This window comes from Synechococcus sp. CCY9201 (assembly GCF_034931105.1).
Taxonomy (GTDB): Bacteria; Cyanobacteriota; Cyanobacteriia; order PCC-6307; family Cyanobiaceae; genus CBW1002.
Genome location: NZ_JAYGIC010000116.1, coordinates 1 through 41,158, shown reverse-complemented (window position 1 = coordinate 41,158; position 41,158 = coordinate 1). Strand labels below are relative to the sequence as shown.

At 63.7% G+C, this 41,158-nt stretch carries 38 protein-coding genes and 2 pseudogenes; 14 read left to right on the top strand and 26 right to left on the bottom strand.

The window, feature by feature from the left end; translation table 11 throughout:
- Positions 1 to 6,510: YDG domain-containing protein (locus VB716_RS11415; RefSeq protein ID WP_323270537.1), on the bottom strand; the 6,510-nt coding region annotated here is incomplete at its 3' end.
- A gap of 450 nt (positions 6,511 to 6,960) precedes the next feature.
- Here VB716_RS11415 and VB716_RS11410 point away from each other — a divergent pair.
- A complete protein-coding gene (locus tag VB716_RS11410; RefSeq protein WP_323270536.1) occupies positions 6,961 to 8,679 on the top strand; it encodes a ShlB/FhaC/HecB family hemolysin secretion/activation protein in 1,719 nt (572 codons plus the stop codon).
- A 102-nt stretch (positions 8,680 to 8,781) separates the two neighbouring features.
- Here the strand turns inward: VB716_RS11410 and VB716_RS11405 are convergent, their stop codons facing one another.
- The 3 genes from VB716_RS11405 to VB716_RS11395 form a co-directional block, all read right to left on the bottom strand.
- Positions 8,782 to 9,459, bottom strand: a complete 678-nt coding sequence (locus VB716_RS11405) for an SIMPL domain-containing protein (RefSeq protein ID WP_322758201.1) — start codon at positions 9,457 to 9,459, stop codon at positions 8,782 to 8,784.
- Between the two features lie 399 nt (positions 9,460 to 9,858).
- Positions 9,859 to 10,326, bottom strand: a complete 468-nt coding sequence (locus VB716_RS11400; protein ID WP_323270535.1) for a hypothetical protein — start codon at positions 10,324 to 10,326, stop codon at positions 9,859 to 9,861.
- A gap of 436 nt (positions 10,327 to 10,762) precedes the next feature.
- Positions 10,763 to 10,918, bottom strand: coding sequence for a hypothetical protein (locus VB716_RS11395; RefSeq protein WP_322758203.1), 156 nt, complete (start codon positions 10,916 to 10,918; stop codon positions 10,763 to 10,765).
- A 117-nt stretch (positions 10,919 to 11,035) separates the two neighbouring features.
- Here VB716_RS11395 and VB716_RS11390 point away from each other — a divergent pair, with 117 nt between their 5' ends.
- Genes VB716_RS11390 through VB716_RS11380 form a run of 3 tightly spaced genes read left to right on the top strand, consistent with a single transcriptional unit; the run spans position 11,036 to position 12,554 of the window.
- Positions 11,036 to 11,545: an N-formylglutamate amidohydrolase gene (locus tag VB716_RS11390; RefSeq protein ID WP_322758204.1), complete on the top strand. Its 510-nt coding sequence runs from the start codon at positions 11,036 to 11,038 to the stop codon at positions 11,543 to 11,545.
- A complete protein-coding gene (locus VB716_RS11385; protein ID WP_231598063.1) occupies positions 11,542 to 11,793 on the top strand; it encodes a transglutaminase-like domain-containing protein in 252 nt (83 codons plus the stop codon). The genes VB716_RS11390 and VB716_RS11385 overlap by 4 nt, the downstream gene beginning before the upstream one ends.
- Entirely contained in the window at positions 11,790 to 12,554 is a 765-nt protein-coding gene (locus VB716_RS11380) for a peptidase (RefSeq protein WP_197158487.1), read from the top strand. Before VB716_RS11385 ends, VB716_RS11380 begins: the two co-directional genes overlap by 4 nt.
- An 11-nt stretch (positions 12,555 to 12,565) precedes the next feature.
- Here VB716_RS11380 and VB716_RS11375 read toward each other — a convergent pair whose 3' ends face one another.
- The 9 genes from VB716_RS11375 to VB716_RS11335 form a co-directional block, all read right to left on the bottom strand.
- The gene (locus tag VB716_RS11375) at positions 12,566 to 13,534 is read right to left on the bottom strand and encodes a class I SAM-dependent methyltransferase (protein WP_323270534.1); all 969 of its coding nucleotides are present in this window, start codon (positions 13,532 to 13,534) and stop codon (positions 12,566 to 12,568) included.
- Positions 13,479 to 14,330 carry a DUF3050 domain-containing protein gene (locus tag VB716_RS11370; protein WP_323270533.1) on the bottom strand — a complete coding sequence of 284 codons (852 nt, stop codon included), beginning with the start codon at positions 14,328 to 14,330 and terminating at the stop codon, positions 13,479 to 13,481. Before VB716_RS11370 ends, VB716_RS11375 begins: the two co-directional genes overlap by 56 nt.
- Positions 14,327 to 14,794 carry a DUF1348 family protein gene (locus VB716_RS11365; protein WP_197158493.1) on the bottom strand — a complete coding sequence of 156 codons (468 nt, stop codon included), beginning with the start codon at positions 14,792 to 14,794 and terminating at the stop codon, positions 14,327 to 14,329. Before VB716_RS11365 ends, VB716_RS11370 begins: the two co-directional genes overlap by 4 nt.
- A 79-nt stretch (positions 14,795 to 14,873) precedes the next feature.
- Complete coding sequence (locus VB716_RS11360) at positions 14,874 to 15,152, bottom strand: MSMEG_0570 family nitrogen starvation response protein (RefSeq protein ID WP_197158494.1); 279 nt, start codon at positions 15,150 to 15,152, stop codon at positions 14,874 to 14,876.
- Between the two features lie 64 nt (positions 15,153 to 15,216).
- A complete protein-coding gene (locus VB716_RS11355) occupies positions 15,217 to 16,224 on the bottom strand; it encodes a sll0787 family AIR synthase-like protein (protein ID WP_323270532.1) in 1,008 nt (335 codons plus the stop codon).
- A complete protein-coding gene (locus VB716_RS11350) occupies positions 16,221 to 16,853 on the bottom strand; it encodes an MSMEG_0567/Sll0786 family nitrogen starvation N-acetyltransferase (RefSeq protein ID WP_197170905.1) in 633 nt (210 codons plus the stop codon). The genes VB716_RS11355 and VB716_RS11350 overlap by 4 nt, the downstream gene beginning before the upstream one ends.
- Before the next feature lie 15 nt (positions 16,854 to 16,868).
- Complete coding sequence (locus VB716_RS11345) at positions 16,869 to 17,993, bottom strand: MSMEG_0568 family radical SAM protein (protein WP_323270531.1); 1,125 nt, start codon at positions 17,991 to 17,993, stop codon at positions 16,869 to 16,871.
- On the bottom strand, positions 17,986 to 18,996 hold the full coding sequence (locus VB716_RS11340; protein ID WP_323270541.1) for a Nit6803 family nitrilase: 1,011 nt from the start codon (positions 18,994 to 18,996) through the stop codon (positions 17,986 to 17,988). Before VB716_RS11340 ends, VB716_RS11345 begins: the two co-directional genes overlap by 8 nt.
- A gap of 32 nt (positions 18,997 to 19,028) precedes the next feature.
- Positions 19,029 to 19,511: an MSMEG_0572/Sll0783 family nitrogen starvation response protein gene (locus VB716_RS11335; RefSeq protein ID WP_197158502.1), complete on the bottom strand. Its 483-nt coding sequence runs from the start codon at positions 19,509 to 19,511 to the stop codon at positions 19,029 to 19,031.
- A 225-nt stretch (positions 19,512 to 19,736) separates the two neighbouring features.
- On the opposite strand from VB716_RS11335, the gene VB716_RS11330 reads away from it, so the two are divergent.
- Together VB716_RS11330 and VB716_RS11325 are read left to right on the top strand one after the other, a co-directional pair.
- A complete protein-coding gene (locus VB716_RS11330) occupies positions 19,737 to 20,996 on the top strand; it encodes an MSMEG_0569 family flavin-dependent oxidoreductase (RefSeq protein WP_416238107.1) in 1,260 nt (419 codons plus the stop codon).
- Between the two features lie 631 nt (positions 20,997 to 21,627).
- Positions 21,628 to 22,389 carry a DUF4336 domain-containing protein gene (locus tag VB716_RS11325; protein ID WP_323270530.1) on the top strand — a complete coding sequence of 254 codons (762 nt, stop codon included), beginning with the start codon at positions 21,628 to 21,630 and terminating at the stop codon, positions 22,387 to 22,389.
- A 444-nt stretch (positions 22,390 to 22,833) separates the two neighbouring features.
- On the opposite strand, the gene VB716_RS11320 is transcribed toward VB716_RS11325, so the two are convergent.
- From VB716_RS11320 to VB716_RS11300, 5 genes and pseudogenes are all read right to left on the bottom strand, one after another.
- Positions 22,834 to 24,213 carry a nicotinate phosphoribosyltransferase gene (locus VB716_RS11320; protein ID WP_323270529.1) on the bottom strand — a complete coding sequence of 460 codons (1,380 nt, stop codon included), beginning with the start codon at positions 24,211 to 24,213 and terminating at the stop codon, positions 22,834 to 22,836.
- A 108-nt stretch (positions 24,214 to 24,321) separates the two neighbouring features.
- Positions 24,322 to 24,575 (bottom strand): annotated as a pseudogene (locus tag VB716_RS11315) (ADP-ribose pyrophosphatase); the annotation flags it as partial.
- 146 nt (positions 24,576 to 24,721) lie between these two features.
- Entirely contained in the window at positions 24,722 to 25,030 is a 309-nt protein-coding gene (locus VB716_RS11310; RefSeq protein WP_323270528.1) for a hypothetical protein, read from the bottom strand.
- A 99-nt stretch (positions 25,031 to 25,129) separates the two neighbouring features.
- Positions 25,130 to 25,885, bottom strand: a complete 756-nt coding sequence (locus VB716_RS11305; RefSeq protein WP_323270526.1) for a glucose 1-dehydrogenase — start codon at positions 25,883 to 25,885, stop codon at positions 25,130 to 25,132.
- Positions 25,886 to 25,916: 31 nt separating this feature from the next.
- Entirely contained in the window at positions 25,917 to 26,327 is a 411-nt protein-coding gene (locus VB716_RS11300; RefSeq protein WP_323270525.1) for a hypothetical protein, read from the bottom strand.
- Positions 26,328 to 26,945: 618 nt separating this feature from the next.
- On the opposite strand from VB716_RS11300, the gene VB716_RS11295 reads away from it, so the two are divergent.
- A complete protein-coding gene (locus tag VB716_RS11295) occupies positions 26,946 to 27,431 on the top strand; it encodes a hypothetical protein (RefSeq protein ID WP_323270524.1) in 486 nt (161 codons plus the stop codon).
- 86 nt (positions 27,432 to 27,517) lie between these two features.
- On the opposite strand, the gene VB716_RS11290 is transcribed toward VB716_RS11295, so the two are convergent.
- From VB716_RS11290 to VB716_RS11280, 3 genes are all read right to left on the bottom strand, one after another.
- A complete protein-coding gene (locus VB716_RS11290) occupies positions 27,518 to 27,766 on the bottom strand; it encodes a hypothetical protein (protein WP_323270523.1) in 249 nt (82 codons plus the stop codon).
- Between the two features lie 191 nt (positions 27,767 to 27,957).
- On the bottom strand, positions 27,958 to 30,129 hold the full coding sequence (locus VB716_RS11285; protein ID WP_323270522.1) for a calcium-binding protein: 2,172 nt from the start codon (positions 30,127 to 30,129) through the stop codon (positions 27,958 to 27,960).
- Between the two features lie 138 nt (positions 30,130 to 30,267).
- Positions 30,268 to 31,029 (bottom strand): response regulator transcription factor, encoded by a 762-nt coding sequence (locus tag VB716_RS11280; protein WP_197158520.1) that lies wholly within the window; start codon positions 31,027 to 31,029, stop codon positions 30,268 to 30,270.
- 83 nt (positions 31,030 to 31,112) lie between these two features.
- Between VB716_RS11280 and VB716_RS11275 the strand changes: the two genes are divergently transcribed.
- Entirely contained in the window at positions 31,113 to 31,943 is an 831-nt protein-coding gene (locus VB716_RS11275; protein ID WP_323270521.1) for an ABC transporter ATP-binding protein, read from the top strand.
- Between the two features lie 45 nt (positions 31,944 to 31,988).
- Here VB716_RS11275 and VB716_RS11270 read toward each other — a convergent pair whose 3' ends face one another.
- On the bottom strand, positions 31,989 to 32,549 hold the full coding sequence (locus VB716_RS11270) for a DUF1543 domain-containing protein (protein WP_197158521.1): 561 nt from the start codon (positions 32,547 to 32,549) through the stop codon (positions 31,989 to 31,991).
- Positions 32,550 to 32,594: 45 nt separating this feature from the next.
- Here VB716_RS11270 and VB716_RS11265 point away from each other — a divergent pair, with 45 nt between their 5' ends.
- From VB716_RS11265 to cysC, 4 genes are all read left to right on the top strand, one after another.
- Positions 32,595 to 32,798: a hypothetical protein gene (locus VB716_RS11265; RefSeq protein WP_323246599.1), complete on the top strand. Its 204-nt coding sequence runs from the start codon at positions 32,595 to 32,597 to the stop codon at positions 32,796 to 32,798.
- A gap of 125 nt (positions 32,799 to 32,923) precedes the next feature.
- Positions 32,924 to 33,211, top strand: coding sequence for a cell division protein SepF (locus tag VB716_RS11260; RefSeq protein WP_323246601.1), 288 nt, complete (start codon positions 32,924 to 32,926; stop codon positions 33,209 to 33,211).
- Between the two features lie 57 nt (positions 33,212 to 33,268).
- Positions 33,269 to 33,814, top strand: coding sequence for a hypothetical protein (locus tag VB716_RS11255; RefSeq protein ID WP_197171964.1), 546 nt, complete (start codon positions 33,269 to 33,271; stop codon positions 33,812 to 33,814).
- Positions 33,815 to 33,878: 64 nt separating this feature from the next.
- On the top strand, positions 33,879 to 34,538 hold the full coding sequence (cysC, locus tag VB716_RS11250; RefSeq protein WP_197170878.1) for an adenylyl-sulfate kinase: 660 nt from the start codon (positions 33,879 to 33,881) through the stop codon (positions 34,536 to 34,538).
- On the opposite strand, the gene VB716_RS11245 is transcribed toward cysC, so the two are convergent.
- Complete coding sequence (locus VB716_RS11245; protein WP_323270520.1) at positions 34,531 to 35,613, bottom strand: AI-2E family transporter; 1,083 nt, start codon at positions 35,611 to 35,613, stop codon at positions 34,531 to 34,533. The genes cysC and VB716_RS11245 overlap by 8 nt on opposite strands.
- Positions 35,606 to 36,106, bottom strand: a complete 501-nt coding sequence (purE, locus tag VB716_RS11240; RefSeq protein WP_323270539.1) for a 5-(carboxyamino)imidazole ribonucleotide mutase — start codon at positions 36,104 to 36,106, stop codon at positions 35,606 to 35,608. Before purE ends, VB716_RS11245 begins: the two co-directional genes overlap by 8 nt.
- Before the next feature lie 173 nt (positions 36,107 to 36,279).
- On the opposite strand from purE, the gene VB716_RS11235 reads away from it, so the two are divergent.
- Positions 36,280 to 37,434 carry an N-acetylglucosamine-6-phosphate deacetylase gene (locus tag VB716_RS11235; RefSeq protein WP_323270519.1) on the top strand — a complete coding sequence of 385 codons (1,155 nt, stop codon included), beginning with the start codon at positions 36,280 to 36,282 and terminating at the stop codon, positions 37,432 to 37,434.
- Positions 37,435 to 37,472: 38 nt separating this feature from the next.
- Complete coding sequence (bchM, locus tag VB716_RS11230; protein ID WP_322758220.1) at positions 37,473 to 38,171, top strand: magnesium protoporphyrin IX methyltransferase; 699 nt, start codon at positions 37,473 to 37,475, stop codon at positions 38,169 to 38,171.
- A gap of 33 nt (positions 38,172 to 38,204) precedes the next feature.
- Here bchM and gghA read toward each other — a convergent pair whose 3' ends face one another.
- Together gghA and VB716_RS11220 are read right to left on the bottom strand one after the other, a co-directional pair.
- Positions 38,205 to 40,646 carry a glucosylglycerol hydrolase gene (gene gghA, locus VB716_RS11225; protein ID WP_323270518.1) on the bottom strand — a complete coding sequence of 814 codons (2,442 nt, stop codon included), beginning with the start codon at positions 40,644 to 40,646 and terminating at the stop codon, positions 38,205 to 38,207.
- Between the two features lie 87 nt (positions 40,647 to 40,733).
- Positions 40,734 to 41,158: pseudogene (locus VB716_RS11220) on the bottom strand (hypothetical protein); the annotation flags it as partial.

Below are 41,158 nucleotides of genomic sequence, written 5' to 3'. Positions count from 1 at the left end.
CTCTGCTGTTGTGGTGCCGTCATACTCCTTGCTCTGCGCACTCAGCGTCACCGTGAGAGCCTTTGGCGTGATGCTTCCGTCTCCCTCGGCACTGGTATCGACGCTGTAATTATCAAGACTTGTTCCCCTTGACGCCTGATAGTTCTCTGCTGTCAACTCCGCCGACACACGGGTTGCCGCCAACACATCCTTGCTATTGAACTGACCCTCTGTCGGCAGGGACTGCAGGTTTCCTCCCTCCCCGTCTACAAAACCGGTCAGCTGGTAATCCTCGCTGGCCAGCTCTGCTGTTGTGGTGCCGTCATACTCCTTGCTCTGCGCACTCAGCGTCACCGTGAGAGCCTTTGGCGTGATTTCACCTATGGCACCAGTGATGGTTTCACTCGCGAGCTGATACCCAAAAACCTTGTTTATCTCTTCGTCGACGATGGCCAGTCCAGAGACTTGTACATTTATCCCTGTACCTACATTCTTAACCCCCTGCCCCTCTAAGTCCACGAACAGACCCGAACCAGGGAGCGAGAAGTCGACGTTGTCACCATCTAGAATGCCTGTCACAACATAAGAGCTTCCTTCCAGCGTGGAGTCAGGTGTGCCGTCATACGTTTTCGAAACTGAGCCTTCAAGGCTGATTTCGATAATTGGTGAATTTCCATAAATCACTCCATTTCCTGATGCCGCTGCAATCGGTGTCCTATCGCCCTCGACCTTGCCGTATTGCTTGAAGCCACGTGGAAGAGCATTCACCTCTTCGGAGGGCTCGGCTGCATAGACAAGCCAGCGAGCTCCGAACTCCGCATCAACGCTCAGAACATAATCGCCACCATTGTTCAGCAACGATCCTTCCCCAATGTTCAAGACAATAGAGTCAGAGGCGCTATAATCATCATTGGTGAAACTTGCGCTGATCTGTTCGTTGAGACTGATTGTGTTGCCGGCATCGGTTTGAGCGTCAATCCGCACAGTTGAGCCGGATAAGGCTTGGAGCGTGACATTGCCCGCATCTGCATCTACTGATTCACCTTCTCCATATCTAGAGGGGGAAAGTTTGATGTCGATATTACCAGTGCCTGTGTTGATCCTTGTGCCTTCGCCCATCCAAACTTCTGCTTCTCCAGGATCACGAAATTCAAAATCTGCCAATGGATCGTTGGCGAGTAAGCTTACATCTGAGCCGTCTGTAGTAATACTGGAGTTCAGAACGATGGATCGCCCGGCCTGCAGAGAGAGGGAGCCACCAATCCCTTCAGGATTGTCGATGTTGATGTCGGATGCTGGAGTCAGCGTGATGTCATTATTTGCTTGCAGGATCACATCCGTTCCGCTGTTTGCGATCGCTTCAATCTGCGCTGGGGTCAGAATCTGATCAGAGCCGAGCATGCCAGAAAGGATGTTCCCTTCCGCCACTTGCAGCAGGCCAACACCGAACGCAGTGGCGGAATCTGTGGATGGTGAGCCAACAACAAATCGATCACCATCAAGCCCAATAATCTTTGATTCACAGCCTTCACCACAATATGTCCCATAGCCCTGGTACGTTTGCGTACCGAGGAGCGAGTTCAAGCTGGTTGCAGGCCCAGACAAGCCAACACTGCCGTCCCCCCAGGTCACGGCACCCGCGTTTTGGATCAGCCCAGAGGTGGATGAGGCATCCACGAAAGGGCTGCTCACCACAAAGTTGCCATTGCTCAAGACTGTCACGCCCCCCGAGCCCACTTGATCGCCCGAAAAAGAGCCCACCAGTGAATTGGCGGCAGTCACCGCGCCCACCGTGCTGCCACTGCTATTTCCCCATGTCACAGCACCAGCATTTGTAATATACCCGCTAGAGCCGAATGGGTCATCCCAGCCTGGACTTATTACCAAATAATTGCCGGTTCCGACCTCTACAACGCCGCGACTGCCAATAAAATCATTAGTAGCAGAGCCTACCAATGAATTTGTATCGCTGACTTCGCCCACCGTGCCGCCATTGCCATTCCCCCAGGTCACTGCTCCCTCGTAATAGTTCCGCGGAGTAGACGGAGTATTCCAGAAATAGCTGCTCACCACATAGTTGCCATTGCTCAACGCCGTCACCCCGCCAATGCCAACTTGATCACTAGTGCCAGAGCCCACCAGTGAATTAGCAGCACTTATCTCACCGACCAGACGCGTGCCTGTGGTGGCTCCATCGCCCCATGTCACAGCCCCAACATATCCGACAGGGGCATCAGGGACGGTTCGATCCCACCAGAGATAACTGTTCACCACATAGTTGCCATTGCTCAACGCCGTCACCCCGCCAATGCCAACTTGATCACTGGTGCCAGAGCCCACCAGTGAATTAGCAGCACTTACCTCGCCCACCGTACGCGTGCCCGTGGTGGCTCCATCGCCCCATGTCACAGCCCCAAAATTCAACGAAGCATTCAGGGAATCCCATTCGGGACTAGCCACCACATAGTTCCCATTGCTCAATGCTGTCACGCCACCCAGGCCCACTCGATCCCCAACAAGAGAGCCCACAAGTGAATTGGTGGCATTCACCTGGCCTACCGAGCCACCACTGCCATTCCCCCAGGTCACGGCCCCTGCATCTGAGATCAGACCCGAATCGGAGGGAGCGTTCCAGTCCGGACTGCTCACCACATAGTTGCCATTACTCAATGCCGTCACCCCACCAGGGCTGACCACATAAGGGGCAAAGCTCAATGCCGTCACACCACGACCCACTTGATCACTGGGATTGGAGCCCACGAGTGAATTAGCTGCACTCACCTCACCCACCGTGCCACCGCTCCCATTCCCCCAGGTCACGGCCCCCGCATCTGAGATCAGCCCCGAATCGGATGGGGCATCCCAAAGGTAACTGTTCACCACATAGTTGCCATTGCTCAACGCTGTCACGCCACCAGCCCCTACATAGTCAAACGTATTCGAGCCCACCAGTGAATTATCTAAGCTCACCACGCCCGCCGTACGCTCTCCCGTGACACTTCCATTCCCCCATGTCACAGCCCCGACATTAGAAGCAGTCGGGGAATCCCACTCAGGACTAAGCACTACATAGTTGCCGTTGCTCAGCGCGGTTACACCACCGAGACCGACTCGATGACTAAAATCAGAGCCAATCAGTGAATTGGTTGCGCTTACGGCACCCACGGTGCCGCCACTTCCATTGCCCCAGGTGACAGCTCCCGCAAGCAGGCCAAACGGTGGATTTATAGAGTTCCACTGATAACTGTTCACTACGTAGTTGCCATTGCTCAATGCTGTCACGCCCCCCCCGCCCACTTGATCGCCCGAAAAAGAGCCCACCAGTGAATTTTCTGCGCTCACCACACCTGCTGTTCCAACAGTGCCATTCCCCCAGGTCACGGCCCCTGCATCTGAGATCAGATCCGAACGGGAGGGAGCGTCCCAGAAAGGACTATTTACCACGTAATTACCATTGCTCAATGGCGTCACGCCATACTCGCCGACATAATCAAATTCATTCGAGCCCACCAAGGAATTGGTCGAACTCACCGCCCCATTGACGCCTGTTGTCCCATGCCCCCAGGTCACGGCTCCTGCTGCTTCGATCAGTCCAGAATCTGATGGGGCATCCCAGTCAGGACTAAGCACCACAAAGTTACCATTGCTCAGCTCAACGGCGCCATAATTTCCCACCTGATCATCAGGATTGGAACCATGCAGCGTCGACAGCAAGGCCCCGGTTTGGCCATTAAAGAGATAGACCGCTCCTGCATCGGCAGCGACTGCATCATCGGCAGGGTCGAAAGCCAGAATGTTTCCACCGCTCAGCACCAGTACATCACGTCCAAATCCCCCATACTCCACTGGATTCGGATCCACCAGATCTGTGACCAAATAGCTTCCCTCCCTTGGGGTCGCGGAGGCATCAATGATGATATTTTTGGGGTCTAGAAGCAGGGTGCCTGCCTTACCCTTTGGCGCTGACGCATCGGCCGTTCCACCAAAGGTCAGCAGTTCCTTGCCGGACACCTCCAGCAGGCCGCCATCACCGCCCTGTAGTCCGCCCTTTGCCGATACGGAGCCATAGAAACGCGTCGTATCATCCGACCAGACAATCACCGTTCCGCCATCACCTTGGCCGGTTGCATCTGCGTTCAATGTTGTGGAGAAGGTGACCGTGGTGGATCGGGCATTCGCGGCTCCGCTCGGCAGCGCCGCTCCCCGGAATCCTCCCCCCACCTGGATCGAACCGCCGCCACCGTCACCGCTGGCATCGGCACTGGCGCCCTGCAGCTGGATTGTGGTCCCACTGATCTCGATGCTGCCGCCCTGGGCCTGCTCGCCCGTGCCGATCGCCTCATAGGTGCCGGAGCTGAACAGGTTCCTTCCCGCTGACACCGTGATGCTGCCTCCGAGTTCCGTGCCGCTGGCCTGCAAGACGGACGCAGCTGACTGGATCACGTTGCCGCCCGCCTCCAGCTGGATCACACCACCGTTGCCCGCCGAACCGGTGGCACGCACTTCCGCCGAGCTCATCAACGTCTCAGCGGCAGTCAGCACCACACTGCCGCCGCTGCTGCCGCTGGCCCGAATGGCGCCACTTTGAAGCACCGTGGCACCGGCAATCGTGACCTGCCCCCCCCGGCCACTGGCCGGTGGAACCTGAGCTGTGGTCGATGGTGTTGTTGTTGACACCAACGGGGTCGATGGGGCCAGGAGGGCGGCAGCCGGCGCTGCAGCCGTAACGGCTGTCACATCCAGAGCAGAAACGTCATTGCTCAGGGATGCGATCACTTCCTCCGTCACGAGGGGAGCTTGCACCGTGGACATGTCCTCAGCGGAGACCTGACTGGCCAGGGGCTCGAGCACCGCAGCCTCCAGCAGCGGAGCTTCCACCACAGTCACGGCGTCCTGTGGCGGTTCCGCCAGCGCTGCGTTCAGGTCTGTGGTGCCGGTCTGCGGCGCAAAGCTCCAGCTGCCGCTCGTGCCGCTGTTCTCCACCACCGTGCCGCTACCGCCATCGGTGCTGCCTTCCGCAGAGCCACTGCCGGAGGCATTGATCATGCCGCCGCTGATCAAGACCCGCTGCCCCTTCAGCTCAATCCGTCCCCCATCGGCCAGCACCGCCTTAGCCGGGATCCCATCAGCTACCGCTGGCGGCGGTGTCGAGGCGGCGGTGGCGGCCACACCCACCGGGGCGGACGGTGCTGGATCACTCGAACCCGCATCAGCTGGTCCGGAGTCGCCTGATCCGGCTTCAGCCACGATCACAGCACCGGATGGCCAGGCTGCACCGCTGCTGGCCTCAGGCATCGCCTCGGATGACGGTTCCGAGGCTGAGGCCGCCGATCCCTCGCTGGCGACATCTGGTCCTGCTGCCGGGGCGTCCGTGCTATCCGCATCAGATGTCTCGAGGCCTGTCTCGCTGGCGCCATCCGCCGCGGCCTCGGATCCACCGGTCTCGGATCCACCGGTCTCTGTTCCACCGGTCTCGGATCCATCGCTGCCGGCCTCACTGGCCGACGCCTCTTCCTCCTCTGCGGCCGCAACAACCGTGGCCGGATCGTTTCCGGCACCATCGCCAGCGCTCTCTGGCTCGCTCGCCACTTCACCGCCGTCGCCGTCGCCGCCAGTGGCGAGCACGTCGGTGTTCTCCAGCGTCAGATCTCCCACCGCCGCCAGCACCACGGTTCCGCCACCGGTGGCTCCGCTCGAATCGATGCGGCTATCGCGAACACTCACCACCTCTCCTTCCACCGCAATCCGCCCGCCCACGCCATCGGCGCTGCTCACGTTCAGCTCACTGGAGCTGATGCTCACATCACGGCCGGCCACCTCGATCTCGCCGCCACTCACCAGCAGACGCGCCGCCTGCAGAATCACATTGCCGCCCTGGGCATCCATCAGCAGGCTCTGATCCACCGTGAGCGTGCCGCCAGCGAGGCTCAGATCGCCATTGCTACTCAACCCCAGCGCCGCCAGACTGGCCGAGTCCGTCACCAGGCCAGAGCGGCCCCGCAGCGGTTCACCACTGAGCAGGGCCGCCTGGGCCGGCGTTGTTCCCAGCACATCAAACAGGCCAGATCCAATCCGCAGAGCCGTGGCGGTACTGAGATTGAGATGCTGCACATTCTGGAATCCGCCGGAGCCACTGATCGTGATCCCGCCAGGAGACAGCCAGAACAGATTTCCTTTGCTGCTCAGTGAAACCGGCTTATCAATAAAGCTGCCCAGGGAATTAATCACCCCTACCATGACATTGCTATATCCACCCGACTCAATCCGCACTCCCGTGATGCCGCCGCGCGTATCGAACGCACCGAAGCGATGAAACAGATTGCGCCCTGCCCCCGTTCCGCCACTCACGCCGCACAGGCCGGCTTCACAGCTGCCGTCCCTGACCCCATTCACCACCGTGCCCAGGCTCCTCGCTCCTGCCGCTCCCTTCACCTCCGCCGCCGCACGACCAGCGCCCAGGAGCAGCCCCGTGAGGCCCAGGCCGGCCCCGAGGCCCAACGCCCACAGGCGGAATTGAGGCTTTGCCGTCATGGGGGGAGGTGGCTGTCGTTGATGCCGCGAGGCGCCAAAGCCCCCACTGAGGCCGTAAAGGTTGCCGCGACTCGTCAGGCCTATCGCCAATGAGTTCAGCATAGGATGGAAAAACTTGACATATGAGCTCAATTTTAGAGCACGCTCGCGTTGAGCACGTCCGAAACTATCCATTTTCTTCTAACAGCAGGCTCTGCGATTGTCTGCCCTTGAGTAGCAATCGCTACCATGGCTGTCGGGAATGCCCGCGCCAGAAGCCCTGGTATCGCGGATGACCCATGCCCCGCCGGGCTCTGCCTGTCCAATTGCCGTCGACCGCCTGAAGGGCAGAGTCCCTGACGCACAGCTTTGAAGTCTTTCAGTCGATCGAAACAGCGGCACACCAGCCTTCACCACCCTCGATCCTTCCGTTGACAATTCCCGGTTGGAATTGCGTTCTGTGGGCATCAGATGCTCCTCCTGTTAGCCCAGCTGGTTGCGCCGCCGCTGCAGAACAGTCCGATTCGGCTGCCCGGACCCGATGCCGGGGAACAGCGTCCGGCCCCCCGGGGAGAGCAGCAACCGGTTCCGGTGGAGATTCAGGAACCGATCGATGGCGAGCCCCCGGCCCAGACGCCCGAATCCCCGGATCAACCCGGCACCGAACCACCAGCCGTACCCGGCGACTTCGGCAGCAGTGCAGAGCCCCGGGTGGAGGGGCTCACCGTCTACGACGCTTCTGATCTCTCAACAATCCTGGCCGGGTGCGGCGCCGGCGAGGCATCGGCCCAACGGCTCCAGACCTGTGCTGCCGTCCTCACGGCCCGGTTGGTGGCCGATGGCTATCTCAACAGCCGTGTCTATGTCAAAGCCACACCAGCCCCTGGCTACCTGGAGGTGGTCGAAGGGCGAGTGGTGGAACTCCGCGTCAACAGCGACGACGGCCGCCTCAGCCGCAAGGTGTCGCGGCTGCTGGCTCCCCTGCAGGGCTCGGTGCTGCATTTGCCCACCGTGGAGCAGCAACTTCAATTGCTGAAGCGCCTGCCGGGTTTGGCGAACGTGCGCGGCAACCTTTCACGCCTGGGCAGCGACCCTTCCCAGGCGGTCTTCACGGTGAGCTTCCAGCCCAGCGACCAGCCCTGGCAAGGCGAATTCTCCCTCCGCAACGACGGCTCCAACGGCTCCGGTGAGGCACGCGCCATCGGCACCATCGCCAAGGCCAACCTGGCCACCCGCGGCGACACCCTGCTGATCTACAGCGAGCTCGGCACAGACAACACGCCCTCACTCGGGGCTGTGATCACGTCGGTGAGCTACACGGTGCCCCTGGCCGATCAATGGAACTTCACCGGCGCCTTCGGTTACAGCCGCCGCAACCTGATCGAGCTTCCCTCCCCCACGAACGGCATCTCCACGACCCAGTTCCAGGGGCTGGGCCAGGTCGAGTGGGTGTTCAAGGACACCCTCAGCCAGCGCTGGAGTCTGTTCGCCGGATTCAGCGGCGACCGCAGCACTACCTACCTTGACGGCAGGGCCCTGCCGGACCTGGTGCCGGAGAGCGTGCGCTCCCCCAGCAACGGCTACCTGCGGGTCGGTCTGGCCGCCAATGGACTCAGCGGCTCGCTGGGCTGGGCTGGCAACGTCTATCTGCTGCAGGGCATTGCCGCCGCCACACCCCAGCAGCAGCGCAAGGAGCTGGCCGAGGTGGATCTCTATCCCGGCGAAGCCACCGCCCTCGGCGGCCTGATCTCAGCGGCCTGGGCCTTTGCCCCCAGCTGGCAACTGAACCTGCGGGCCGGCGGCCAGGTGGCCTTCAAGCCCCTGACCAACTCGATGCAGTTCACCGTGGGCTCCGATGCCGGCATCCGCGGCCTGCCCGGCCAGTTCCTCAGTGGCGACAACGGCTGGCTCGGCACCGCCGAGGTGGCCTGGACCTTCTGGCAGAAGAACAACCAAAGCCTCCAGCTGGTGCCGTTCATCGGCATGGGTGGTGTGACGACCACCCTGGCGGGGGTCACCTTCTCCGACACGGTGGGCTCCGGCGGGATCCTGGCGCGCTGGTTGGCCGGCAACAGCTGGCTGGTGGAACTGGGCTGGGTGGAACAGTTCGAAACCAACGACAACCTGGGCGAATGGACCGACTGGGCCCTGGGCAAGGGCCTGTACGCCCAAGTGAAGTACCGATTCTGAGCGGGGGGCGTCCGGACACCTGCCTGGGAGAAAGGTGTTACAGCCCCGCGACGTGCCCCGACAAGATTGCGCTTGCCCGGATCGATCGCCGTGGCGCCAATCTCAGCGCGCGCAGAACTGGGCCTGCAGCTGCAGCCTGTCGATCGGACTGGGTAGTTCGGCCGGATCGAAGGGTGGGGGCGCGGCCGCATCGGCGGCCCTGGCCAGCATCGGCACTGGCCTGAATCCGCCATTCACCGAAACCTGCAGCGGCCGCACATGACTGAGCCCGATCGCTTCAGCGAGCTCGCGGCCCTGCCGCAAGGCATCCTGATACGCGAGCCTCAACAGCTCGCGCCGCACGGCAACATCGGCGATCGGATCCGCCTGAGGGCGAACCGGCGCTAGCTGGACACCCGGCAAGGCACCCACGTCACGGACCAAGCGCTGCAAACGCTCTGGTGCCAGATCGCCACTCACCTGCAGTTGTGCTGTGATCCGGGCCGGTCGATTCGATTCCGCTGAGCGCTGCCATGTCGACGGAGAGCTCACCCGCAGATCGTTGACATCGAGATCCTGAAGTGCTGAGCGCACAGCGGCAAGACGGCGCTGCAGTTCTGCCAGGGCGGCATCGGCCGAGGCCGCCTCCGCCTCAAGCCCAAGGGAGATGCCCAGGCGCTGGGTGGCGCGTTTGCGTTCAGCACTGCCCTGAGCCTCCAGCAGGGTGCCCTCACACAGCACCTGCACCTGGGCGTGGACAGGTTTCGCCAGGGTGAGCAGAACCAGGGCAGGGGACAGCATCAGCTGGGTCGCCCCCCAGGTGGACCAGAAACGGGAAACGGATGCCATGACCGATCACCAAGATGTGCTGAGGAGCTGCATCCCACGCCAGAAGGATGGATGCACGCATCCATCCTCGACCAGCAGCCGATCAGCCACTGGCCTGGATCCCTGGTCGCCGCGGCGGGCTGATGCCAAGCCTGTCATGAATCCACTGACATTGGCTCACTCGATCTGCGTTCGAGCGATCTGAATGGTGGCAGAAGGGATGGAATTGGCTGGATTCGGTGTCCCGGAACCGACGTCTGACCGCAGACAATCAAAGAATCCTTGCTCAGGTCGTTGTGTCGCAGGATCAGCCGGTGCTCCCAAGGATGCTGCTGCAGGAGCTGATTGGATCGGGATCTTCTCCGGATCGATTCACTCCAGGTCAACGGACTCCAGCAAGATCCGACTGCGCATCAACCGGTCGGCATCGATTGCCCAGGCAATGATCTGAGTGTGCTTGGCCTGCGCGTCGTCCTTCATCTCCTCGACCACCTCATCGTGGAACCCCTCCAATTGACGGACCAGCGTCAGAGCAATCTGCTGATCTTCAGAGGCACTGGTATCGAGCTGTTCGATCAGATCCAGCACCTCCTGGACCTTGGCACTCGGCTCCTGTTCGGGCTTCTCCAGACGCTCGGACCTGGCCTGCATGGCGATCAGTTCATCGGGGCTGCCCGGGATGCCGGCAGACGGTTGCTGGGATGCGTCGGCGTCGACCATTTCAGGATGCACACCCTCGTTGGGATCGGCAGGCTTGCCACCGTGGTAGCGGTACCGCCCGCTGCGGCGCTGGGGCTCCCCTGAGGAGGGGTTCAGTGGCTGATCTGAGGGAAGGCCCATCGCAGAGGTGGTGTCGTTGTGCTCCAACCAGGATCGCGCCGATGGGTCCCGGCTGCCTGCCGTCGCAGCTTCATCCCGTACGACCTGCAGGCTGCTCTGCTGTGCCGTGGCCCCTTCAGCCTTGCCCTCGGTCAAGGACCCTTCGCACGCGGCGTCCTCTGCAAGGGCCCAGGTGAATCTGCAGGCGAAGCCCGTGCTTTGACCTGAGATAGGGATGCCGCAGCAACGCAGGATTCTTGCTTTTTCGCACGTTAATTCGGCAAGCCAGGACGGTGTCTGATCATGCGCCGCCCCTCCCCTCGATCACAGGGCATCGTGCAGGCCCGCTCTGCTCTCGGTGATTGGTCTCCTGATGGGCATCGGTGTTCTGGTCACGGGCTTCGACCTGCTCGGATTCAGCAGCCGTTTCCCTGCGCGGCCCGCGTGAGGGCTCTCCTCAGGGCAGGGTGAAACCGGAGGTGTTCAGGTGTTTGAGGTCGAGCAGCACGACCGTGAACCAGACCAGCAGGGCCAGGCCTCCGATCGCGCCGACCAGGACCAGCAGGCCAGCGATCACCGACTTGATGGACTTGCTGTCGTTTGGCACGAGCATGGGGGGATGGATGGTCACTGTCCCACAGCCAGATCTTATTCTCGAGATCTGGCTGCATGCCCCCGCACGCGCCTGCCATGCCGTTTCCGGATCGTCGGCTCCGGGGGGCGCTCCGCCGTGCTGCTCACCGCCGACCACGCCGGCCGCTCCATTCCCCGCTCTCTGGCCAAGCTTCAGCTCAGCGATGAGGTGCTCGAGATCCATGGGGCCTGGGATCTGGGTGTGGCGGCTCTGGCGGAGCGCCTCTCGGCTCGGCTGGATGCCGTCCTGATCCTCCACAACTACTCACGGCTGGTGATCGACGTGAACCATCCGCCCTGGGCCCCTGATTCGATCGTGGTGCGCAGCGAAAATGCCCTGATCCCCTCCAATCGCACCCTCTCTTCGGACGTGCGTCGGCGAGGGCCTGAGGCGCTGTTCGAGCCCTGCCACCGCCGCATCGCCGCCGAGCTTGATGGGCGATCCCGGCAGGGTCAGCCCGGCGTGCTGGTGGCCGTGCACAGTTTCACGCCGGTGCATGGAGGGCAACGGCGGATTCCCCACGTGGAACTGGAGGTCCGCCAAGACCTGATCGCCACGACGAAGGGCCAGCAGGCCTGCTGGCCATTGCCTTCTGCCGCTGGATGACCATTCCGGCTCGCTACAGCACCGGTTACCTGAGCGACATCGCGGTGCGGCCGCCCCACTCGGCCATGGACTTCTCAGCCTGGTTCGAGGCCTACCTCGACGATGGCTGGTCTGTTTTCGATCCACGCAGCAATCCTCCGCGAATCGGGCGCATCCTGATCGCCCGCGGCCGAGATGCGGCCGATGGGGCCTTCCCCACCACGTTCGGTTCCTCGACACTGGAATCTTTCCAGGTGTGGGCCACATGACCTATTGCGTAGCCGTTCTCCTGCAGGCCGGCATGGTGTTCGGCTCGGATTCACGCACCAATGCGGGTCTGGATAATTTCGCCACCTTCTGCAAGATGACCGTGTTCGAGCGCAGCGGCGATCGGGTGCTGGTGCTGCTCAGCTCCGGCAGTCTGGCCGGCACCCAGGCGGTGATCAGCCTGTTGCGCCAGCGGGCCGACGACAGCAATGGGGGCGACACCCTTTGGACGGCGCGCACGATGTTTGATGTGATGCTGTTGGTGTCGGATGTGGTGCGCAAGGTCCAGCAGCGTGATGCCGCCTACCTGGAAGCCTCAGGTAGTGGGTTCAATGCGTCGTTTCTGGTGGGCGGCCAGATCAAGGGCGAAGCGCCACGGCTGTTTCGGATGTATGCCGAGGGAAATTTCATCGAAGCCAGCGCAGATACGCCGTTTCTCCAGACCGGCGAGGCGAAATACGGCAAGCCGATCATCGACCGCGTGATTCACGCCGACACCTCGCTGGCGGATGCGGCCAAATGTGTGCTGGTGTCGTTCGATTCCACCATGCGCAGCAATCTTTCGGTGGGGATGCCGATCGATCTGATCGCCTATGAGCGTGACAGCCTGGCTATCACCCACCGCCGCCGCTTCGGCGATGGCGATGCCGAGTTCGCGGAACTGAGCAGCGCCTGGGGTGTGGGCGTGCGCCAGGTGTTCCGCGACTTGCAGGATGTGAATTGGCAGGAGGAAAATCATTCGGCTTTTGCAGCACCCGAGTGAATGATTCCTGGTCACTCCACCTTGACACAATCAAAGAGAATCATGATCGGGTTCTTCAAGAAGTCCTCCCAATCCGCCCTGTCATCACGACCAGCGGGGTCAGGCGCCAAGTGCAGTGGATGCAGCTGAAAATCACGAAACCCCGCCCTGCGGAAGGCTTCTCGATACTCCGTTAGCGGCAAGTAGTAATTCACAATCTCCAGATCGGCCTTCTCGAGGTGCATGGTGAAGCGAATCGGGGCTCCGCCTTTCACATGCTCTGCCAGGGTCATCTCGAATCCATACTTCCGGTAATCCAGCCTGGGCCTGAAGAAATAAACATCGGGGTTGGTTGTGAGCGTCACGAAGCGCCCTCCCGGCCGCAAGCGAGAGGCAATTCCGTCGCAAAACTCCTGAAGTTCCTCGCGCGTCTGGGCATGGACCAGCAGCCAGGCCGAAACCACGAGATCAAAGGACTGCTGCGGCACCACGGTGCGTGCATCCTCCACCCGGTAAGCAATCCCAAGCGGGTCATGGGCCTCCTGGGAGCGGGCCAGTTCGATCATGCGTTCGGAGATATCGAAGCCCACCACCTCTGCCGCTCCGGCCTGCCGCAACCTACGGGTGAAATACCCCTCGCCACAGGCCGCATCGATCACCCGCTTTCCCCGTAAGTCTCCGATCAGCCGCATCAGTGACGGCTCCTCGATTCGTGAACGCCAGAGCTGCTGTTTGGCTTCCTGGTACTGCTGGGCAACCTGATCCTGGTCGTAATCCAGCGGGGCTTGGTCTTCGGTCACAGTGATCTTCATCTCCAACCGGATTCCAGCATAGGCGTGATGGGTCAACGCAGATTTCAAGAACCGACAATCGCGTCCATGACGATCCAATCCTGAAGCCATGGAATCCTGATGGATCCGTTCCTCTGGCTTCATGCCATGCCGCTCAGGCAGCATTGGCGCGACGGATGGCTGGTCGTGCTGTTGCCAGGCTCGATCCAAGGGGCAGCGGCACCGGGGCCAGAGCCCGGTGGATGTCATCCCAGAACTGCCTGCGGGCCAGCACGGCACGTCGGGCCATCGCCTGGGTGGCTTGAAGCCTGGAGGAGCAGCCGCCGCAGAGCTCACTCAGCATCGCCAGGGCGGTAGGGCCATGGTCGTCACCATCCATGGCAACGTGCCGCATCAGATACCAGTGCAGTGAGGGAGCCCGTTGCGGCGCAATCAGAGCCCGCTCCAACAGGGCCTGGAACAACGACGGCACCAGCAGCTCACGGCCATAGGTGAAAGCCGCCGCCATCGGCAGCACCTCACCGCAGCCGATCACCTCAAAGGTGAAAGCCATGAAGCGCCGTGAAGGCTGGGGGATCGGTAGACCCTCCAGGGCAGCAGCGAGCTCGGCAGGGCTCAAGGTCCAGGCCTCAACCCCCCGCAATCGGCTCAGCAACTGCTCGATCGTTGCCGTACAGGCCCCCACCTCCCGCATCGCCAGCAGGTAGATCTCCAGATGGCTGAGATGGCTGGCACCTAAGGGATTGGCAGGCGCCTGATCACACTCCTCCTCCGCCACGATCCGATCGATCACCGCCACCGCCGCATCTGAACGGGGCGATGGGCCGGAGCCGGGCAACGGAGCGAAGCGAGACCTGAAGGCAAGCTGCCGCTGCAGCGCCTTCGCCAGCAGGAGGAAGTCCCACACGGCGAACACATGGTGTTCCATGAACAGCCGTAGCGCCGGTAGATCCGTGATGGCACCGGCCAGGGGGTGATCCTGCAGGTCGGAATCCGCCGGGTTCACAGTCCCAGGTCGGTCAGGCCGGGATGATCATCCGGGCGTGGGCCCTGGGGCCAGAGGAACAGGCGATCGGATTCGCGGATGGGAACGTCGTTAATGCTGGCCTCACGACGACGCATCAGGCCCTGGTCATCGAACTCCCAGTTCTCATTGCCATGGGCTCGAAACCAGTTGCCGGAGTCGTCGTGAAATTCGTACTGAAAACGCACGGCTATGCGGTTGTCGTGCCAGGCCCAGACTTCCTTGATCAGGCGATAGTCGAGTTCGCGGGCCCATTTGCGTTTCAGAAACGCCTCGATCTCCTGGCGCCCCTGGATGAACTCCGATCGATTACGCCAGACGCTGTCTTCGCTGTAGGCCAGGGCGATCTTGGCGGGATCGCGGGAATTCCAGGCATTTTCGGCCATGCGGGCCTTCTGGGTCGCGCTGTCACGGTCAAACGGGGGCAGGGGTGGCTTCGATGTCACAACGAGGGGAGTCTCAGCGAGCAGATCAGAGCGAGGTCGTTCAGTGAAAGTGGGGGTGGTGAAGGGAGTCGTGGGCCCTTCAGTCGCCCGACTGGATCGTCACCATCTGGTCGGCGCTGTAGTCCGCCAGGGTCTGTTGCAGTTTCAGGGCCTCCTCATCGGTGCGCGTGCAGGCGAATCCATAGCGCGCCCTCACCCGTTCAGAGGCCTGCTTCAGACCCTCCAGCCCCCGGGTCTGCAAGTCGCCGACGGACAATTGTTCGCCGGGGGGAAGGTGCTCCAGGATCACGGTGGAGGGTGAATAGAGCTGGGAGCTCAGGCCATCGGGCCACTGCAGAGTGAGGTGAACTTCTGGCACCAGGCGATCGGGCAAGGGCTCCGGCCATGCTCCCAGCCCCCCAGGAGCATCGCCGTGCCCATGGTCACAGATGCTCCTGGCCAAGATCGTTCAGGGCGCCAAAACCGGTGAGTGGGTCCTGCTGGTGCCACACCCGCTGGCACGCCCCTGCGGCACTCAGCACCAGCTCGGCATCACCGCTCTGAAACCTGCCGATCTCCACGCACTGGAGATCGGGATCGATCCCGGTGGCATGCCGCAGCGCTGCCGACTGGGACGGATCCACTGCCAGGAGATAGCCATAGCTGGGGAAGCAGGTGAGCCAGGCTTCGAGCTCCACACCGCCTGGCGGCTGAAGCGCCTCAAGATCCAGCTCCAGGCGGCAATGTGCCGCCTCGGCGAACATCACAGCCGTGCCCACCAGGCCGCCCATGCTGATGTCCTTGGCCCCGTGCACGATGCGGGCACCGGCCAGCTCCACCAGCAGAGCGAGATGGCGGCGCAGCCGGGCGGGTTCCGCCTCAGTCGCGGCATCCCAGAAGGGGTAATGGCGATGAAAGTGCCCCTTGATATTGACCAGCAGATGGCAGCGATCCCCCGGGCGGGCGGCCCGAGCGGAGAGCACCGGGCCTGGCGTGGTTCCGAGCACAGCCACCGAGAGCGCGTTGTAGGGGCTGTGCAGATTGGTGTGACCGCCCACCATCGGAACGGCGAATGTGTCGGAGGCGAAGCGCATCCCCGCCAGCAGTCGCTCGGCATGCTGCTCACCGGTCGCCCAAAGGCTGTTCACCACAGCGAGCGGGTTGCCGCCCATGGCCGCGATATCGCTGAGATTGACCAGCACTCCACTCCATCCGGCGAACCAGGGGTCGTCGTCGACCAGCTGGGGGTCCATCCCTTCGGAGGCCAGCAGCAGGGGGCCGGTCACGCCGGGGATCAGGGCGGCGTCATCGCCCAGGGCCGCTGCTGGCCCCAGTTCGGGAAAGGGCAACGGCGGGAAAGTTCTCGCCGGAGCCTGGATCTCCTCCTTCCCCCGCAGGCCCGGGTGCTGCCGCAGCCGCAGCGTCAGTGCCTGCAGGTCGGCGGGGGTCATGCCGCCTGGGCGATCGGTCGCCGTTCCAGCGAGGGCCGGTAATAGGAGAGATCGGCTTCCATCAGGTGATGGGAGATGCCGCGGATGTCGAGTTGCTCGAGCGAGCGCCAGTGCAGCCGCCGGAAGAAGGGAACGTTCTGACGCTGCACGGTGGCGAGAAAGCGATCACAACCCCAGCCATGGGCGGTGGTGACAGCCTTCCAGATCAACCCCTTGCCGATCTGATTGTGGCGGCGGAAATCGGCATCGACCCCGAGCCGGCCGCCCTGCCACAGCCGCGGGCTGAGTTCTACGATCCGCACCACACCAACGGCCTCACCGGCGCGGGCATGGCTATGGGACACAGCCACAATCGGGTAGGCGCTGGCATCGAGCTCATCGCGATCCGAGTCTTCGAAGAGGTGCTGCTCCTCGCAGAAGATCCTGCTGCGCAGATCCCAGTAGCTCGGCAGCAGCCTGGAGCCCGATCCGAGCACATGGAAGGAAAACTCCTCGGAACTGGCCGTCGGGGAGAGCTGGAAATCCTCGGCATCGAGAGCCATGCCCCAGCGCACCGATGGGGTGAAGGCGGCCGGAGCTGATGTAGTGCTGCGACCGATGTCGTGGCTGCTGGGATCAATGAACAACATGGAACCGGGGATGGCTCAGGATGCGTTTTCAAACAGGGAGAGGGCCGAGCAGGCACCGCATTTGGCGCAGCCGGCGGCCATGCGGTCCGAACGGATGTCGGACTCGGCCAGCAACCTGCCCACGGCCTCATAGATCTCGACCATGAAGTCGGCACTCGGGGCCGGGTGGTGCTGCAGAGGAGTACCGGAAATGGGTACGAAAGGCACCACGAAGGGATAGACACCGATCGCAATCAACCGTTCACTGCAGGAGATCAGGGTGCTGGTACTGTCGCCCAGGCCCGCCAATAGATAGGTGCTCACCTGCCCGCGGCCGAACACGGCCACGGCCTGCTCGAAGGCTTCGACATAGCGCTCCAGGCTGAGCTCCGATTTGCCCGGGAGTACACGACGCCGCACCGCTTCGTCCACCACTTCCAGGTGCATCCCCAGGCTGTCAATCCCCGCCTGCTTCATGCGGAGATACCAGATCGGATCATCCGGGGGCTCGCATTGGCCCTGGATCGGCAGGTCCACCCGCGCCTTCACCGCCGCCGCCGTTTCCGCCATCAGCCGGGCCCCCCGATCGTCACTGTTCGGAGTGCCGGTGGTCATCACCAGCTGGCGCACACCATCGAGCCGCACCGCCGCCTCGGCCACCTCCGCCACCTGCTCAGGGGTCTTGCGCACCAGGGTGCGTCCGTCCTCGAGCGACTGCTCGATGGCACAGAACTGGCACGACTGACTGCGATCCCGAAAGCGGATGCAGGTCTGGAGCAGGGTGGTGGCCAGCACATCGCGGCCATGCAGCAGGGCGATGGCGCTGTAGGGGGTGCCGTCGGTGGTGGAGAGGCCGTAGAAGCGTGGTTGTGGCGGAGGCTCCACGGCGGCCAGGTTTGTGCCGGGCCGGTCGGTCACGGCAACCGCTCCATCGGCAGCCTGCTCCAGCCGGAACGGAGAGTCCTGGGACACCGCGTTGTAGACGGGAACCATCACGGTGGTGCCCGCGATCGTCAGGGCGCGATGGTCGGAGGGACCGGCTCCGCCGCGGCGCCCCTGGTTGCCGGCCACGGCGGGGTCGACCAGCCCCTGCACCTGCAGCTCCGTCACGAAACGCCCGAGGCTCTGGCTGGCCAGAGCCGGCTTGGAGGCATCAGCCATGGGTCTGGGCCTCAGCGGAAGCGACCTGCACCGTGGCGCCTGACGGAGCGTGGCTGTCCTGAGCTGCTCCTGGGATCAGCATCGGGTCCACCTGGGTGGCCGGCGCTGCGTTGATCCGCAGCCCCAGCAGATCGGGACGGCTGTAGTGCCCCACACTGTCCATCATGCGTTTGCGTTTGGTGATCAGGGTGGTGTCGAGCGTGGCGATCGCCAGCCCTTCACCCTCCGGCAGTGGGCCGGCCAGATAGCGGCCTTCCGGGCTGATCACCGCGGTGTGGCAGCCCCCCTGGAAGGCACGATGCAGGGAAGGATCGGGAGTGATCACGGCATGGTCGGCCGGATCCAGCCAGGCGGTGGACGACACCACGAAGCAACCAGCTTCCAGGGCGTGATGCCGCAGGGTCACGGCGGTCTGCTCGGAGAAGATCGGACCCACGAGCGATCCGGGAAACTGGGCGCAGTGAATTTCCTCCCCCTGGGTCATCAGGGCGAAGCGCGCCAGGGGGTTGTAGTGCTCCCAGCAGGCCAGGGCACCGATGCGGCCCAGGGCGGTCGGCACCACCTGCAACCCGGCGCCATCCCCCTGCCCCCAGACCATGCGTTCGTGGTAGGTGGGGGTGATCTTGCGGCGCTTCAGCACAATCGTGCCAGAGGCATCAATCAGCAGTTGGGTGTTGTAGAGGCTGCCGCCATCCCGTTCGTTCACCCCCAGCAGCACATGCAGGTTGTGCTGGCTGGCGGCTGAGCAGATCTGGCTGATCTCCGGTCCGGGAATCACCACGGCCTGCTCATAAAGGCGCAGATGGGAAGCACCCATCAGCACGGCCGGCTCCACGAAGGAGAAATAGGGGTAATAGGGAAGAAATGTCTCGGGAAAGACGATCAACTCAACCCCTGCCGCAGCCGCCTGCTCCATGGCCGCCAGCACCCGGGCCACGGACCCCTCAAGGTTGAACAGAACCGGACGAATCTGCGCCGCCGCAACGGTGATCGTGCTGACCATGGGAGACATCCGAAAGGTCCGAAACAGAGATCTCAGAGGGTCCAGGTGTCGAGGATGAAGGCCCCCTCCTTGCGGTGCATCAAGACAATGTCAAGCACATCAAGGGGGTTGATGGGGGTGATGCCTGGGATCAGCGCCCCTTCGCCGTGGCCGTACAGAGCCTGGAGGGCAAAGCGGCAGGCGTAGACTTTGCCACCCTGGCCCATGAACTTCTGGATCCGGGCATTGAAGTTGAGATGGCCATCAAAGGCCGCATCACCCAGCTTGGGGAATCCCCGTTGAACCCCCAGCGTGACTCCCGGGCCATACAGAAGAATCGAGGTTTCGAAGCCCTTGGTGATCAACCGGCTGGCCTGAAGAAGATTGACCAGACCGATCGAACCTTCGAAGGCGACGGTGTGAAAGGTCACAAGGGCTTTTTCCCCGGGCTCCGCTTGGACATCAGGAAAGACTTTCTCTTCGTAATCAACAAGAAAATCGCCCGGCTGGTTGGCGGGACGGGTGACTTCGGGCATGGGGTGAGGTTGTCTGGTGGCGGAATCCAGAGCGAACCCTGCCACGTGTTTCGTTTTGTTTTATGTGGCCGATGCGACCGAATCCCTGGAGGTCGCAACCCGGCTGAGCCCGTCCAGAGGTTGCAATGGCTACCGGCCCCTGGGTCGCCAGCAGGGAAACTGGGATCTCCTCTTGATTGGTCACCCTTGCAGCCCTCGGCTCCTCTGCCGCCCAGGCATCCCGTCGTGGTGGTCGGGGGCGGCCAGTCCGGCCTGTCGGCAGCAGCCTGCCTCCAGCGGCGTGGTATCCGGCCCCTGGTGCTGGAACAGCACCAGGTCGGCCACGCCTGGGAACGGCAGCGTTGGGATTCCTTCTGCCTGGTCACCCCGAACTGGCAGTGCCGGCTGCCGGACTTTCCCTACGACGGGAAGGATCCGGAAGGCTTCATGGTGCGTGACGACATCGTGGCCTACGTGCGCCGATTTGCCGCAGCCATTGCTGCAGATGTGCGTGAGGGAGTGAGTGTGCAGCGCCTCTGCTGGCGTGACGGCACCTACACGCTCACCACCAATGCCGGTGAGATCGAAGTGGAGCACGTGATTGTCGCCACCGGTGGCTACCACAAGCCAAAGCGCCATCCCCAGGCGGAGCGGCTGCCCAGCTCCGTCGTCCAGCTGGATGCCCGCGATTATCGCAATCCTGACCAACTGCCGGCCGGACCCGTGCTGGTGGTCGGCAGCGGCCAGTCTGGCTGTCAGATCGCTGAGGATCTGTTTCTTGCCGGCCGCCGAGTGCATCTGAGTGTGGGCTCAGCACCGCGCTCACCGCGCCGCTATCGCGGCAAGGACGTGGTCGACTGGCTGGATCGCATGGGCTATTACGCCATGCCCATTGATCAGCACCCCGAGCCCAGGCTGGTGCGCCACAAGACCAATCACTACCTCACTGGCCGAGACGGGGGACGGGACATTGACCTGCGACGTCATGCCCGAAATGGCATGGTGCTGCATGGTCGACTGCTCGGTTTCGCTGACGGACAGATCGACTTTTCCAGCGATCTGGCTGCGAATCTGGATCAGGCTGATGCGGTGTATTGCCGTATCCGTGACAGCATCGATGCCTACATTCAACGGGAAGGGATTGAGGCTCCTGAGGAAGCGCCCTACCAGCCCTGCTGGCACCCGCCAGCAGCAGGCGCAGACAGCGTGGCTCTCCACCAGGAGCCCCTCGCTGCGGTGATCTGGTGCACGGGATATGCGGCCGATTTTCGCTGGATCGATCTGCCGGTCTTCAATGGCGCTGGCTATCCGGCCCATGATCGCGGAGTGACTCACAGTCCGGGGTTGTATTTCATCGGCCTTCCCTGGCTGCAGACCTGGGGTTCGGCCCGCTTCAGCGGCGTTGCGGACGACGCCGAGCATCTCGCGGAGACCATCCGTCTGCGCATGCAGCTCACGGATGCCCGCCACGAGCGTCAGGAGTGCACGGCTCTGCTGGGGTCATAGTCCTGCAGTCAATCCTGGAACCCTTGCATGGGCTCCAGTGGGGCTCCGGGAGCGCTGAAGGCGTGGACGCCATGCTCCACAGGTCCATTTGCATGGATGCTCTGGATTTGGTGGCAAGCTCCGCGCTCCTTGGTGCCGTTGCTCGCCTAGGAGTTTGTTGCCAATCGAGCAGCGAGCCCCTGGCCACTCTTGCCAAGGCCGTTGCCCTGCATCCCGTCGCTCCTGCCAGCGTCTACTGCCGGGATCGCCTGAAGCGCAACAATTTGAACAGGTTGTGTGTGGCAGCGATCAGGTGCCATTCACCATCGACTTTCTGCGGACCCTGGCGCACCAGAGCAGGAATGCGTTCACCGGCGGTGCCGCTGCCAGGCAGCGGCGCCAGCTCACCGGTGGCTGAATCGTAGATAGGCTTGGCCTGGTCCTCAGGATTGACACCACTCGGCGGGACGCCCCCGTTGAATCCTGCCCGACTTCCGTGGAGATCATGTTGAAACGGTCGGACAAGCATGGTTCAAACCCCCACATCAACAGACAAGTTGGGCTTGGATGAAGCGGTTTCACAATCCCTGGCGGGGCAGGAGGCGAATTGCTACCAAGGTTCCAGGAATCTCTGTGACCAGGGTTGTCTGCCATGCAAAGCGCTGCCAGCTTTTTGTACGAGCCCGTCGACACTCTTAAGCAGATTGGTGAAGATATTTGGATTGTTGACGGCCCAGTCGTGCAGATGTTGCTGTACGGGCTGAGGGTTCCCTTTCCGACTCGAATGACCATTGTGCGCCTGGGCAATGGCGATCTGTGGTGCCATTCGCCAACGGCGTTCAGCCCTGCCCTTAAGGAACAGGTGGATTCTTTGGGGCCTGTTCGGCACTTGATATCTCCGAATAAGATCCACTATGTCCATATTGGCGCTTGGCTCAAGACTTATCCTGGAGCCATTGCCTGGGCCTCCCCAGGTGTGCGTGAGCGGGTGATCAAGCAGAAAATGGATGTGGCTTTTTCTGCTGACTTGCGGGATGCTCCTCCACCTGAGTGGGATCAGGATCTGGATCAGATGATTTTTGCTGGCAATCTATATCTGGATGAAGTTGTGTTTTTCCATCGGAAAAGTTCTACTCTGATTCTGACTGACCTCATTGAAAATTTCGAGGTTTCCAGGCTCAACAAAGTGAGCTGGCAGTACGGTTTTCTGCTGCGGGTGGGGGGCTGTGTTGAGCCGGATGGGCAGGCTCCTTTGGATCTGCAATTGGCCTTCTGTCCTCGAAAACAGGATGCCCGGCGTTCCTTGAGGCGTTTGCTGGACTGGAATCCAGAACAGCTCGTCTTTGCACACGGTCGTTGGTGTGATCGAAATGGAGCGGAGCAGTTGCGCCGCTCTTTTCGCTGGCTTCAATAAAATTGCCAAGGGGATGGAATGGCCCGGCGATTCGAGTGTTGAATCCCGCGTCGGTTTTTTGCATGTCATGCGTCTGCCAGATTGGTTGGTTCCGATTGGCGGCGACAGGGACAGGATTGGTGTCTGTGGCTGTGGGACTTGGTGAAGAGATATCGCATCTTGCCAGCCGGGGTGGGCGTGGGCCCATGGGCAAGAACAGCAGTTCAGTGCTGGGATCAAGCGCGATCCGAGAGTATTCGGAATCTCCTGTTCTTCGTTCGCATCTGCTCAGCTCGTTGCAGATGGCCGCGATGCCCGGTTCAGCTCTGCTGCGCAACAACCGCAACCGGAGTTGTTGCACTCCAGCACCGAGGGGAGGGACGCGCGTTCCGGCGATCCCTGAGCAGGCGAAGGTCTCTCCCCCAGGGCAAGAGGGCTAACTGGATGGACCTGCTGCTGCCGCCCTCAGCCGAGGACGGCCCGCTCACGCACCTGATCCAGGCTGCAGCGGTTCAGCAGCTCGCCGTTCTCGTACACGGTCTGCAGGCAGGAGTCGGGATGGATCCCGGGCAAGGGGCGCACAATCGTGCGGTAGGTGCCACCGGTGTGGATGAGATCGAGCACGCCGGCCTTGCTGGTCTTGGCCGGATCGGTGATCGGGCGCTTGTGCACCGGCAGGATCTGGCCCGAACGCTCCACCCAGGACGCCTTGTAGACAAAGCGCTGGGTGTCTCGGTTCAGCTGCTGCAGCAGGCCGCCGCCCATGCCGTAGGCCACGTTCTCGGCGCTGAAGCCCGCCGCCAGGACGGCCTCCAGCACCAGGGGCAGGGTCTGGGCGGTGATGCCGTCCCCCTGGATCACCCGCACGTGCTGGAGCACGCGGTAGCCCTTGCCGTTCATCCGGCTGCCGAAGCGGGCCTCCAGGCGCCGGAGCAGTTCCGACACGATCCGCACCGGATCGCCGGAGTCTGGGCGGATCACCACCGTGGCACCCGCCTCGATCACCTGCGGCCGCAGCTGCTCTCCCCAGAGGTGATCCACCGCGTTCCAGAGGTCGTAGGAGTCGGACACCACCGCCAGGACGGCTCCCGGGCGGGCGAAGTGATCGAGCATGTTCCGGTAGGCCTGCGCTTCGTGCTTCTGCCCCCAGGCCAGGACCGTGGAGTGCTCGGCAGCGGGGATCGAGAAGCCGGCCATCGGGCAGTCGTAGTAGCGGCGGCCGGCCACCAGGGCGGCGCCGGTGTCACTGCCGCGGAAGGCGATCAGGTGCGCCAGACCGCCGATCGCGGCGCTCTGGAGGCTGGAGACCCCGCGCGAGCCGAAGTCGTGCAGGCGGAAGGCCAGCTCGACGGCGGGATCATCCGCCGAGCGCTCCAGCGCGGCCGCTAGAACCGTGCGCAGCTCCCAGCTGCGGGTGGCGACTGTGGTGGGGTACCAGATCCGCAGCAGCTGGGTCTCCACCCAGGTGACCAGCCAGGCCAGTTGGGGATCGGTGGATTCCACCGTCATCAGCACCTGGCCAGTGGGCACCCGGCTGCCCTCGGGTACGGCGCGGATCAGCAGAGGCAGCCGGCCCCCGTGCACCTGCACCACACGCTCCCAGCCCGGACGATTGAAGGGGAGGCCGTGGCTCTGCCAGAACTCCTCCGCTTCCTCCACATCCGCCTGGGTGATCGGGGTGGTGAAGGACTGCAGCAGTAGCATCTGCAACCCGAAGAAGAGGGTGGCAGGGTTCTCGCCGCCGCGGCTCTCCAGGTAGGCCCCCATGGCAGTGAGATCGGGGGGGTACTGGAGCCAGTGGCTGGTCTTGTAGCTGTCGGTATCGAAGAGAAGGTTGGTTTCCATGGTGTGCTCTCCGCACGAGAGTAAGGAGGCGCCCCGGCCCGGTCCACCCAGGCCAGAAGCAAGCAACCAAACAGGGTTGAACACGCTCTCCAGTGAAGCGGTAGCTGCTCAGATCCGGGAGATGAAGTGCTGGATGATCTGCACGTGGTCCTCGAAGAAGTTGTCTGCGTGGGCGTAGATGTCCGCCAGCGGTATCCAGAACGCCTTCTCGGCGTCATCGGCTCCGCGGACCGCGGGCAGGGGAGCGGCCTTGAGCTGAATCAGAAAGGCATGGGTGATCCCCGCCCCCGTGCCGACCGACCCGGTGCATCGAACACATGGCTGCCGGCGATCGAGCCCTCCAGCACGGATCTGGGCACCTTTCCCGGAGAAGGGTGACGGTCAAGGACGGAGGCTGCGCATCTGGAGATGGGTATGGGTGTCATGCTGATGGGGTGACATGGACCCAGGAAACAGGTGCAGGGTTCACGTGAGCTCTCTCGCTGCTTCGCAAAGTTCAGAGCTCGCATCAGGGCTCGCAATCGAGTTCCTGGATCCAGGAGGCGATGGCGGCGTTCATCTGGTTGCGCTCTGAACTGGCGAGGAGTTTTTCGCGATAGGGTGAACTGCTCGCTTGCGCTGCAGGAGCTGAATTCTGGATTCGCCTCGCGAGATCGGCAATGATGCCTTTCCCATGATGAATAGAGCCCTCCGTTTCCGTTGCAGAGAGTTCCATCGCAAAGCCGTATGACACGGCGCCATGAGAGCAGTTCACGTCCAGCGGCAGGCGCGTACCGTCCTCAACGAGTAACCAGCTGTGTGGCTGCTTGGCAATCACTCTCATCATGCTGTTCTGCCGTTCGAGCCACTCCCTCTGGCATGGCGTCTCGGCTGGATGAAGGGGATGGCTGGTTTGCTGCCCCGTCCTCTGCTGCGATCAGATCGATGAGGAGAATCCTCCGTCCACGGGGATGGCGGCACCCGTGATGTAGTTCGAAGCGGCACTGGCCAAGAACACGGCCACCCCCTCGAGGTCGTCTGGCGTGCCCCAGCGCCCTGCGGGGGTGCGGGCCAGCACTTGTTCGTGCAGGCCCGGGATCTGTGTACGCCCTGCACGCGTGAGATCGGTGTTGATCCACCCGGGCAGAACGGCATTGACCTGAATGTTGTCCGGAGCCCAGGCCACCGCCAGCGACTTGGTGAGCTGCAGGATACCCCCTTTACTTGCTCCGTAGGCAGCCGAAAACGAAGCACCAAAGATGGACAGCATTGAGCCGATGTTGATAATCTTGCCGCCTGAGCGTTTCATCAGCGGATAGGCAGCGCGAGCACACAGGAACGTGCTGGACAGGTTCGTGCAGATGACGTCGTTCCACTCGGCAAGAGAGAGATCCTGGGCGGGTGCGCGAATGGTGATGCCCGCATTGTTCACGAGGATATCCAGGCGCCCATGGCGCCGCTCGATCTGCCTCACCAGCTCGGTGACTGCGTGCTCATCGGTGACATCGGTCTGGATCGCCATCGCCTCGAGGTCGATGGCGCTGAGTGTGTGAAGCGCTGATTCGGACTTCGCGGCATCTCGAGCGGCAATCACCACATGAGCCCCTGCCTTGGCCAGGCCGGTGGCTATCCCAAGCCCGATTCCTCCGTTGCCGCCCGTGATCACAGCGACTCGTGATGCGAGAGAGAACACCTGGGGATTCCTGCTGGTGGTGAAGCCTGCTTTATGAGCAGCTTAAAGACGTCCTATGGGTGGAAGGGGATTGAGGATCACGCAGTGAAACCGAGAAGTCATGCTTGCCTGTGCCCAGGTGGGGAGTGCGTGATGTCTCCTGTCCTGGCAGATCCTGATCAACTTCGTTTTGGCTTTGCGGGTTTTCCAGCTGTGCGCCTTGCCCGCTGTTGTGATGCAGCAGCAGCAGTGCATGAATACCGGCATCGGCTGCGATTTTAACAGTGGCGCGATGGGCGGTTTCCATCAGTATCAGCACCTTGGTGGGTGAGCTGCGACGGTCCAACTCCCCTGACCACCCGTAGACCGGACCGTCCTGCAGGACCACCATGGTGACCACCAGCCGGCGCCCCTGGCTGGCTCCAGTCGCACTCCACTCCTGAAGATCGTTCAACAGCAGCACCCCGAAGGTGCGGCTGGGGTTGCAGACCAGTCCCCGGTGATGCGTGGGGTCGTGCAGGGCACGGAGGTCTGGGAAAGAGGAATCAAGCTGTGAATCGGAAGCTTTCCTCCAATGCTTACCGGCGTCATGCGCAAGATTTCATTGTATGGCTGGATGCTTCGGCTGAAAGATCCGCTTCAGCCCTTTCGTTGGAAGGAGTGATCACAGATCCATTCCGTACCCTCGCCCCGGCCCGGGCCCTCCTTGAGGCGAGGCTCGGCCCCCCATCGGCAGGGTCTCCTGGGCCCTGGTCCAACGCACGGTCGAAGGCGGTCAGTGGCCGCAGGGCAAAGCGGAAGGATCCGTCGGCGGGCCCAGCCGTGACACGCTCCGCCATGGCGAGGCCCTGGCGGCCACCCAACAGCGAATCATCCTGCACCTCGAGCGGATGGAGCAGCGCCTGGAGCGCCTGGAGCTGCTGCTGCTCCACCTTCTGGACCGTCAGGCCGGACCGCCGACCTTTCCGCCGACCTCGCCCTCTCCGCCGACCTGACCCCACAGACTGCATTTCCCTGGATGCCTCCCTTGCCACCGCGACACACACGGCAGCTGCGCCCCATCGGCGCGATCCTGGGAACAATGACACCCCCCTCTACGATGGGCTTTCCTTCCGATCAGCCGCTGAAATCCTCGTCGGGGGAGCCCCAGCGCCGCAGCGGCCGTTACCTCTACCACGGCGGCAAGCCCGCTGATCCCAACGAGGGCGTGCATCCCGAAATGGTCGACTCCGACCCGTCTGAGCCGCCGGCGACCGGCATTCCCGGCAGCCCCGATGAACTGATCGCCATGCAGGCCAGGTCAGAGCGTCCGGAGAAGCCCGACCGGGAGCTGAGTGCCAGGGTGCAGGAGGTGCTCGATCTGATCGAACAGCTCGATACCAGCACCGCCGAAGACCAGCAGATCGCCCTGACGCTGGTCCGCCACCTGGAGGGTTTCCACGATGAGGTGGTGGAGGAGATGAAGGCCGACGAGCAGGCCAAGCACAGCCAGATCGTTGCCTGGTCAATCGATGTTGACCGGCTGATGCGCAGCCGCATCCTGCTCGAATCCGTCGACCTGGAATGAGCCGAGGGGCCAACCCATCCTGATTCCCCCCAGAAGCCTTCGCGGCCCCTGAGGGGAGAGATCGGCATCCTCCTGGGCGCGATGAGTCAGCTCAGCAGCACCGCCCCCTGGGTCAGATCTGCGACCATAATCCCGCTCAGGTTGATAGTTTGAGCATTGAAGCCCAGATCCACCAGAGTGTCGCCGGGCTGATCCATGAATCCCGGCAGGATGGATTCGTTCCGGAAGACGGTCAGATCCAGCACGTCTTCGCTGGGATTGAAGCCATCAATCGTGAGCGATTGTCCCCAGGCGTAGGGGATCACGATGCGCTCCGCCACGCCACTCTGTGCCATCAGATACGTATCCGTGCTGTTGACCAGGATGCCGGTTACCTGATCGACCTGCGAGCCGTTGCCTGGATCCGAAAGCCCATCGGTGATGTCGTCATCTGGAATCAGTGGCTGGATGGCCCACGGAAGGAGCGGCTGGATGGGCTCGCCTGTGATCACGTCAGACTCTGGGTCTGTGTGCTCCTCGTCGGAGATCAGCTCAACTCTGCCCGTGCCTGCAAGGCCTGGCCTTTGGCATCGAGGAGCTGGACATCTCGGGCTATATCAAACTTAGAAAGATCAAAATCCTCAAGAATCGCAATGTTGGTGCCAGTTGTTGTGGAGATCCTGCCCAATCCGTCCGTCTCGGAATAGGTGATCAGGAGATCAGAGCCTGAACTGACCCCGTCGTAGGCCTCCATGACGATCTGAATCTGATCAACGCCTCCTGTGAAGTCTTCAATGGTGTTAGTGCCGCCATTGAGCAGAAAGGTGTCGCGCCCACCGCGGCCGGCCAGGATGTCGTCGCCCATGCCACTGGCCAGGACATTGTCTCCATCGTCACCGCGGATGATGTCATCGCGGTCCGAACCCACGATGTTCTCGATCCCATAGAGGTAGTCCAGGTCTGCACCTTCCGCCACCATCGGCTTGCCCAGCTCACGGATGCCGTTGTGCAGCAGCACCGCTCCATCCACCGTGGTGGCCATGTCCACCGTGATGCCCTGGGTGGCGCTGTTGCTGGCATAGCCGTAGAAGGCCGTGTCGATGCCCTCCCCGCCATAGAGAAGATTGGAGCCGCCGCCGCCCATGAGGATGTCGTCCCCCGCGAGTCCGTAGAGCACGGCGCGGCTCATGTCGGGATGGTTGGCGCTGGGTGAGTGGTGACCCTCCAGGATGTCGTCGAGCGCTGTGCCGCTGAAGGAGGAGACGCCGTTGACCCCCTTGCTGACGGTGGTAGCCCCGTGGGCACCGAGGATGATCATCGAATCGCCGCCCAGCTGATCGAGGCCATCCAGGTTCACGCTCCGCTCGCCTTCCTGCATCTGCAGTTGCGATGAAGTGCCATCGGCGATCACGTAGCTGCGGCGCAGGGTGGAGAAGGCCAGGTCTGCCAGGTCGGTATTGGAGAGATGGCCGAGTCCGTTGCGCTGCGCGTGGGCGAGCATGGCATCCATGTCAAAGGTGACATCGGCGAGATAGGCGGGGGCGCCATTGATCTCCTGCATGACATAGAAGCCTCCGCTGTTGCTGGAGAACTGCTTGGCCACGATCTGGGGCTTGTCTTTGTCCGGATGCAGGTTGAGGATCAGGGAGTCTTCGTAGGGGTTGAAGTCCGTGATGATCTGCGCCTTGCTCCACTGCAGTGAGTAGGAGGGGGCAGTGCTGTCGTTGGAGTTCAGGTATTCGAGCAGTCCCTGTCCCAGACTCAGGGCTGAAGAGAGAGCAAAGTTCCCTGTGGCAAGTGCCACTACGCTTGCGCGTCCCAGCCCCTTTGCGGCGACGGAGTGGGAAAACGCGGTTTCCACGCCTTCATTGAATTGAAGCGCAGGTGCCACCAGTGGGCTCAGCACGAAGGTGTCGAAGCCGCTGCCGCCCCTCAGGCGGTTCTGGTCGCTCCCTGCCATCGTATCCACGATCAGCCAGTCATCTCCGGCGCCCCCCATCAGGGTGTCTGTGCCGGTGCCGCTCAGCAGGCGATCGTTGCCATCTCCGCCGTGGAGCAGGTCGTGATCGTTGCCTCCCTCCAGCAAGTCCTGGCCGTCGCCTCCCTCGAGCGTGTCGTTGTGGTTGCCGCCCAGCAGATGGTCGTTGCCGCTTCCTCCTCGGAGTAGGTCATAGCCGTTTTGGCCATAGATCGTGTCATTGCCTCCGCCACCATCGATGCGGTCATTGTGGTGGTAGAACTCCTCGCCACTTGATGTTTTCGCCGAGTTGTATCCCACGATGAGGTTGTCCTGGGAATTGCCGTAAATCTCGCTGGGAACGTAAAAGCCGGTGCCTCCTGACTGTTGTTGTGATCCCCAGTTGGGTTTGTCCAGGTTGGTCGAGCCTTCTGCCATGTGCGTCGCGCCGGTGGAATACACCCATGCATTCGTCCAGCGACCCATGCCTACATAGTGCCTGCTGTGGTGCAGCAGGGTTCCGCTGGGTGCTCCGCCCATGCTTTCTGTTGCCGTCGAGAAATGGAGGGTCTCTGTGGAGGGGGGTAAAGAAAGCGTTTCCCAGGTGCTGGTTGGGTCGGGGTCTGCATGCAACCCTTCTGCTTCTTGAACCAGTAGATCCCCTTCGGAATCCAGGGATTCGTAGGCGCTGATCTCAGGAGTCACAGCCGTGATCGGTTCGCTCGAGATGGGAAGTTCTGGATGGAGGGTGAGAGGGTTCATGGCGGATCTGATTTCTCTTGATCCCAGAGTGCAATCAGCGCCGTTCGATTCCATCCTGCACATGCAGGATGGCTCTGCAGGATCCTTCAACTGCAGGGGTGCTGTGCAGCATCCCTGGTCCGTTGGCTGATCCTGTGTTCAGGTGTTCGTCCAGTGCAGATAGCCCTGCCGCACGCCCGCCAGTACGGCCGCGGTGCGGTTATCCACCCGGAGCTTGCGCAGGATGTTCTGGACGTGGTCGCGGGCCGTCACCTCGGCGATGGACAACCGACCGGCGATCTCCCGGTTCGAGCAGCCTTCTGCTACGAGCTGCAGGATCTCCATCTCGCGTTCCGAGAGCTCGTCGCTGGCCCGCTCGCGTGTTTCCAGGGCGAGCCGGCACTCCGGATCGAGGTAGCGCTGGCCGGTTTCCAGTGCTTCCAGGGCCTCCAGCAACGCGCCTTGCCCGATGTTGTGCTGCACCAGCAGCGCATCCACACCGGCATCGATCGCGGTTTTCACAGTGGTGCGATGGGCGGCATCCATCAGCATCAGCACCTTGGTGGGTGAGCTGCGACGGTGCAACTCTCCTGACCACCCGTAGACCGGGCCATCCTGCAGGGCCACTGTGGTGACCACCAGCAGGCGCCCCTGGACCCGCTCGATCAGCGAGCGCCCCTCATTGCTGGTGTGGGCGATGCCTACCAGCCGCTGGCTGACTCCAGTGGCACGCCACTCCTGAAGATGGCTCAACAGCAGCACCCCGAAGGTGCGGTTGGGGTTGCAGACCAGCACCTGGTAGTGGCTGAGGAGTTCCATCACCAGCCGGGTCCGCTCCACCAGTCCCAGGTGATGCGTGGCGTCGTGAAGGGCCCGCAGGCCTGGGAAGGAGGAATCGAGCGGTGAATCGGAAGCTGTCATCCCATACTCAGCCGCGTCCTGCGCAAGACATCATTTTATGGCTGGATGCTTCGTCTGAAAGATCCTCTTCAGCTGTCTCCGCCTTGGTGCGCAACCATGTGGGTCGATGGTCCGGGCTCTGCTTGCTCACCCCCACCCCCTATCTGGAGCTTGAGGCGGTCGAGGTCTGGCTCGGACCTCGCCGCGTCTTCGACGACCTCTCCCTGCAGCTGCACCTGGGCGAACACACGGTGATCCTGGGGCCCAACGGCTCCGGCAAGAGTTCCCTGATCAAGCTGCTCAGCCGCGAGCTCTACCCCGTGGTCAGGTCAGGCTCCCGGCTGCGGATCTTCGGCAGCGAGACGGTGAACCTCTGGCAGCTGCGCGGCCGGATCGGCCTGGTGTCTCAGGATCTGCAGGCGGGTTATGTCGGCCGCGTGCCCGCTGCTGATGTGGTGCTCTCCGGCTTCTTCGGCTCGGTGGGGATCGGCCGCAGTCAGCAGCCCACCCTCCCCCAGCGCCAGCGGGTGGCCGAGCTGATGGAGCAGCTGGGGCTGGCCGATCTGGTGGAACGGCCCTATGCCCAGCTGTCCGATGGCCAGCGGCGCCGGTTGCTGCTGGCCCGGGCCCTGGTGCACAACCCCGAGGTGCTGGTGCTCGATGAACCCACCAACGGCCTCGACCTCCAGGCGAAGCACCAGCTCCTGGCGATCCTGCGGCAGCTGGCCCAGTCCGGCACCACCCTGCTGCTGGTCACCCATCAGATCGAGGCGATCCTTCCCGAGATCAGCCGAGCCGTGCTGCTGAACCAGGGGCGGGTGGTGAACGAGGGCCCCGCCGACGCTCTGCTGCAGGACGCTCCCCTCAGCGCCCTGTTCGACACCCCCTTGAAGGTGTGCACCGCCAACGGCTACCGCCAGGTGGTGCCGGCCTGAAGGCCCTGATCGCGTTCGTTGGCATCACGATCAGCCTGATCGCGATCAGACGTCATCCCGATCGATGCGCCGGTAGCCGAACCAGTCGGGCACCAGGGGCTGATGGCGCCCCTGCGGATCGGGGATCAGGTGCACGTGCAACGCTCCCACCTGCGCCAGGGGGAGGCAGTCGTCCGCCTCCGGCAGCACCTGGAGCAGGGAGAGATCGTCTTTGTGCTGCTCGGTGGCTCCCACCAGCCAGCGGCTCTTGGCCCTGGCCTTGGCGGCCTGGGGTGAGCGGGCCACCACCAGTCCGAACTGGTGCAACTCCGCCAGCTGCCGAGGGTCGTAGGCACCGAGGTTCACGAAGTAGAGCCGTTCGGCGCTGGCCTGCTGGGGCTCTGGCTGCAGCATCACCTGGAAGCCATCCACGCGATGCACGGCCACATAGCTGTCGATGTGCAGCCCGCGCCGCTGCCCGAACCACTGGGCGCGCAGGGCTGGGATGGTGGCCTCGATGCAGTCGCCCGCCACAAAGCGCACATCGTGCAGCTCCACGTGGCAGCGGGCCGTCCGACCGCCGAGCACCACCAGGAACAGGAGGGGAGTCGCTGGCGCGTCGGTCACGGTTAACAGATCTTTACATTAGTCTGGGGGACCGTCGGTGCGCCCGTGGACGTCCTGTTCCCCATCCTCTATCTGATTGTCTTTGCGGTGCTGCTCGGCGGCTCCTTCGCCCTGATGAGCCAGGGATTCCGCCGCCCCAGTCCCCCAGCGGCGCCCCGTCATCCCGAAGCTCCCATGCCTGGTGAGCCGGTGCTCTACGTGGATCTTCAACGCGAGCGGCTGGAAGCGCTCTATCAGGAGGCTTCCTGATCAAAGCGCGCGATCTGCTGCCCTGCTGATCCTCTGGAGCCGGATGAACGCCAGGCCAGCTGCCGGCAGGGCAGGCTGGATGCCCGGGTGATGATCCGGCATCCGGTCGACGCACCATCCCCCCGATGGATCTTGAGGGCACCTTGCAGGCCATCGACGACCCCTTCTGGATCCGTCCGATCGAAGTGGTTGTCGTGCATCCCGGCTCCTTCTCGGAGGGATGTGCGGCCCTGGTGCTGGTGCGCGAGCAGAAAACCATCCTCGTGGACCTCTCCCAGCTGGACGAGGATGTGTCCCAGCGGGTGGTCGACTTCCTCGCCGGCGGTGTCTTCGCCCTCGATGGCTCCTCCGAACGGGCCGGCGATCAGGTGTTCCTGTTCGCTCCTGAAAGCGTTTCGATCCAGCGCGACTGATTGCACGGCATTCAGCGCCATGTCCAGCGCGACATCCAGCACGACGCAACACCCCCCATGCCCTCCATCCAGCTCGACACCCTCGATGGCTGTGGCCTGGCGATCGGCGGGTATCCGCGCTTCCGCTACGACGCCCGCGGTGGTGGAGCGCTTGGCCACCTTTCCTCCCCTGGGGCTGAGGGTCTGCACGACGTGCAGTTCGATCCAGCCGGCGTGGTGATCCCTGAGCTGTGCAGCCGAAACACCCGTCAGCTAGGCCTTCCTCTGCCGCCGTTTCTGCACATCGCCATCGTGCCCACCGCCCTGGCCGGTCAGCTGGATCCGGCCAGCGGCCAGCTCAGCCTGCAGTTCCAGGCCCGCTTCCGCTTCCGCATCGGCAGCCTCTACGCCGCTCCGGATCTGCTGGTGGACACCAGGCTCAGCACCGGGGCGGTGGCCAGCCGGCGGCATCGCCTCGCGGGCCGGCCGCTGGATGCCGCCGGGGAGGGGGTGCTGGTGGGAGTCGCCACCGTGCCCCCCTGCGGCGATCCGTGGCTGGATCGCTTTCTCGGCCTGCCGGATGAGGCGCTGGCGCTGCTGCGCTGCCGGCTGCAGAGCGTCTGAGGCCGGCAGCGCGGCGAGTGCGGGGGAGAATGCCTGTCTGCGTCCTCCTGTCCCGCGCCGCCCGATGACTGCCAGCCCCGCCTCGAATCCCGCCTACGGCGAGCTCACCAGCCGGGGGGCTTCCACCAACATCGTGTGGCACCACTCCACGGTGACCCGGGCCGCCCGGGCCCACCAGCGCGGCCACCGCAGCGCCATTCTCTGGTTCACCGGGCTGAGTGGTGCCGGCAAGAGCACCCTGGCCAACGCCGTCAACTCGGCTCTGTTCGAGCAGGGCCTGGCCTGCTACGTACTCGATGGCGACAACATCCGCCACGGGCTCTGCAAGGACCTGGGCTTCTCGGATGCCGATCGGGAGGAGAACATCCGCCGCATCGGTGAAGTGGCCAAGCTCTTCCTGGATGCCGGCGTGGTGGTGCTCACCGCCTTCGTGTCGCCATTCCGGGCGGATCGTGACAAGGCCCGCTCGCTGGTGGAGGCCGGCGATTTCATCGAGATCCACTGTGCCGCCGACCTGAGCATCTGCGAAGACCGCGACACCAAGGGCCTTTATGCCAAGGCCCGAGCGGGTGAGATCAAGGAATTCACCGGCATTTCCAGCCCCTACGAGGAACCGGAGAACCCCGAACTGCGGGTCGATACCGGCAGTCAGAGTCTGGACGACTGCGTCGCCCAGGTGATCAGCCACCTCGAGGCGCAGGGCATCATCCCGGCGGTCAACTGAGTGGCTCGCCCGGTGCCTCCCCTGCCCGCAAGCGTTCACCCCAGGCATCGAGGAAGGTCTTGACGCAGCTGGCCAGGGGCACCGCCAGGAGCAGGCCCAGCAGCTCCCCGAAGCCCATCAGGCTGCCCACCCGGGCCCCGATCGGCAGACTCACCAGCAGCCAGGCCGGCTGCAGCCCCACGATGCTGCCCATCAGCCGCGGCTGGATCACCTGATCCACCACCTGGCCGACGCTGATCGCGGCCGCCAGCACCTCCAGAGCGGTGCGGGGGTCTTCCAGCGCCAGCAGCACGCTCACCACCACGATCGTGAGGGCACTGGCGTAGGGGATCAAGGTGGTGAAGCCGATCGCCACGGCGAACAGCACGCCGTAGGGAATACCCAGCAGGGTGAACACCACGATCTGGGCGCCGCTGAGGATCAGGGCGAGCACCACCTGGCCGGCGAAGTAGCCGCGGAAGGTGCGTCCCAGGGTGGTGAGCACCAGGGAGCGCACCCCCGCCGGTAACCAGATCCCGAGCCCCGCCACAATGGCGTCGCCGCCCAGCAGCAGGAAGGCGGCCAGCACCAGCACGATCAGCGTGTTGATCGTGATCCCCAGCGTGGTGCCCAGCAGGGCCAGCAGCTGCTGGCTCACCTGGCTTGCAATCCGGCTGGTGCGGCTGATCAGATCACTGCTGAGATTGCCGAAGTCGCTGGGGAGGCCCCGCTGCACGGCCCAGTCCTGCAGGTTCTGCAGCAGCAGTTCCCCCTCCGCCAGCCAGGAGGGCAGCGCATTGATCAGATCGCCGAGCTGCTGCACCAGCCGCGGCACCAGCCACAGCCCCGCCAGGGCCACCAGCCCCAGGGCGCCCCCCAGCACCAGGGCCAGGGCCAGCAGCCGCGGCATGCCGCGATCCTTCAGCCAGCGGGCCGGCAGATCCAGCAGAAAGGCGATCAGGGCTGCCCCCAGGAACAGGGCCGGAAACGGCGCCAGGGGCAGCAGCAGCTGCCGCAGCACCCAGAGGTTGAGAACAAGCAGCGGCAGGGCGAGGCCAAACCGCAGCCAGGGGGGCAGCACCAGGCGCTCAAGCATGGGGCATCTGCTCCAGATACGTGCTGCTGCCGAGCTCCTGCAGGCGGGTGTCCTTGGCCACCACCTGATCGTGCAGGTCGCTGCGGTAGGCCTCCAGCTGGGCACTCAGCTCCGCATCGGCGGTGGCCAGGATCTGCAGGGCCAGCAGGGCGGCGTTGGTGCCATTGCCGATCGCCACCGTGGCCACCGGGATGCCGGCGGGCATCTGCACGATCGAATGGAGGGAATCCACGCCCCCCAGGGCCCGGGTCTGCACCGGCACGCCGATCACCGGCAGGGTGGTGAGCGAGGCCACCATGCCGGGCAGGTGGGCGGCGCCGCCGGCGCCGGCGATGATCACCTTCAGGCCGCGGCCTGCCGCTTCGCGGGCGAACTGCACCATCTCCAGGGGGGTGCGATGGGCCGAGAGCACCCGCACCTCCGCTTTCACCCCGAACCGCTTCAGCATCGCCACCCCGGGCTGCAGGGTCGGCAGGTCTGAATCGCTGCCCATGATCACCGCCACCCGCACGGGCTGGGCCTGGGGCGCCACCGCGTCGGCAGCGGATCCGGCAGCGGCAGCGGAAGGGGAGGACACCAAAGGGCAACGCCCGACGACGGGCCGAGGGAGCAAGCCAGAGAGGATGGCATCTTTCCGCCTGCCCCGCCGCCGGGTCGGCTTTCGCCATGCGCTGGCTCAGCCACGTCCGCCTGCCCCAGGCTTCCCCCTGCCGCCATGGCCACAACCGCTCCTGGCGGATCGGCATCGATGAGGCGGGTCAGATCGCTGTGGTGGAGCCGATCCCGGCCGGCAGCGCCGCCGCCGGTGAGGCCTGGGGGGGCGACTGGCTCAGCCCGGCCGGGGTGGATCTGCAGATCAACGGTGGCCTCGGCCTCGCCTTCCCGGAACTCACCCCGGCGGATCTGCCGACCTTGCTGCAGTTGCTGGAGCGGCTCTGGAGTGATGGGGTGGAGGCGATCTGCCCCACCCTGGTGACCTGTGGTGTGGGTCCCCTGCGCCAGGCCCTGACGGTGTTGGACCAGGCCCGCCAGCAGCACCAGCCCGGGCGCTGCCGGCTGCTGGGCGCCCACCTGGAAGGCCCGTTTCTGGCGCCGCAACGGCGTGGTGCCCACCCAGCGCAGCACCTCTGCCCGCCCAGCCTGGAGGCCCTGCAGGAGCGCATCGGCGGCCATGAGGACGCCATCGATCTGGTGACCCTGGCCCCGGAGCTTGCCGGCGCCGAGGCCGTGATCGACGCCCTGCGGGCCCGGGGGATCGTGGTGAGCCTCGGCCATAGCGGCGCCGATGAGGCGGCAGCGCAGCACGCCTATGGGGCCGGCGTGACCATGGTGACCCATACCTTCAATGCCATGGACGGTCTGCAGCACCGCAGCCCCGGACCGGTGGCGGCGGCGATCCTGGCGGGCACTGTGGCCCTGGGCCTGATCGCCGACGGGGTGCATGTGGCCCCGTCGATGGCGGTGCTGCTGCAGCGGCTGGCGCCGGATCGGCTGGTGCTGGTGAGTGACGCCCTGGCGCCCTACGGACTGGGGGAAGGCGCCCACCGCTGGGATGAGCGGCTGCTGCTCGTGGAAGACGGCTCCTGCCGCCTGGAGGACGGCACCCTGGCTGGCGTCACCCTGCCCCTGCTGGAGGGGGTGCGGCGGCTCGCCAGCTGGAGCGGCCGGCCGGAGCAGGCGATCGCCGCGGCCACGGTGTCGCCGCGGCGGGTGCTTGGCGACGAACGCTCCGTGGAAACGATGCTGGTGGGCACCCCGCTCAGCGAGGCGTTGCGCTGGCATCAGGACGGCACGGGTCTGGCCTGGCGACGCGCTGCCTAGGATCCGCGCCACGATTCCCAGCGACGAATTCCAGCCCCATGCCCACGAAAGAAGCCGAGAAAGCCGTGGTGGAGGCCTATTTCAACAGCACCGGCTTCGAGCGCTGGAATCGCATCTACAGCGACAGCTCCGAGGTGAACCGGGTCCAGCGCAATATCCGCATCGGCCACCAGAAAACCGTCGATCAGGTGCTGGCCTGGCTGCAGGAGCAGGGCGATCTGGCCAACCGCAGCTTCTGCGATGCCGGCTGTGGCGTGGGCAGCCTCAGCCTGCCCCTGGCCCAGCTGGGGGCAGGATCGATCGCCGCCAGCGATCTGTCCGCCGCCATGGTGGAGGAAGCCGGCCGCCGGGCCGCCTCTGCCGGAATCTCCAGCGAGCAGCTGCGTTTCACGGCCTCTGATCTCGAGACCCTCGAGGGCCACTACGACACAGTGATCTGCCTGGATGTGTTCATCCATTACCCCCAGGCGGCCGCTGAGGAGATGGTGCGCCATCTGGCCGGCATGGCGCAGAAGCGCCTGATCGTGAGCTTTGCCCCCTACACCCCCCTGCTGGCGCTGCTCAAGGGGATCGGCCAGCTGTTCCCCGGCCCCAGCAAGACCACCCGCGCCTACACCCTGCGGGAAGAGGGGATCGTCAAGGCGGCGATGGCCTGCGGCTTCCAGCCGATCCGCCGCAGCCTCAACAAGGCCCCCTTCTACTTCTCGCGGCTGATCGAATTCGAGAAGCGGGGCTGAGGTTCCAGGCCGCAGTCCTGGTGGCCTGAACCCTCAGCCTGCCAGGGGCTCCAAGAGCAGCGCCTGGCTGTCACTCAGCGCGATCGCATCGCCAGCCAGGTCGACTGCGGTGAGCTCCAGGCCCGGTGAGGCGAGCAGCAGCTGCCAGCCACCGCAGTGGCTCGGGAAGAGTTCCTGCAGACGGACCTCCATGGTCTCGCCGCCCATGTGGGCCACGAGGGCCACCCCATGCCGGGATGGATCCATCGTGATCGGTGGCTCCCAGCGCAGCCCATAGAAGATGGTGGTGGATGGGATGGCCAGCAGATTGAGCCGCTCTGCCGGAGCGAGGTTGTCGCCCAGCCAGGGCCGGGCCTGGCGGAAGCGCCGCAGCGAGAGGTTGAAGTCGGCCTGGGTGGGCTGCAGCCGATCGGCGTGCAACCAGACATTGCAGGCCTCGTGCACGTCTTCCATGAACTGGCGGGCGAATGATTTCAGCCAGAACACATCGATGCCGGCGGTCTCCACCGGCACGGCCCGCGCGCAGTGTTCGGCCATCCGTTCAAGGTCGTAATCGGTGTCCATGATGGTCTCGACCAGCAGGGCGAGAAACCGCCGGAGCTGCCCCAGCTCAGCGAACCCCAGCTGTTTGATGCGGGGAAACAGTGCTGCCTCTGCAAACAACTCCGGCGTCACTTGCCAATCGAGGAATCCCGGCGCTTCCTCTGCCACCACCTTCACGGCATAGCGGTCGTCGGTGTTGCGAAAGAAGCCCCAGGGGGCGCGCATCAGACAGTGGATGAAATCCATCGGCAGCCCTGGCGCAAAGCCATAGGTGAGTGCCGCGATCGCCGGGTTGTCGTAGGCATTGTTGAGCACCTGCTGAAGATTGCTGCCCAGGTGGTGATTGATCGGCTCGTTCAGATCCACCTGGGTGCCGCGCCGCAGGGTGTCGTGGTTGCCGCAACCGGTGATCCAGTGGGAGCCGAACTGCATCTTCTCGCAGACGCGGTGCCATTTGTGCGCCCAGAAACCCTTCAGGGCCGGAGTGTTGTGGGCGAAGATCAGCGGTCCCCACTGGTAGGAATCCGGGCGCAGCTCCACCAGGTCTCGGTAGGTGGAGATCTCTTCCCAGCCCTCCGCCGGCCAGGGTCGACCATCCTCATAGATCACAAAGGGACGCCACTGATCGCCGCCGATCTCCTGAACGAGATCGCCCATCGCCAGCAGATAGGGATCGTCGTACTCGACCCGGCCGCTGATCGGGTTGAAGAACTTGAAATCCTGGCCGCCGTCGATTCGGATGCCGTCGGCGCCGGTGTTCACCTTGCGGCGCTGCATCTCCAGCAGGATCGCCCGTACCACGGGATTCTGATGATTCACATCCTGGCCGTACATGTTCGGCCCCTTGAGGAAACGGCCGTTCAGCAGGTCGATCGCCTGATTGTCGGCATGGCCATACACCAGGTCGTAGATCAACCGGATCGGCCCGGTGGGGAAGGTATGCAACGTGGCGATGAAATCCACCAGCTCATCCGGCCGCAGGGTTTCCAGCAGGGCGGGGTTGGTGGCCGCTCCAGCGAAGATCACCACGTCGTAGCCCCAGTTCTGGAGATCGGGGCGACGCAGCTGCACCCGCACGGTTGCGGATTCACTGACGATGCCTTCGGTTTCCGGATCCAGCATCTCTTCATCGCCGTCCCGCAGGCTGAAGAAGCCGTCCTCATGGGGCCTCCCTCCCCGGTATTCCACCGTGGGTTCAGTCGGCAGCAGCTGCACGGCGTCGTAGCCGAGGAAATTGGTTTCCGCCGGGGAGAGGTTCTCCCCACGGCTGAGCTTGCGGCCCAGCTCCCGGAACAGGGTCGTCAGCCCCGAGAGGTAGCCATTCGGGGATGCCGTTTTGACATGCAGCTGGAGAATGTTCCGCGGCGCTGGAACAACGGTAGGATTTTTCTTCTGTGTCTCGAAATAGGCCAGATCCGCCCGCGTGCGCTGCAGTGACTCCAGGTCGTAGAGCTCGGCTGGGGCATAGACGCCGTAGGGGAAGGAGGTGCCGAGGCAGTCGCCCACGATGCACACGGCGTTGGTTTCCGGGCTGAGATAGCGGAGCCAGTAGAGGGAGCCGATTATCTCGCGGTTGCCCTGCTGCAGGCCACGCAGCACCCCCCAGTGGTAATCGCCCTGCTTCTCGAGCTGCACGTAGTCGCGGCGGAAGCGCACCTCCTGGTCGGCCAACGCCGGATCAATCGCCTGGCGGGGTGTGAACACCTCCAGCACGATGTTCTTCGGCTGAATCACACCGGTGGACAGCTCCGGCGTCCAGAAGCCGATCTCCGTCAGCCCATCGGCTCGTCCACGGGCCCCGAGGCGGGTGGCGAGCAGGCGTGCCTTTTCGAAGGTGGTGGCATCGCTGGACTCGATGGCCTCGGCCCAGGTGAGCAGCTCCGCAGTGGCGCCGGCCACCAGCTCGATGGACGCAGGTGGGGTGGCGGGCATCGATCTGTTGCTGTTTGTGGCGGACGGCTCTCCGAACGTCGGGTGCAAGGGAGCTGTGCCCCACCGTTGCACGCCTGCGGAGCGGCGTCAGCCGGGTCCATAGGCGATCTGGCACACGGCATTGAGCAACTGGGCCTGATCTGCCGTGCTGGGGGGCTGGCCCTGCAACAGGCCCTGGTCGCAATCCGCCTGGCCATAGGAATAGCTGCCGCCGCCGATGGCATAGGCGAAGCTGGCGCCCTTCGGCGGCACGGCCTGCACCGAGGCGTAGTCGAGCTGAATCGAGGTCTGGGGCACCACGATCACGGTGTTGTGCTCCTCCACCGCCGCGTCCACCAGATCGGTGACGGCCGACGCAGTGGCCAGGCTGGCGACTCCCCAGGCGGCCGACCGCGCTCCCCACCAGCCCCAGCCCGCCGGGTTGACGCGGTACCAGCCGGCAGTCCATGGCCTGGCCTGCCAGTAGCGGCCGCCCTGCCAGGCGGGATTCCAGGTGCCCACCCCAGGCCTCC

What these genes read in the sequence shown, in the direction of transcription:
- VB716_RS11410 (WP_323270536.1), top strand. Translation starts at nt 6,961, where the DNA reads ATGCTCCTCCTGTTAGCCCAGCTGGTTGCGCCGCCGCTGCAGAACAGT.
- VB716_RS11405 (WP_322758201.1), bottom strand. Translation starts at nt 9,459, where the DNA reads ATGCTGTCCCCTGCCCTGGTTCTGCTCACCCTGGCGAAACCTGTCCAC.
- VB716_RS11400 (WP_323270535.1), bottom strand. Translation starts at nt 10,326, where the DNA reads ATGGGCCTTCCCTCAGATCAGCCACTGAACCCCTCCTCAGGGGAGCCC.
- VB716_RS11395 (WP_322758203.1), bottom strand. Translation starts at nt 10,918, where the DNA reads ATGCTCGTGCCAAACGACAGCAAGTCCATCAAGTCGGTGATCGCTGGC.
- VB716_RS11385 (WP_231598063.1), top strand. Translation starts at nt 11,542, where the DNA reads ATGACCATTCCGGCTCGCTACAGCACCGGTTACCTGAGCGACATCGCG.
- VB716_RS11380 (WP_197158487.1), top strand. Translation starts at nt 11,790, where the DNA reads ATGACCTATTGCGTAGCCGTTCTCCTGCAGGCCGGCATGGTGTTCGGC.
- VB716_RS11355 (WP_323270532.1), bottom strand. Translation starts at nt 16,224, where the DNA reads ATGACCCCCGCCGACCTGCAGGCACTGACGCTGCGGCTGCGGCAGCAC.
- VB716_RS11350 (WP_197170905.1), bottom strand. Translation starts at nt 16,853, where the DNA reads ATGTTGTTCATTGATCCCAGCAGCCACGACATCGGTCGCAGCACTACA.
- VB716_RS11345 (WP_323270531.1), bottom strand. Translation starts at nt 17,993, where the DNA reads ATGGCTGATGCCTCCAAGCCGGCTCTGGCCAGCCAGAGCCTCGGGCGT.
- VB716_RS11340 (WP_323270541.1), bottom strand. Translation starts at nt 18,996, where the DNA reads ATGGTCAGCACGATCACCGTTGCGGCGGCGCAGATTCGTCCGGTTCTG.
- VB716_RS11335 (WP_197158502.1), bottom strand. Translation starts at nt 19,511, where the DNA reads ATGCCCGAAGTCACCCGTCCCGCCAACCAGCCGGGCGATTTTCTTGTT.
- VB716_RS11325 (WP_323270530.1), top strand. Translation starts at nt 21,628, where the DNA reads ATGCAAAGCGCTGCCAGCTTTTTGTACGAGCCCGTCGACACTCTTAAG.
- VB716_RS11320 (WP_323270529.1), bottom strand. Translation starts at nt 24,213, where the DNA reads ATGGAAACCAACCTTCTCTTCGATACCGACAGCTACAAGACCAGCCAC.
- VB716_RS11295 (WP_323270524.1), top strand. Translation starts at nt 26,946, where the DNA reads ATGACACCCCCCTCTACGATGGGCTTTCCTTCCGATCAGCCGCTGAAA.
- VB716_RS11290 (WP_323270523.1), bottom strand. Translation starts at nt 27,766, where the DNA reads ATGGCACAGAGTGGCGTGGCGGAGCGCATCGTGATCCCCTACGCCTGG.
- VB716_RS11285 (WP_323270522.1), bottom strand. Translation starts at nt 30,129, where the DNA reads ATGAACCCTCTCACCCTCCATCCAGAACTTCCCATCTCGAGCGAACCG.
- VB716_RS11280 (WP_197158520.1), bottom strand. Translation starts at nt 31,029, where the DNA reads ATGACAGCTTCCGATTCACCGCTCGATTCCTCCTTCCCAGGCCTGCGG.
- VB716_RS11260 (WP_323246601.1), top strand. Translation starts at nt 32,924, where the DNA reads ATGGATCTTGAGGGCACCTTGCAGGCCATCGACGACCCCTTCTGGATC.
- VB716_RS11255 (WP_197171964.1), top strand. Translation starts at nt 33,269, where the DNA reads ATGCCCTCCATCCAGCTCGACACCCTCGATGGCTGTGGCCTGGCGATC.
- cysC (WP_197170878.1), top strand. Translation starts at nt 33,879, where the DNA reads ATGACTGCCAGCCCCGCCTCGAATCCCGCCTACGGCGAGCTCACCAGC.
- VB716_RS11245 (WP_323270520.1), bottom strand. Translation starts at nt 35,613, where the DNA reads ATGCTTGAGCGCCTGGTGCTGCCCCCCTGGCTGCGGTTTGGCCTCGCC.
- purE (WP_323270539.1), bottom strand. Translation starts at nt 36,106, where the DNA reads ATGGGCAGCGATTCAGACCTGCCGACCCTGCAGCCCGGGGTGGCGATG.
- VB716_RS11235 (WP_323270519.1), top strand. Translation starts at nt 36,280, where the DNA reads ATGCGCTGGCTCAGCCACGTCCGCCTGCCCCAGGCTTCCCCCTGCCGC.
- bchM (WP_322758220.1), top strand. Translation starts at nt 37,473, where the DNA reads ATGCCCACGAAAGAAGCCGAGAAAGCCGTGGTGGAGGCCTATTTCAAC.
- gghA (WP_323270518.1), bottom strand. Translation starts at nt 40,646, where the DNA reads ATGCCCGCCACCCCACCTGCGTCCATCGAGCTGGTGGCCGGCGCCACT.